This is a genomic window from Herbaspirillum sp. Sphag64, from assembly GCF_014192645.1.
In the GTDB taxonomy this organism is placed as follows: domain Bacteria; phylum Pseudomonadota; class Gammaproteobacteria; order Burkholderiales; family Burkholderiaceae_D; genus Herbaspirillum.
The window spans coordinates 57,672-113,683 of the sequence record NZ_JACHYE010000010.1 but is presented as its reverse complement, the minus strand read 5'-3'; the positions used below and the strand labels follow the sequence as shown (position 1 = coordinate 113,683).

The 56,012-nt window shown below is 54.7% G+C and carries 60 protein-coding genes and 1 tRNA gene (2 of these 61 cut by a window edge); 31 read left to right on the top strand and 30 right to left on the bottom strand.

Annotated features, from left to right (window positions below; translation table 11 throughout):
* Window positions 1–201: the final stretch of an integrase gene (locus FHW66_RS15765; protein WP_183380771.1), read on the top strand. The gene continues 618 nt to the left of window position 1, outside the view; 201 of the gene's 819 nt are visible here — the last part of the coding sequence; its start codon lies off the left edge, out of view; its stop codon occupies window positions 199–201.
* 932 nt (window positions 202–1,133) lie between these two features.
* Here FHW66_RS15765 and FHW66_RS15760 read toward each other — a convergent pair.
* The gene (locus FHW66_RS15760; RefSeq protein ID WP_183380770.1) at window positions 1,134–1,595 is read right to left on the bottom strand and encodes a surface-adhesin E family protein; all 462 of its coding nucleotides are present in this window, start codon (window positions 1,593–1,595) and stop codon (window positions 1,134–1,136) included.
* Between the two features lie 84 nt (window positions 1,596–1,679).
* Window positions 1,680–2,264: a hypothetical protein gene (locus FHW66_RS15755; protein ID WP_183380769.1), complete on the bottom strand. Its 585-nt coding sequence runs from the start codon at window positions 2,262–2,264 to the stop codon at window positions 1,680–1,682.
* 582 nt (window positions 2,265–2,846) lie between these two features.
* On the opposite strand from FHW66_RS15755, the gene FHW66_RS15750 reads away from it, so the two are divergent.
* Window positions 2,847–3,485 (top strand): phage antirepressor KilAC domain-containing protein, encoded by a 639-nt coding sequence (locus FHW66_RS15750; RefSeq protein ID WP_183380768.1) that lies wholly within the window; start codon window positions 2,847–2,849, stop codon window positions 3,483–3,485.
* Between the two features lie 203 nt (window positions 3,486–3,688).
* Here FHW66_RS15750 and FHW66_RS15745 read toward each other — a convergent pair whose 3' ends face one another.
* The 3 genes from FHW66_RS15745 to FHW66_RS15735 all read right to left on the bottom strand — a co-directional run bounded on the left by FHW66_RS15745 (window position 3,689) and on the right by FHW66_RS15735 (window position 5,641).
* Window positions 3,689–3,901 carry a hypothetical protein gene (locus FHW66_RS15745; RefSeq protein ID WP_183380767.1) on the bottom strand — a complete coding sequence of 71 codons (213 nt, stop codon included), beginning with the start codon at window positions 3,899–3,901 and terminating at the stop codon, window positions 3,689–3,691.
* A 135-nt stretch (window positions 3,902–4,036) separates the two neighbouring features.
* Window positions 4,037–4,639 (bottom strand): recombinase family protein, encoded by a 603-nt coding sequence (locus FHW66_RS15740; protein ID WP_183380766.1) that lies wholly within the window; start codon window positions 4,637–4,639, stop codon window positions 4,037–4,039.
* Window positions 4,640–5,565: 926 nt separating this feature from the next.
* A tRNA-Arg gene (locus FHW66_RS15735) sits at window positions 5,566–5,641 on the bottom strand.
* A gap of 223 nt (window positions 5,642–5,864) precedes the next feature.
* Here FHW66_RS15735 and FHW66_RS15730 point away from each other — a divergent pair.
* A complete protein-coding gene (locus tag FHW66_RS15730) occupies window positions 5,865–6,431 on the top strand; it encodes a cytochrome c5 family protein (protein WP_183380765.1) in 567 nt (188 codons plus the stop codon).
* Between the two features lie 130 nt (window positions 6,432–6,561).
* Here FHW66_RS15730 and FHW66_RS15725 read toward each other — a convergent pair whose 3' ends face one another.
* The 5 genes from FHW66_RS15725 to FHW66_RS15705 all read right to left on the bottom strand — a co-directional run bounded on the left by FHW66_RS15725 (window position 6,562) and on the right by FHW66_RS15705 (window position 9,513).
* Entirely contained in the window at window positions 6,562–7,218 is a 657-nt protein-coding gene (locus FHW66_RS15725) for an OmpA family protein (RefSeq protein WP_183380764.1), read from the bottom strand.
* A 126-nt stretch (window positions 7,219–7,344) separates the two neighbouring features.
* The gene (locus tag FHW66_RS15720; protein ID WP_183380763.1) at window positions 7,345–7,755 is read right to left on the bottom strand and encodes a hypothetical protein; all 411 of its coding nucleotides are present in this window, start codon (window positions 7,753–7,755) and stop codon (window positions 7,345–7,347) included.
* An 8-nt stretch (window positions 7,756–7,763) separates the two neighbouring features.
* Window positions 7,764–8,156 (bottom strand): phage holin family protein, encoded by a 393-nt coding sequence (locus FHW66_RS15715; RefSeq protein WP_183380762.1) that lies wholly within the window; start codon window positions 8,154–8,156, stop codon window positions 7,764–7,766.
* A 15-nt stretch (window positions 8,157–8,171) separates the two neighbouring features.
* A complete protein-coding gene (locus FHW66_RS15710; RefSeq protein WP_183380761.1) occupies window positions 8,172–8,477 on the bottom strand; it encodes a YqjD family protein in 306 nt (101 codons plus the stop codon).
* Between the two features lie 100 nt (window positions 8,478–8,577).
* Entirely contained in the window at window positions 8,578–9,513 is a 936-nt protein-coding gene (locus FHW66_RS15705; protein WP_183380760.1) for a gamma-glutamyl-gamma-aminobutyrate hydrolase family protein, read from the bottom strand.
* Window positions 9,514–9,796: 283 nt separating this feature from the next.
* On the opposite strand from FHW66_RS15705, the gene FHW66_RS15700 reads away from it, so the two are divergent.
* Both FHW66_RS15700 and kefC read left to right on the top strand, forming a co-directional pair.
* Window positions 9,797–10,357 (top strand): NAD(P)H-dependent oxidoreductase, encoded by a 561-nt coding sequence (locus FHW66_RS15700; protein ID WP_183380759.1) that lies wholly within the window; start codon window positions 9,797–9,799, stop codon window positions 10,355–10,357.
* Window positions 10,358–10,363: 6 nt separating this feature from the next.
* The gene (gene kefC / locus FHW66_RS15695; protein ID WP_183380758.1) at window positions 10,364–12,163 is read left to right on the top strand and encodes a glutathione-regulated potassium-efflux system protein KefC; all 1,800 of its coding nucleotides are present in this window, start codon (window positions 10,364–10,366) and stop codon (window positions 12,161–12,163) included.
* Between the two features lie 77 nt (window positions 12,164–12,240).
* Here kefC and FHW66_RS15690 read toward each other — a convergent pair whose 3' ends face one another.
* From FHW66_RS15690 to FHW66_RS15670, 5 genes are all read right to left on the bottom strand, one after another.
* Window positions 12,241–13,746, bottom strand: a complete 1,506-nt coding sequence (locus tag FHW66_RS15690) for a DegQ family serine endoprotease (protein WP_183380757.1) — start codon at window positions 13,744–13,746, stop codon at window positions 12,241–12,243.
* Window positions 13,747–13,882: 136 nt separating this feature from the next.
* Window positions 13,883–15,190: an ATP-binding protein gene (locus tag FHW66_RS15685; protein ID WP_183380756.1), complete on the bottom strand. Its 1,308-nt coding sequence runs from the start codon at window positions 15,188–15,190 to the stop codon at window positions 13,883–13,885.
* Complete coding sequence (locus FHW66_RS15680; RefSeq protein WP_183380755.1) at window positions 15,187–15,843, bottom strand: response regulator; 657 nt, start codon at window positions 15,841–15,843, stop codon at window positions 15,187–15,189. The genes FHW66_RS15685 and FHW66_RS15680 overlap by 4 nt, the downstream gene beginning before the upstream one ends.
* Window positions 15,844–15,852: 9 nt before the next feature.
* A complete protein-coding gene (locus FHW66_RS15675; protein WP_183380754.1) occupies window positions 15,853–16,047 on the bottom strand; it encodes a DUF2905 domain-containing protein in 195 nt (64 codons plus the stop codon).
* A gap of 54 nt (window positions 16,048–16,101) precedes the next feature.
* On the bottom strand, window positions 16,102–17,259 hold the full coding sequence (locus FHW66_RS15670; protein ID WP_183380753.1) for a class I SAM-dependent methyltransferase: 1,158 nt from the start codon (window positions 17,257–17,259) through the stop codon (window positions 16,102–16,104).
* A gap of 84 nt (window positions 17,260–17,343) precedes the next feature.
* On the opposite strand from FHW66_RS15670, the gene FHW66_RS15665 reads away from it, so the two are divergent.
* The 12 genes from FHW66_RS15665 (at window position 17,344) to FHW66_RS15610 (ending at window position 29,368) form a co-directional block, all read left to right on the top strand.
* Entirely contained in the window at window positions 17,344–18,117 is a 774-nt protein-coding gene (locus FHW66_RS15665; RefSeq protein WP_183380752.1) for an SDR family oxidoreductase, read from the top strand.
* Window positions 18,118–18,168: 51 nt separating this feature from the next.
* Window positions 18,169–18,564 carry a dihydroneopterin aldolase gene (locus tag FHW66_RS15660; RefSeq protein ID WP_183380751.1) on the top strand — a complete coding sequence of 132 codons (396 nt, stop codon included), beginning with the start codon at window positions 18,169–18,171 and terminating at the stop codon, window positions 18,562–18,564.
* Between the two features lie 62 nt (window positions 18,565–18,626).
* Window positions 18,627–19,589 (top strand): tRNA 2-thiocytidine(32) synthetase TtcA, encoded by a 963-nt coding sequence (gene ttcA, locus FHW66_RS15655; protein WP_183380750.1) that lies wholly within the window; start codon window positions 18,627–18,629, stop codon window positions 19,587–19,589.
* Between the two features lie 404 nt (window positions 19,590–19,993).
* Entirely contained in the window at window positions 19,994–21,076 is a 1,083-nt protein-coding gene (rfbG, locus tag FHW66_RS15650) for a CDP-glucose 4,6-dehydratase (protein WP_183380749.1), read from the top strand.
* A 37-nt stretch (window positions 21,077–21,113) separates the two neighbouring features.
* Window positions 21,114–22,124, top strand: coding sequence for a UDP-glucose 4-epimerase GalE (galE, locus tag FHW66_RS15645; RefSeq protein ID WP_183380748.1), 1,011 nt, complete (start codon window positions 21,114–21,116; stop codon window positions 22,122–22,124).
* Between the two features lie 40 nt (window positions 22,125–22,164).
* Complete coding sequence (rfbB, locus tag FHW66_RS15640; RefSeq protein WP_183380747.1) at window positions 22,165–23,232, top strand: dTDP-glucose 4,6-dehydratase; 1,068 nt, start codon at window positions 22,165–22,167, stop codon at window positions 23,230–23,232.
* Window positions 23,229–24,152, top strand: coding sequence for a glucose-1-phosphate thymidylyltransferase RfbA (rfbA, locus tag FHW66_RS15635; protein WP_183380746.1), 924 nt, complete (start codon window positions 23,229–23,231; stop codon window positions 24,150–24,152). The genes rfbB and rfbA overlap by 4 nt, the downstream gene beginning before the upstream one ends.
* Before the next feature lie 34 nt (window positions 24,153–24,186).
* Window positions 24,187–24,732, top strand: a complete 546-nt coding sequence (gene rfbC, locus FHW66_RS15630; protein ID WP_183380745.1) for a dTDP-4-dehydrorhamnose 3,5-epimerase — start codon at window positions 24,187–24,189, stop codon at window positions 24,730–24,732.
* A complete protein-coding gene (gene rfbD, locus FHW66_RS15625) occupies window positions 24,729–25,688 on the top strand; it encodes a dTDP-4-dehydrorhamnose reductase (RefSeq protein WP_183380744.1) in 960 nt (319 codons plus the stop codon). The genes rfbC and rfbD overlap by 4 nt, the downstream gene beginning before the upstream one ends.
* A complete protein-coding gene (locus FHW66_RS15620; RefSeq protein WP_183380743.1) occupies window positions 25,685–26,551 on the top strand; it encodes a hypothetical protein in 867 nt (288 codons plus the stop codon). Before rfbD ends, FHW66_RS15620 begins: the two co-directional genes overlap by 4 nt.
* 45 nt (window positions 26,552–26,596) lie before the next feature.
* Window positions 26,597–28,303, top strand: a complete 1,707-nt coding sequence (locus tag FHW66_RS15615; RefSeq protein ID WP_183380742.1) for a glycosyltransferase family A protein — start codon at window positions 26,597–26,599, stop codon at window positions 28,301–28,303.
* 27 nt (window positions 28,304–28,330) lie between these two features.
* Window positions 28,331–29,368, top strand: a complete 1,038-nt coding sequence (locus FHW66_RS15610) for a hypothetical protein (protein ID WP_183380741.1) — start codon at window positions 28,331–28,333, stop codon at window positions 29,366–29,368.
* A 74-nt stretch (window positions 29,369–29,442) separates the two neighbouring features.
* On the opposite strand, the gene FHW66_RS15605 is transcribed toward FHW66_RS15610, so the two are convergent.
* Window positions 29,443–30,489 (bottom strand): glycosyltransferase family 4 protein, encoded by a 1,047-nt coding sequence (locus FHW66_RS15605; RefSeq protein WP_183380740.1) that lies wholly within the window; start codon window positions 30,487–30,489, stop codon window positions 29,443–29,445.
* Window positions 30,490–30,763: 274 nt separating this feature from the next.
* Between FHW66_RS15605 and glmU the strand changes: the two genes are divergently transcribed.
* Window positions 30,764–32,122, top strand: coding sequence for a bifunctional UDP-N-acetylglucosamine diphosphorylase/glucosamine-1-phosphate N-acetyltransferase GlmU (gene glmU, locus FHW66_RS15600; RefSeq protein ID WP_183380739.1), 1,359 nt, complete (start codon window positions 30,764–30,766; stop codon window positions 32,120–32,122).
* 51 nt (window positions 32,123–32,173) lie between these two features.
* Here the strand turns inward: glmU and FHW66_RS15595 are convergent, their stop codons facing one another.
* Window positions 32,174–32,641 carry an Lrp/AsnC family transcriptional regulator gene (locus tag FHW66_RS15595; RefSeq protein ID WP_183380738.1) on the bottom strand — a complete coding sequence of 156 codons (468 nt, stop codon included), beginning with the start codon at window positions 32,639–32,641 and terminating at the stop codon, window positions 32,174–32,176.
* Window positions 32,642–32,818: 177 nt separating this feature from the next.
* Between FHW66_RS15595 and glmS the strand changes: the two genes are divergently transcribed.
* Together glmS and FHW66_RS15585 are read left to right on the top strand one after the other, a co-directional pair.
* Complete coding sequence (gene glmS, locus FHW66_RS15590; protein WP_183380737.1) at window positions 32,819–34,636, top strand: glutamine--fructose-6-phosphate transaminase (isomerizing); 1,818 nt, start codon at window positions 32,819–32,821, stop codon at window positions 34,634–34,636.
* Window positions 34,637–34,866: 230 nt separating this feature from the next.
* Window positions 34,867–35,499, top strand: a complete 633-nt coding sequence (locus FHW66_RS15585; RefSeq protein ID WP_183380736.1) for a sce7726 family protein — start codon at window positions 34,867–34,869, stop codon at window positions 35,497–35,499.
* Here the strand turns inward: FHW66_RS15585 and FHW66_RS15580 are convergent.
* The 3 genes from FHW66_RS15580 to FHW66_RS15570 are packed head-to-tail and all read right to left on the bottom strand — an operon-like array spanning window position 35,426 to window position 38,028.
* A complete protein-coding gene (locus tag FHW66_RS15580) occupies window positions 35,426–36,502 on the bottom strand; it encodes a hypothetical protein (protein ID WP_183380735.1) in 1,077 nt (358 codons plus the stop codon). The genes FHW66_RS15585 and FHW66_RS15580 overlap by 74 nt on opposite strands.
* Window positions 36,486–37,346, bottom strand: coding sequence for an ImmA/IrrE family metallo-endopeptidase (locus FHW66_RS15575; protein ID WP_183380734.1), 861 nt, complete (start codon window positions 37,344–37,346; stop codon window positions 36,486–36,488). The genes FHW66_RS15580 and FHW66_RS15575 overlap by 17 nt, the downstream gene beginning before the upstream one ends.
* Window positions 37,347–37,350: 4 nt before the next feature.
* Complete coding sequence (locus FHW66_RS15570) at window positions 37,351–38,028, bottom strand: N-acetyltransferase (RefSeq protein WP_183380733.1); 678 nt, start codon at window positions 38,026–38,028, stop codon at window positions 37,351–37,353.
* 738 nt (window positions 38,029–38,766) lie between these two features.
* Here FHW66_RS15570 and FHW66_RS15565 point away from each other — a divergent pair.
* Window positions 38,767–39,147 (top strand): hypothetical protein, encoded by a 381-nt coding sequence (locus tag FHW66_RS15565; RefSeq protein WP_183380732.1) that lies wholly within the window; start codon window positions 38,767–38,769, stop codon window positions 39,145–39,147.
* 323 nt (window positions 39,148–39,470) lie between these two features.
* Here FHW66_RS15565 and FHW66_RS15560 read toward each other — a convergent pair whose 3' ends face one another.
* From FHW66_RS15560 to FHW66_RS15550, 3 genes are all read right to left on the bottom strand, one after another.
* A complete protein-coding gene (locus FHW66_RS15560; RefSeq protein WP_370543477.1) occupies window positions 39,471–39,830 on the bottom strand; it encodes a hypothetical protein in 360 nt (119 codons plus the stop codon).
* Window positions 39,831–39,900: 70 nt separating this feature from the next.
* Complete coding sequence (locus tag FHW66_RS15555) at window positions 39,901–40,563, bottom strand: SDR family oxidoreductase (RefSeq protein ID WP_183380731.1); 663 nt, start codon at window positions 40,561–40,563, stop codon at window positions 39,901–39,903.
* A 40-nt stretch (window positions 40,564–40,603) separates the two neighbouring features.
* Window positions 40,604–41,452: an inositol monophosphatase family protein gene (locus tag FHW66_RS15550; protein ID WP_221197022.1), complete on the bottom strand. Its 849-nt coding sequence runs from the start codon at window positions 41,450–41,452 to the stop codon at window positions 40,604–40,606.
* Window positions 41,453–41,578: 126 nt separating this feature from the next.
* Between FHW66_RS15550 and FHW66_RS15545 the strand changes: the two genes are divergently transcribed.
* Window positions 41,579–42,106, top strand: a complete 528-nt coding sequence (locus FHW66_RS15545) for a TetR/AcrR family transcriptional regulator (protein WP_183380730.1) — start codon at window positions 41,579–41,581, stop codon at window positions 42,104–42,106.
* Window positions 42,107–42,250: 144 nt separating this feature from the next.
* On the opposite strand, the gene FHW66_RS15540 is transcribed toward FHW66_RS15545, so the two are convergent.
* Together FHW66_RS15540 and FHW66_RS15535 are read right to left on the bottom strand one after the other, a co-directional pair.
* A complete protein-coding gene (locus FHW66_RS15540) occupies window positions 42,251–42,553 on the bottom strand; it encodes a putative quinol monooxygenase (protein WP_183380729.1) in 303 nt (100 codons plus the stop codon).
* A 2-nt stretch (window positions 42,554–42,555) separates the two neighbouring features.
* Window positions 42,556–43,230 (bottom strand): type 1 glutamine amidotransferase domain-containing protein, encoded by a 675-nt coding sequence (locus tag FHW66_RS15535; RefSeq protein WP_183380728.1) that lies wholly within the window; start codon window positions 43,228–43,230, stop codon window positions 42,556–42,558.
* A 399-nt stretch (window positions 43,231–43,629) separates the two neighbouring features.
* On the opposite strand from FHW66_RS15535, the gene FHW66_RS15530 reads away from it, so the two are divergent.
* From FHW66_RS15530 to FHW66_RS15515, 4 genes are all read left to right on the top strand, one after another.
* Window positions 43,630–44,442, top strand: a complete 813-nt coding sequence (locus FHW66_RS15530) for a helix-turn-helix transcriptional regulator (protein ID WP_183380727.1) — start codon at window positions 43,630–43,632, stop codon at window positions 44,440–44,442.
* 93 nt (window positions 44,443–44,535) lie between these two features.
* Window positions 44,536–45,939 carry an NAD-dependent succinate-semialdehyde dehydrogenase gene (locus tag FHW66_RS15525; protein ID WP_183380726.1) on the top strand — a complete coding sequence of 468 codons (1,404 nt, stop codon included), beginning with the start codon at window positions 44,536–44,538 and terminating at the stop codon, window positions 45,937–45,939.
* 63 nt (window positions 45,940–46,002) lie between these two features.
* Window positions 46,003–46,761 (top strand): alpha/beta fold hydrolase, encoded by a 759-nt coding sequence (locus tag FHW66_RS15520; protein ID WP_183380725.1) that lies wholly within the window; start codon window positions 46,003–46,005, stop codon window positions 46,759–46,761.
* Between the two features lie 132 nt (window positions 46,762–46,893).
* Complete coding sequence (locus FHW66_RS15515) at window positions 46,894–47,286, top strand: thioesterase family protein (protein WP_183380724.1); 393 nt, start codon at window positions 46,894–46,896, stop codon at window positions 47,284–47,286.
* 145 nt (window positions 47,287–47,431) lie between these two features.
* Here the strand turns inward: FHW66_RS15515 and FHW66_RS15510 are convergent, their stop codons facing one another.
* Window positions 47,432–47,794, bottom strand: a complete 363-nt coding sequence (locus FHW66_RS15510; protein WP_183380723.1) for a 5-carboxymethyl-2-hydroxymuconate Delta-isomerase — start codon at window positions 47,792–47,794, stop codon at window positions 47,432–47,434.
* 222 nt (window positions 47,795–48,016) lie between these two features.
* Complete coding sequence (locus FHW66_RS21240) at window positions 48,017–50,005, bottom strand: zinc-binding dehydrogenase (protein WP_183380722.1); 1,989 nt, start codon at window positions 50,003–50,005, stop codon at window positions 48,017–48,019.
* A gap of 137 nt (window positions 50,006–50,142) precedes the next feature.
* Here FHW66_RS21240 and FHW66_RS15500 point away from each other — a divergent pair, with 137 nt between their 5' ends.
* Window positions 50,143–51,036 (top strand): LysR family transcriptional regulator, encoded by an 894-nt coding sequence (locus tag FHW66_RS15500; RefSeq protein WP_183380721.1) that lies wholly within the window; start codon window positions 50,143–50,145, stop codon window positions 51,034–51,036.
* Window positions 51,037–51,131: 95 nt separating this feature from the next.
* On the top strand, window positions 51,132–51,575 hold the full coding sequence (locus FHW66_RS15495) for a hypothetical protein (protein WP_183380720.1): 444 nt from the start codon (window positions 51,132–51,134) through the stop codon (window positions 51,573–51,575).
* A 29-nt stretch (window positions 51,576–51,604) separates the two neighbouring features.
* Here FHW66_RS15495 and FHW66_RS15490 read toward each other — a convergent pair whose 3' ends face one another.
* Window positions 51,605–52,237, bottom strand: coding sequence for a TetR/AcrR family transcriptional regulator (locus FHW66_RS15490; protein WP_183380719.1), 633 nt, complete (start codon window positions 52,235–52,237; stop codon window positions 51,605–51,607).
* 299 nt (window positions 52,238–52,536) lie between these two features.
* On the opposite strand from FHW66_RS15490, the gene FHW66_RS15485 reads away from it, so the two are divergent.
* A complete protein-coding gene (locus tag FHW66_RS15485) occupies window positions 52,537–52,962 on the top strand; it encodes an ester cyclase (protein WP_183380718.1) in 426 nt (141 codons plus the stop codon).
* An 86-nt stretch (window positions 52,963–53,048) separates the two neighbouring features.
* Entirely contained in the window at window positions 53,049–53,456 is a 408-nt protein-coding gene (locus FHW66_RS15480) for a DUF4267 domain-containing protein (protein WP_183380717.1), read from the top strand.
* Window positions 53,457–53,683: 227 nt separating this feature from the next.
* Here FHW66_RS15480 and FHW66_RS15475 read toward each other — a convergent pair whose 3' ends face one another.
* The gene (locus tag FHW66_RS15475; protein ID WP_183380813.1) at window positions 53,684–54,448 is read right to left on the bottom strand and encodes an SDR family NAD(P)-dependent oxidoreductase; all 765 of its coding nucleotides are present in this window, start codon (window positions 54,446–54,448) and stop codon (window positions 53,684–53,686) included.
* A gap of 347 nt (window positions 54,449–54,795) precedes the next feature.
* Between FHW66_RS15475 and FHW66_RS15470 the strand changes: the two genes are divergently transcribed.
* Window positions 54,796–55,650, top strand: coding sequence for a hypothetical protein (locus FHW66_RS15470; protein WP_183380716.1), 855 nt, complete (start codon window positions 54,796–54,798; stop codon window positions 55,648–55,650).
* 130 nt (window positions 55,651–55,780) lie between these two features.
* On the opposite strand, the gene FHW66_RS15465 is transcribed toward FHW66_RS15470, so the two are convergent.
* A protein-coding gene (locus tag FHW66_RS15465) for a LysR family transcriptional regulator (protein WP_183380715.1) crosses the window boundary here: on the bottom strand, window positions 55,781–56,012 show its final stretch. 641 nt of this gene lie beyond the right edge of the window; 232 of the gene's 873 nt are visible here — the last part of the coding sequence; its start codon lies beyond the right edge, outside the window; the stop codon is at window positions 55,781–55,783.

Here is a 56,012-nt window from a genome sequence, read left to right as displayed (position 1 = left end):
ATGCGCCGAGGCGAGATTATTGAGCTGGATTGGAGGTACATCGACCTAGAACAACAGACAGCGTACCTCCCCGATACGAAGAACGGAGAGGCCCGGGCTGTACCCCTATCGACAAAAGCCGTTGCTATTCTCAGGGCGCTCACTCGCTGTACTCAGGCCCGAATAACAATCGTGTGTGACTGGCTACCTCCATATCCCTGAACTGAGTGCGAGTGAGTCGCTTGTAATCGCCCCTTCGTTTGATGTTCCACCACTGTCTAGCGATAGCCTCACCGTTCTCTTGGCCTCGCTCATAAGCGATATCAAGATCAATATCAAGAGCAACGTCAGGGTCATTGGTTGGCTGGATGCTCAATGTCGTAGTCGTAGGTGCGGTCATGGCTCAGTTCCTCCCAGCTACGTGCTTGAAGACCGAGGAGAACCCTTCCGTGAAGCCCCTCTCGAAGCACTCACCATAGGCAGGATCAACGAGGAGATTCATGCGGCTAGTCGCGGTCATCTTGCTGTACTGGGTGCGACTAACGCCCTTGTACTCGTGGAGATTGCAGAGGCGGGACCACTGCTGTGCTGCCGATGCTCCGACCTCATGGCCGAGCTGGTACGTTGCCTGTACGCCCTCCTCGGATAGACCAACGTCAATAAAGACACGGGTACTTGCCTCATTGGAGAAGGTGCGCTGCTGGCGTGGTGCGTGATGGCTTGCTTGATGGCTTGCCTGATACTGCTTACGTGGGATTGCGGGCGGGACTGCTGGGGATACGGAACGTGCAGGCGTGTTGGGTGTAGCTGTGCTTCTTACGGGCGTGGCGATGCTAGTCATTATGTGACTCCTTGAGTGAGTTACACCACTCACCCCGCGATCAAACGAGGTGGGCAGCAGATGATAGGGTTGATCGACCGGTACTCAAGGAAACCGGCAGGCCGAAGCCTCCCCACCACCGCTGCCCATAGAAGACACAGCATGGTACGGACGAAAAAATACCGCCGAGTTGGCGGTTGTCCGCCTTGAGTTAGTCGGGCGATCAAACCCGGTCACGTCTTTATCCGCGACAAATAGAAGTTTACGCGTGACGGTTTACGTCGGTCAAGAGGAAAATGAATTAGGAGGACTAGCTAAGCTAGGCCACAGGTTGTCAATCAGTGAAGGGCCATTTATGAACGTCTGGAGGTATAGCATTCTTATCCCCTTGGTAGTAATCCTGTATTGCGATTACTTGACACACAGAACGAAGCATAAGATCGCCAGCGGTGTCGGGCACCACCGCCTGTCTGTAAGGTGTATTTGATTGCACAGAGTCACCCGGCCCCGCTCCATTCGGCTTGCGGTAGTTGACTATCTGTGTGAATTCTACCGTTCGATCAGTACAAGAATATAACTGTAGTACTTTCTGCGACCGTAGCCCCATTTTGTTAGGACGAGCAAAATCCACCAAAATCCATGCTTTGACGTATTCACCGACATGACTTACTGATCTCGTATCGAGTTTCATTGTTGCGATACTGTCCTTGCTTACCTCTGTCCATTTTTCAGACGCTGCGACATTACTTAAAGGGTGTAGTGCGGCGGCCAGCACCAGTGCAGCTTTAATATTCATATATTTTCCCCATTATTTTTTATATTGATTGGGGATAATCGCATACAGCCCAAAGACTGACAATTAGCTGACTAACATGACCACCTATGGCTTAACTTGGACAAGACTATTTTTAACGCAGTAATCTGCGTTGTACTTGGAAATTACTGCCGACAATGAGACAACGGCATTGACAGGGAGAACAATAGTCGCGTTACTGTCCTGCTCCGCGCCGGGAAGAACGCTAAAGACATCTTCAGAAGGGAGAAAGTCAAACTCGTTAATTGCTTCTCCATTATCAACGTCTACAGCTTCACCAGCCTGCAGGCCTACTGGGAGCTTACGTATCGATAACTTAAATGAGTCCTTCTTACTTTTCTCGAAGTCAATGGACGCACTGCGTGGATTCGTTGCTTTGACATGAATTACAAGCAACCTCAAGTCGTCCTTGTAAGGAAGAACCTCCGTCTGAATATCTAGATTGACCATCCAATCATCACTTCCTGCCACAGCGTACTGACGATAAGCCCACAATCCAGCCACTACAAAAGCAATAATTGAGGCGAACTTCAACGTAATATCTACGTAGGGCAGCCACCGCTCTATCCAGCTTTTATTTGCAGGGCTATCTAATGGCTTTAGTTGGAATCGGTTTCTGAGCAATAGCCTTCGACGGGGCAACACCTTCATGAACCCTCTCCTAAGTATCAGGCCTAGTAACAATAGAGACCAGCAATGTGGTCTTGGGACAGCGGAATACTCTAACACATCAAATTACCTGGCTTTAGCCTGAACCACCCTACCCGTAGCGTCACCTTCATCACCGGATGTGTCGGTTGTCGGGCCATCTCCATAGCGGCATCACGGTTAAGAACTGACCGCAACGCTGCACAGGCATTCTTCAACAAGTACAAGCCCGAGGGTAAAGACCAGAACGATATCTGGTGGCCTCGTGGTGACATTCAATCCCGGCTCTCGGCACTCGCGGCTGCTATCAAGGACGCAGAGGAGGCAGGTCAATGACCTACATGAAAGCATCATCAGTGCTGGCCGAGGCCCGACACAGGATCGCTATCGGTCATGACATTTACTGCTGCCTCGCTATCAAGACCGACCACCGGCGAGGACGGCGGGATCACTACCCAGCCGTATCTAGAGCCATGAGCTTCTTCAGGAAGTACAAGCCAGAGGTAACTAACCCGGATGGGTCCGGTGCTTGGTGGGATAAGTACGACATTGAATCCCGCCTCTCCGCTCTCCGCAAGGCAGAGCATGACGCAATCGTGGCGGGAGATTATCCTCACGATGCTGGCTGACTTGTACGGTGGAGGGGGAACCCTCAGTTTTGAGGGCTACTACACAGCAGCCAACGGTAAGAAAAATCCAGAGTACCTGCTACCCAAGCGCGAAACCCTGATTCTCGTATCTGGCTACAGCGTACAGATGCGGGCAAGGATCATTGACCGATGGCAAGAGCTTGAGGCCAAGCCAACCCTGAGTGACCCGGCAGCATTACGCGGTTTGCTCCTGAACTACACCGAGCAAGTCATCGCATTGGAGAACAAGGTGCAGGAGCAGGCACCGAAGGTGGCAGTCCATGACGCACTCGTGGAGGCTAACAACGGGCAGGAGATGTCCGAGGTAGCCAAGGTACTTGGTAGTGGTCGAGGCCGCTTGTACAACTTCCTGCGCGAGCTGGGCATCATCAAGCCGTACCCATCAACGGAGCCGTACCAAGTCTATGTTGATCGTGGCTGGTTCAAGCTGCAAGAGCGTACTTGGTACGACCGGATTCATCGGCTACGCAAGGCGTACAGTAAGACGCTCATCACCGGCAAGGGTGTCATCGGTATCCAGAAGCTCTGGGTCAAGCACGGTGATACCGCAGTAGCAAAGCCCATCGCCGCCTAGCATGTACTGGTACTACCCGCGCATCTGGTGCGAACGCTGCCGTAATGCTGGCTGCGAAGCCTGTTACCTGTTCAACATCCGGTACACAACCCGTACCTGCACCATAAACGCCTGTTCTTCTTCATGTTGCGCTACTGCTTGGGCAATGGCTTCTTGCTGAGACGTACTCAGACGGCCACCGATATGAGTAGTACCTGTCGTGCTTATAGTTGCTCCTTGGTTGATTGCTGCTTACGCCCCGGCTTGCCTCTCATGGCCCACGTAGGTAGACCGCCTGTAGCTGCCTCGATTGCTCTACGGTAAGCGCTGGGGCCGCTCCTAGATGTCTTCTGCAACGTGTACAGGAAGTAATGCCGCTCTACCTCGTTATGCTCAAGCGGATGGGTAGTACCGTCGAATACCGATGCTGCTGTCATGGTCCTCCTTCATGGTTGATGGGCGTGTGTCTTATAACTGACCGAAATGCTTACCCCATATTGATCGACCAAAGAAAAGGCCAGCCGGATTGCTCGGACTGGCCCTGATGGACTGTGTGCCTACCTTCACTACCGCTACTGCTGCCCCACCTTGAGTATCGTTGGATGCGATACCCCGTACTCCTTGGCTAGCCCCCGTGCCGTAGCACCGCCTGCAAGCTTCTGTCGTATCTCCGTGTGCAACTGAGGCAGCTTGATACCTCGCTTCTCAGCGAGCACAGCAAGGGCATCCTTGCGGCCCAGTGCCTTGCCCTCTGCCTTGGCCCTAGACAGCCCTGCAAGGGTCCGTTCCACCAGTTGATCCCGTTCGAACTGGGCAAAGGCTGCGAACATCCGGCGGACCAGCTCACCGGCTGCACTGGTCACTTCCATCACTGGCAGGTCCAGCACCACTACCCGGACGCCCATCTGCCTCAGCATCTCTACTGTCCGGTCTACATCGGCAGCATTGCGCCCCAGTCGGTCCAGCTTCGCTACCACCAGCATGTCCCCCTGCTCCAGCTTAGAGACCACCTTGACGAACTCAGGCCGCTCCATTGCAGGGACAGTGCCACTGATGGTCTCTGAATGAACTCGGTGCGGTTCGATGACGTACCCGGCCTGAGCCGCTTGGAGGACTTGGTTATCGGTTGTCTGCTCCGCAGTCGATACACGGGCGTAAAGGAAGGCGCGGGTCATACCATCTCCACTGGTAATTAAAGGTGGAAATAATTATGACTGGTAATCAATTTGTTTACAAGGACTTTATTACCACTCTACATAGAGCAGACTAACTGGTAAAGAAACGGTCCTTTGATTACCGCCACACGAAAATTATCATTAAGACAAAAGTAACTTATTGTTACAATTGTTAGCCTATCCTGACAAATTGCTGTCAGTGATAAATAACTTCAATATGGAAAGAATATGAAAAGAATAGCAACGACCATAGCAACAGCGCTCACTCTGACGGCTTGTGTACACACCACTCCTAACCCTGTCCAGTTGTCACAGATAGGTGACGACACCAAGAGTTGCAGAAGTATTGAGAACGAAATGCAAGATATGCAGAATCAGAAGCTGATTAGTGATTCCGACGTAAACGGCCAAGTTGCAAAAAATGTCGGACTTGGGGTCGCTGGTGCATTCCTTATCGTCCCGTGGTTTTTCATGGATACTAGTGATGCCCATTCCGTCGAAGCCAAAGCAGCCATAGCACGCTACAAGAGGCTCCAAGCTCTATACGAAGACAAGGGATGTGTATCAGCCGGGGCAAAGAAGGCTCCAACGGCAACGGCAACTGAGACGCCCCCGACACTCACACAGTAATGTTTTATATCTAACAAATGATGCCGCTCCCAATACTCTCAAAGGGCGGCATGGGGACTTCTGAGCGCGGCAAGGGCGCGGGTGTCCCCGTAAAAAATCGCTGCAATTTTTGGTCGGAGGGTGATTTTGAGGCTAAACCGGGTACCACGCGATAGCTGGAAAGAGAGGCCAGTACAGGCTTTCAAGCCCATGAACTCTGGCACAATTTTGGCACACTGAGAGACGTATAATACGAGTATTGAGGCGTCACGCTGTCCGCCTCATTCACGGTAAGTGCTTGATTTAAAACAAATTAGTGGCGCGGCTGGCTGGAATCGAACCAGCGACCCTTGGCTTCGGAGGCCAATACTCTATCCACTGAGCTACAGCCGCGCAGGACGCGAACGTCGAAGAGGCATGAAGGATACAGTTTTTCGCGGGCGACGTCCACGCCAAGCCGCTATTTTCCGTTCCCAATGAATTACATTGTGTCTATAATCAAAAGTTGGGGCGAGACACCACCTCTCTACATAGCAAGTAAGCGTCAAGCTGAAGTTCAGACAATGCATCTGGAATCAGTGTGAACACTTTCCAATAATATTGCATAGAGGAAACCATGAGCGACGCGCATCACGAGCAAGAATCCGCAATCAAGACACCAAAGCAACTCATTGCCGCTGTACTGGCGGGATTTTTGATTCCAATCATCTGCATTATTTTGCTGGTCCAATATGTCACTAATGGACAAAAAACCGGCGCTGGATCCAGCAGTCAAACACCGGAAATGATCAAAAACCGTATTGAACCGGTCGCAGATGAAGGCTTCACTTTCCGTGATGCCAGCGCGCCCAAGCAACTGTTGAGCGGTGAAGAAATTTTCAAATCCACCTGTGTCAACTGCCATGGTGCTGGCTTGGCCGGTGCGCCAAAAGTGGGCGACCCACAAGCCTGGAAGGCTCGGATCAGCGAAGGCTTTGACACCCTGGTCAAGCATGCGATTGGTGGCTACAACGGCATGCCTGCCAAAGGCGGCAATCCTGATCTGGATGATGTCGAGATTGCACGCACCGTGGTTTATATGGCAAACCAGTCTGGCGCAGCTTTCAAGGAACCTGATGTGCCGAAGCCAGCCCCTGCTGCTGAGGCAAATGCTGCAGCACCAATGCCTGACACCAAAAAATAAGACCAAGAACTAAAACCTCACCTTTGCTGTTGCTGGTGTACCCATCAGTGCAGTGTATAGATAAAAAAATGCCGTTCAGTTGATCTGAACGGCATTTTTTATGATCGCTACCACCATCAGAACGCAAGAACTAGCGCTGCTGCGGCTCCGCGACAAAGATTTCAACACGACGATTACGGGCACGATTGGCATCACTGGTATTAGCAACCAGCGGCTCGTGCGAACCACGGCCATCAATACGGAACCGGCCCGGCGATACGCCACGCGTTGTCAGATAGTCACGAGTGCGTGCTGCACGCTGCATCGACAGTGGATCGTTGACGGCATCACTGCCAGTGTTATCAGTATGGCCAATAATGGTTACCGTGGAGGCCGGATTATCATTGAGCGTCAGTGCGAATTTATCCAGCACGGCGCGGAAGTCAGGACGAATATCCGCGCGCCCGACATCAAAGGAAATATCACTCGGCACTTCGAGCTTCAAGCGATTGTCGGCCGTTTGCGTCACTTGCACGCCGGTGCCGCGCGTCGCCTGTTCCATCGAGCGCTTCTGATCTTCCATGCGCGTCGACCAGACATTACCCAATACCGCGCCCAAAGCACCACCAATCGCAGCACCACCTACCGCACGACCTGCGCCGCCGCCTGCAGTGGCAGCACCGATAATGCCGCCCAGTCCGGCGCCGATGCCAGCGCCTGTCGCCGTGCCTTGCTGTGTCGGACTCATGTTGGCGCAGCCGGCAACCGCTAGCGTCAGAGTCAATAATCCAATGGTTAATTTTTGCATCTTCATTCTCCAGTATTACAAAAGCCTTCCGGCACCCAGTGTGTGCGGGAAGGCATGATGTTTCTTTTCAGTTATTGTGATTGAGAGGTATCGCCGGCCAGATCGCTTGCCATACAGGCAATGCTCTTATTCATCCTCGCCAGAGCTCGCTCCCTCAGCTGCATCGTCTGGAGCGTCAGTATTCTTTGCTTTGCGGGCCACATAGCGGGCAAGCAAAACACCGGCTGTGATGATGCCGTAGTACAGAAAAGACTTGCGTACGTAGCGTTTCGAAAGCAGAGACATCCCGCTCACCAGCAGAGGGGTCAGGGATTGCACAATTTTGCCAGCATTGCCGCCACCCGAAAAAAGACTGCTCACACCAGTACCCAATGCACTACTGAAGCGACTTGCCGCTGATTTGGCAAGGCCTGTGGGCGTCAGACCGGCGCGCACCTGCTCGCGCGCCTCGATGATGCCAAACCGGTATAGGGCGCCTTCGGCCAGCAGTTTGCGGCGTCTTTGCTCTTTCGACATCTTGTCCATATGGTCTGCCATGGCATCCTTCATAACAAAGCGTCACGGTCTTTGCGCAACTCAGCCATGGTCAACGGCAGCCCAAGTTTTTCCTGCTGCAGCAGGGCATAGGCACGCCACACAATGATCGCGGTCACCAAGGTAAAGAAGGCGCCTAACACCGCCAGTATTTTCCAGCCCCAGGCATCCCAGGCCAGGAAAACCAGCAGCACCGTCCAAAACGCCAGTGCAAACCATAGCGCAATGGCAGCCAATCCAAACAGAACCAGAAACTTGATCAGATGAACGCCAATGTCAGACAGCTCCAGCGACGCCAGCTCAATCCGGTTGGCAATGAGCCCAAGTAAATTCTTGACGATGGCCAGCGTCCCGGTGATAACACCGGGACTAGCTGACTCTGTCTGCGTTTGTTGAGATTCCATCGTCAACGCTGCGCGTTACTTGCTGCGGCCAATAACCAGACCGACCAGCAGGCCGATACCGGCAGAAATCGCCACGGCACGCCATGGATTTTCATGGACGTAGTCATCCGTGCGCTTGGCAACTTCCTTGCCCTTTTCTACCGCAACTGCTTGCGCATTCTGCGCAGCCTCGACTGCAGCTTCCAGCATAGTCAGACCTTTGCTGCGCAGCTCATCGGCCTTGTCACCGGTACTTGCTGCAGCCTCGCGGAACAACGCTTGTGCATCTTTTACCAGGGTTTTCATATCGTTTCTCACTGTTTTGTAGGTAGACATTGTCATGGATACTCCTTAAAAAATACTTCTATGCGTCGCAGCAATATTGCGACTACCTGCGACGCACGCGAATTACGATTACTCCAGACGACAGAAGGTTCCCTGATCAGAACCTTGTCTCCCTGGCTGTTCGCAGGAAGCTGTCCAGGATTGGCATGCAATCAAGCAACTCGGTACCCGCCGCGCGGTGGAACTCGGGATGCCATTGCAGACCCATTACAAACGGTGCCTTACGATAACGAATTGCCTCAACAATATTGTCCTTGCCTGAAACAGCCTCAATCGACAGGTCACGTCCCAGCTCCCTGACTGCCTGATGGTGAATCGAATTCACAGTAGCCTGCCGGGTATTGAGCAGCGACGCCAGGGATGAATCGGGCGGGAACGTCAGTTCGTGATAATTGCCGTCGTACTGGTCATTAACGTGCGCAATCGCGGCAGGAACATCACTGGCAATATCCTGATACAGAGTGCCACCGAAAGCCACATTGATCAACTGGCAGCCACGGCAGATACCCAGAACTGGCTTGCCGGCTTCGATAAATTCGTGCAACAGCTCCAGTTCGTACATATCACGCACCCGGTCGCCGCTCCATTCGGGCCGGGTCGCCGCCTCGGAATAGCTTTGTGGAGAAACATCTGCACCACCTTGCAGTACCAGACCATCCAGATGCTTGGCATAGTCGCGCAAACGTATATTGCTGGGATGCACCAGACCATTGGTATTGACAGTCGGTATCATGAATACCAGTACATCACGCGACATTACCCACTGCGCGATTGACTCTTCCAGATATTGTAGCGTTTTACCACGCAAGCCCTTGGCACCCGGTTCAGGGTGAAAAATACGCGCAGATACGCCAATCTTGAGCGTGCGCTGCATGAGCCGCCGGCCCGCCTTGTCAGAAATTGCCCTGAATCTGGCACCAAAAAATCTCCATGCCTGCGACCAAGGTCCGTCAAGTGTTGCTGACGGCTGCGGCTTTGGCTGAGCTTCTGGCTGCGGTGCTGGTTGTGGCTGGTTTGCTTCGGAATCTTGCATCTCGCTCCTGACGGCAATAAGAGCCGGTTACCATCGCCGGCGTCGTCGACAGATCAACTCCATGTTTCAAACAACACGATATCTGCCCACAATAGAGAGAAAGTATAAGCGTATTGATTCCTTTTTTACATGTGGGCAAGACTCTTTTTCGGCAGTGACACCGATACGCTGTCGAATGCGCAGACCAAATATCAACAGATGGGCAATATTGAAACCCAAGCACAGGTTCCCGTTATATATTTCAGCCACTCCGTCATCAATGCACAAAATGCTACCCGTTGCCATGCGCTCTCCAAGCATTCTCATTCTTTATGCCCATCCAGGGGCAGACATCTCTCGCGCCAACCGGACCATGCTGGATGCCGTCAAGTCATCGCCGCGCGTGATCATTAACGACCTCTACCAAAACTATCCTGATTTTCATATCGACCTCGTCCGTGAACGCACGCTGCTGATGCAAGCCGATCTGATCATTCTGCAGCACCCGATTCATTGGTACAGCATGCCAGCGCTACAGAAGGAATGGCTGGATCAGGTGCTGGAACGGGGCTGGGCATTCGGACCAGGAGGTACAGCGCTGCAGGGCAAGGACTTCCTGCTTGTCGCCACCACCGGTGCGGATGCGGCGTCGTATCAGTCGGGTGAACGCCATGGTTATCCCTTCGAGGAATTTCTGCCGCCTTATCGACAAACTGCGCAATTGTGCGGCATGCATTGGCACCCTCCATTTCTGCTACATGCCGCCAGCGACGTCAGTCAGACGACACTGGCGCAACACGCTGCACATTACAGAACAATGCTCGATCAATATCCACACTGGCCGCAACGCCAGTCAACAGACTGACATCGCATGGGACAACAATTGCTTAATCCTTTGATCTATCTGCTGGCTGCCGTGCTGGCTGTGCCGATTGCCAAGAAACTCGGGCTCGGTGCAGTACTTGGCTATTTGCTGGCCGGTATTGCCATCGGTCCCTGGGGACTACGCCTGATCAGTAACGTCGATGACATCCTCCAGTTTTCGGAATTTGGTATCGTATTGCTGCTATTTCTGATCGGGCTGGAGCTGGAACCACAACGTCTCTGGCAATTGCGTCGCCATATCTTTGGCTGGGGCAGCGCCCAGGTAGCGCTGGTCAGCGCAGGCCTGTGTGCCGCTGCGGTGGCAGTCGATATTGACTGGAGGGTCGCACTCATCGGCGCGCTCGGCATGTCACTATCTTCTACGGCCATTGCCCTGGCAACGCTGGGCGAACGCAAGCTCAATGCCACGCCAGCTGGCGCGGCTGGCTTTGCGATACTGCTATTTCAGGATATTGCTGCGATCCCGATGATGGCAGCAATCCCACTGCTGGGAGTCGCAGTGACAAAAGGGCACGGCCATGGCTGGGCACATACGGTACAGGTCATAGCCGTGATCCTGGCACTGGTGTTTGGCGGACGCTATCTGACTCGCCCCATCCTGCGCTACATCGCAAAGACCGACCTGCGCGAGATCTTCACTGCCTTCGCATTGCTGCTGGTCATTTCTACCTGCCTATTGATGCAATCGGTAGGAATGTCGATGGCACTCGGCACCTTTCTCGCCGGTGTAATGCTGGCAGATTCCGAATATCGGCATGCACTGGAAAGCGATCTGGAGCCGTTCAAGGGCTTGTTGCTCGGACTGTTTTTCATCGCCGTCGGCATGTCGGTGGATTTCGGTATTTTCATGCAACAACCGTGGCTCATTCTCGGACTGGTGCTCGGCTTTCTGACGATCAAGATTGCACTGCTGTACGGACTTGCCCGCTGCTTCCGGCTGCCACGCGATCAACAATTGTTCTTTGCCTTCCTCCTATCGCAGGGTGGTGAATTTGCCTTCGTGGTCTTTGGCGCAGCGGCAACTGCAAAGGTGCTAACACCAGAAGTGTCCTCCATTCTAGTCGTGGTGGTAGCGCTATCGATGGTAGTCACACCCATATTGCTACTTTTGCATGATCGTTTTTTATTACCGCGCCTGCAAGATACCAAGCGTCGTCCTGCCGACCATATCGATCCACATGATAACCCTGTGATCATCGCCGGCTTTGGACGTTTTGGACAAATCATCGGTCGTCTGCTGCATGCCAATGGTATTGGCATGACCGTCCTCGATCATGATCCGGATCAAATCGAAACACTGCGCAAGTTTGGTCTCAAGGTCTTCTATGGCGACGCCAGCCGGATCGACCTGCTGCGTACCGCCGGTGCTGAGAAAGCGACATTGCTCGTGATTGCGATTGACGATGTCGACACCAGTCTGAAAATGGTAGAGGAAGTACAACGGGCATTTCCACATCTGAAAATCGCCGCGCGTGCACGTAATGTCACCCATCTCTACGATCTGATGGACCGTGGTGTCACCATTCTCGAACGGGAAACCTTTGAAAGCGCGCTCGAGATGGGCAAGAAGGTATTGGGTGAACTGAATTTTGGTGCCTATCGTGCCCATCGCGCGGCAATGAAATTCCGCGCCCACAATATCGCCACCCTGGAGAAACTCTACCCTCACTACAAAGACCAGCAAACGCTGGTTTCGATGGCAGTGCAGGCACGTGAAGAGTTGATGGACATGTTTGCCAGCGATCAGGATGTCACCAGTCGCGAAGAAAAACATCACTGGGACTGAATAATACCTTTGGATAAAAAAAACCCGGCAGCACCTGACGTCAAGTCGCGGTACTGCCGGGTCTTCCTCAGCGCAGCTTACTCCAGATAAACGGGTACGAAGATTTTTTCATCGCCACGTTCAACCAGCAGCGCAACGTTCTTGCCCGCCTTGCTGACCAGATTGCGCAACTGCTCAACGCCGGTTACCGCGGTACCGTTAAGTGACAGAATCACATCGCCACTCTCGATCCCCGCTACTGCGGCCGGACCACTGACATCCTGTACCAGCAAGCCGCCACGCACACCGATTTGCTGCTGCTCATCCTTGTTCAGAGGACGCACCGCCAGACCAAGACGTCCCTGCGGTTCGGCATTGCCATTGGCGGCAGCTTCCTTGACCGGCTTCATTTCCCCGATCACCACACTGATCGTCTTGGCACTGCCATTGCGCATGATCTCCAGCTTTTGCGTGCTGCCCGGTGCGGCATCCGCCACGACGGTCGGCAAATCGACGGAGTGATCAATCGGCTGCCCGTTGAATGCCAAAATCACGTCACCTGCTTGTACGCCAGCTTTCTCGGCTGGACTATCCTTTTCCACCGAACTCACCAAGGCGCCTTCCGACTTCTTCAAACCAAAGGATTCCGCCAAGGCCTGATTGACCTCCTGCACCGACACACCAAGACGACCGCGAGTCACCTTGCCGTGGGCCAGCAACTGCTGTTGTACCTTCATCGCTACATCAATCGGAATCGCAAACGATAAGCCCTGATAGCCGCCAGTCTGTGTATAGATCTGCGAATTGATACCAACCACCTGGCCCTTCAGATTAAACAGAGGGCCACCCGAGTTTCCGGGATTGACCGCCACATCGGTCTGAATGAACGGAACGTAATTATCATCTGGCAGACTACGTGACTTGGCACTGACGATACCGGCAGTCGCTGTATTGTCAAAACCGTAGGGCGAACCAATCGCCAGCACTGGTTCACCGACCTTGAGCAGGCTTGAATTACCGATCTGTACCGTTGGCAAATCCTTGGCAGGAATACGGATCAGTGCGATATCACTTTGTTTGTCGATCCCCAGTACCTTAGCCTTGAATTCACGGCGGTCGGTCAGCTTGACGGTCACTTCCTGCGCACCGTCAACCACGTGCGCATTGGTCAGGATCAACCCATCTGCGCTGATGATGAAACCCGAGCCCAGACCATGCGTGATTTGAGGACCATGCGGCTGCTGAAATTGCTGGCCAAATTGCGGACCAAAGCGTTTGAAGAATTCATAGAAAGGATCATTGGAATCATTCTCCTCGGCCTGATCGGCGTTATCGCTACGACGGCTTGCCTTGCCAGTCACGCTGATGTTGACCACGGCTGGACCGGTCCGCTCAACGATGCCAGAGAAATCCGTCGGCGCCATCTGCGCGACATTCCCGGTGGGAGACACGGCAGCGGCACCTGCTGCGGGCGCACCAGAGAGCAACGGTGCGGCACTGGCAGTAGTGAAGTCCGAACCATGCAGATAGACATAACCACCGCCAAGCACGGCGGCCAGAGTCAGCGCAAGGGTATTACGCATAAGGACAACGCGGCGATTCATGGAACACTCCTATTAATGAATGAATCAAAAGACGATTGCTCAGACAATCAATCAAACAATCATTCGGGTACTTTTTTACCCGATGGAGTGCATCATAAAGCGCGAAAATTAAGACAAACTTAAGCCGTAAAAATCGTCAGGCAGCAGGAAATGTCACCGTTGCCAGCAAACCCTGACTGGTGTTGTCGAGATGTACAGTCGCCGTATGCAGGCTCGCAATCTGACGCACAATCGCCAAGCCCAGACCGCTTCCGGTAGCAGGCTGACTGGCGGCAGACGTGGCGCGGTAAAAGCGGTCGAATACGCGTTCGCGCTCCTGCTCGGGAATTCCCGGCCCACTGTCCTGAATCGTTACCTGTACCCCGTCTTCCGTGCGCTGCAAGGCAACATCCACAACGCCCCCTTTGGGGGTGTAATGCAGCGCATTGGACAAAAGGTTATTGAACAGGATACGCAAGGCGTCGGCATTGCCCTGGATCTCCATGGTGAGGTGATCCCCTGCATTCATGCCGAGATCGATCTCCTGCTCGGCGGCCAGCGGTGCCAACTCGGCCAGAACGCTTTGCAACAATGGTGCCAAGGCAATGCGGCCAAGCTCCTGCACGCCAGGCTCCTGGCGCGCCAAGGTCAATAGTTGATGGACTAAATGGGTCGCGCGCTCCAATCCATTTTTCAGATCAGCAAATGCACCTCGCCGCTCCGCCTCGTCAGTCGCCCGTTCTGCCAGTTGTGCCTGCAAGCGCAACGCTGTCAGTGGCGTACGTAGCTCATGCGCGGCATCCGCGACAAAGGCCCGTTGCGCCTGCATGGCATGCTGGAGTCGTGTCAGTAAATCGTTGAAGGCATGCGTCAGTGGCCGAATTTCCTGCGGCAGATGCTGGTCCGCAATCGGTGTCAGGGTATGCATGTCGCGCGACTGCACATCAGCCGCGGCACGCTGCACTGGCGCCAGCCCCCGACTGACCGCAATCCAGATCAATGCACCCAGTAACGGAAACGACAGCAGCAGCGGCATCACCGTCTTGATCGCCATCTGCGCAGCAACCTGCTTGCGGGCGCTTTGTGGCTGCGACACCTGCACTACGGTATTACCGATCTGCGCGCTATAGACACGCCACATGCCGCCCGGTCCCGGTACATCGACAAAGCCAAGTTCGGCTTGCTGTGGCATCACGCTGGTCGAGTGCGAGTGATAGATCACGGTACCGTTGCTGTTCCAGATTTGCATCATGATTTCGTCGTCCAGATCCGGCAGGTCACGGCCCGGCGCAATCGGTGCAAATGCCTGACGCGGCAACGAAGCCGCAATCTGGCGCATCTGGTAGTCGAAGATATCGTTAGCCTCTTCACGCGCCTGAAAGTACAGCACCAGACCCGCCAGAAAAATTCCTGCGCTCAAGCCCAGCGCCAGCCACAGCAATAATTGTCGACGAATGGAGTTCATTTGGGGACCAGATAACCAATGCCGCGTACGTTCTTGATAAAGTCACTGCCCAGCTTTTTGCGCAGAGCATGGATATGTACTTCGACGGCATTGCTCTCGACGCCGTCATCCCAGCCGTAGAGTTTTTCTTCCAGCTGGGCACGCGAGAGAACCACCCCGGGACGGTCCAGAAACGCATGCAGCAAGGTGAATTCGCGTGCCGACAAGTTGACCGGCTGCCCCGCCAGTGTTACTTCGTGGGTAGCAGGATTGAGGCAAACATCCCGCAACTGAATCACGCTATCGGCACGCCCCGACTGGCGCCGCAGCAAAGCCCGCATGCGCGCACCAAGCTCTTCCAGATCGTAGGGCTTGATCAGATAATCATCAGCGCCGGCATCCAGCCCGGCAACACGATCGGAGACGGCATCGCGCGCGGTCGCGATCAGTACCGGGATCTTGTCACCGCGTTGACGCAAGCTGCGCAGCACCTCCAGACCATTTTTTTGCGGCAGACCGAGGTCCAGCAACAGCAAGGCATACGTCTCGTGTTGCAGCGCAAGTTCAGCAGCCTTGCCATCCTGCACCCAGTCGACGGCAAAGCCATCCTGACGCAGCCCTTTGCGGACTGCCTCACCAACCATGACATCGTCTTCTACCAGCAGGACTCGCATGATGACCTTCTACAGGAAGCGTGCCACCAGAAAAATGACCACTGAAATCAGAATAGTCGACGCAAATGGCAACGAGAAAATACGTCCGAACAACTTGAAGCGCAAGTCACCCGGCAACCGGCCAATACCCAGTTTTTCCAGCCATGGCAGCAAACTGGAAAAGACAATGACGGCCAGAAAAATAACCAGTACCCAACGAATCATGATGTTTGTTCTCTCATGGTTGTTCTCTCATTAATGCTGTCAATGCCACGAATTTTATAGACGATGGGTGCGATCATGCGCCAACAGCCGCGCTGGCCAGTCAACGCCTTTGCCCACCACCAGCAGTTTGAACAACTCGCCCATTTCTGCCGGCGAAATCAGTTTTTGTACTGCATTGGCCTGTGGCAGATAGGCACGGCTTTGCTCTGGCGAAGTCCGCAACAGCACGTCACCGATACCGGCATTGAGCAAAAAGGCCGCCTGACTGGTATAGCCAAAGACCTCCAGTCCACCGGCAATCGCCGCCTGTGCCATGGCGGTGAAATCAACGTGTGCAGTAATGTCCTGCAAACCCGGCAGATAAAAAGGGTCCGCATGCGCATGATGTCGGTAATGACACATCAGTGTGCCTTGTGCACGTCCCGGGAAATAATATTCCCGCGCCGGAAAACCATAATCGAACAGCAAGGCCGCTGACTTGCCCGTGCTCAACATGGTTGCCAGCGATTGCATGAAGCCGCCAGCAATGGCATGCACTTCCGTCAGATACCCGGACGGCAAACTCTCTGCCTCAGGAATCTGCTGCGCAATCTGTTCCAGCAAGACTCCATCGGCATCCCGATCAACAAACGCAAAACTGCCCTCCGTCGTCAACCCGACACCACGTTCGGCCCAGCTCTCCGGGGTACGCACCACCAGCTGCAACGGCATCGCATCCAGTACCTCGTTGCCCAGCACCACGCCGGAGAAACGCGTCGGCAACTGATCCAGCCAGCGTACCTGCGGAAAGTCACGCAAGGTTTCCTGTTGTCGCGCACGCAACTGCGCCGATATTTCCACGATGCAATATTCATACGGTAATTGCCCGGCAGCGCGCAATTCGCTGAGCACATCCAAGGCCAGTTTGCCGGTTCCGGCACCAAACTCCATGACAGCAGCGTCGCATTGCGGAAACAATTCCAGTGCCAACCGGCCCAGCGTGGCACCAAAGAGCGGCGAAATTTCCGGCGCGGTTGTAAAATCTCCGTCTTTGCCCAATTTGGCTGCGCCGCCGCTGTAATAGCCTAGTCCCGGCGCATACAACGCCAGTTCCATGTAGCGAGCAAACGACATCCAGCCTGATTGCTGCCGAATCTCTTCGGCAATCAGCTGGGTCAGGGAACGGGACGCGTCCAGCGCGTCGGCAGAAGCTTGAGGTAATTGCAGTTGCATGGGGCGTATTGTATGTGAAACCGCCGCTGTGTTTTTCGATTACCGGGGTGAGCGCTATCTCGCGGCACCCGATTCCGACATGAAATGAAAGCCATGCATCCATCTCGACAACAAGTTGCCCTGGTCACCGGCGCAGCCAAGCGTATCGGCCGCATCATTGCGCTGGCGCTGGCGCGTGATGGTTGGGACATTGCCGTGCATTATGGCAAGTCGCGTACCGAAGCACTGCAGCTGGTGAAAGAAATCACCGCACTCGGACGACGTGCGATCGCACTGCAATGCGAGCTGGCCGATGAATCGGGTGTCAAATCCCTGATCGCACAAGCGGCGCAGTTGGGGCCGGTACGTTGCATAGTGAACAATGCTTCGCTGTTCGAACATGATCTGGCAGAAAATTTCTCCACAACATCACTAGACCGGCATATGCATGCCAATCTGGCAGCCCCTGTACTGCTGGCGCAGTCCCTGTTTGAAGCCACGCCAGCGGGTCAGCAGTCGGTAGTGGTGAACCTGCTGGACCAGAAGCTGTACAATCCCAATCCCGATTTTCTGTCCTACACGCTATCCAAGGCAGCCTTGCTGAGCGCCACCACCTTGCTGGCACAAGCGCTGGCGCCAAAAGTGCGGGTAGTCGGTGTCGCACCGGGCATTACCATGGTATCCGGCGATCAGACCCCGGATCAGTTCGAACAAGCCCATCAGGTTACACCGCTGGGCAAGAGCAGTACCCCAGATGATGTGGCCGCTGCGGTCTGCTTTGCAGCAACAGCAGCCGCCATGACCGGGACCACGATACTGGTCGATGGCGGCCAGCATCTGATACCGCTGCAACGCGATGTCATGTTCATCGCCAAATAAGCCAATCGCAGCAAGATTGTCTATGCATCAACACTCACTTTTTTGGAAATCATGTTCTCTCTTTCTCATCCTGAATTAAACGATTGCCGCCGCCTGTTCCTGCGCAACTACGAGGTGCTGATCAACATTGGCGTGCACGAATTCGAAAAGAAAGGTGAACAGCGCATCCTGATCAATGTCGATCTGTTCATTCCGCTGGCTGAGTCGACACCAAAAGATGACCTGCTGCAAGAAGTGGTGGACTATGACTTCATCCGCAGCACCATCGCAGCGCGCATGGCACAAGGCCATATCCATCTGCAGGAAACCTTATGCGATGATGTCGTCACCTCCATGCTGGCACATCCCAAGGTACGCGCAGTACGTGTCTCGACCGAAAAACCAGACGTCTACCCGGACTGTGATGCGGTTGGCGTGGAAGTCTTCCGCGTCAAGTCATTGTCTTAATTATCCAATTTATCAGATTGATCAGACGCCGCCTTGTCTGACCCACTATTGCAGGACTAGCCATGAATCAAGTGCTCGAACATGCCGCTCCGGCTGACGGCCAGCAGCAAACAGAACAGCAGCAGCTGACCCAGAAACAAGCCGAGAAAATCGCTTACGAAAACAACAAGCTGCACAAGCGCCTGTGCCGTCTGACCGGCCAGGCGATTGGCGACTACAACATGATCGAAGACGGCGACAAGATCATGGTCTGCCTATCCGGTGGCAAGGATAGCTACGCGCTGCTGGATATTCTGCTGACCCTGCGCGAACGGGCACCGATCCACTTTGACATCATCGCCGTCAATCTGGACCAGAAGCAGCCGAACTTCCCGGCCGACGTATTGCCTGCCTATCTTGAGAAGTTAGGAGTGGCTTATCACATCGAAAATCAGGATACCTACAGTATCGTCAAGCGCGTCGTACCAGAGGGAAAAACCACCTGTGCGCTTTGTTCACGTCTGCGGCGCGGGATTCTGTACCGGGTTGCCACCGAACTCGGCGCAACAAAAATTGCCCTTGGGCATCATCGCGACGACATACTGGAAACCTTCTTCCTGAACATGTTCTTCGGCGGCAAACTCAAGGGTATGCCACCCAAGCTGCAATCTGACGACGGCAAACAGATCGTGATTCGTCCCCTGGCCTACGTCAAGGAAGCCGATCTCACCCGCTATGCTGAAGTGAAGCAGTTCCCGATCATCCCCTGTGACCTCTGTGGCAGCCAGGAAAACCTGCAACGCAAGCAGATCAAGGGCCTCATGCGGGAATGGGAGAAGAAATATCCAGGCCGGGTGGACAACATCTTTGCCTCACTCTCCACCGCTGCACCCTCGCACTTGATGGACCGCAAACTGTTCGACTTTGCCAACCTCAAGGCCACCGGCGAAGCCGATGCCAATGGCGATATCGCGTTTGATGAAGAACCCTGCGCCACCGGTAGCGGCGAGACTGCCAATGTCATTTCCCTGTATCTGCAGGATTGATACCGGCTTCGCTGCAGCAAATCTAAAACTATTGTGCTGATCCACGCCATATTCATGTGGATTAGCCAATAAATACCCCCTTACTCCTCGCTTGAAGCCCCTCCACCGCATGATTTAATTTGTCTGTCAGCAGGTTTGCTGCCAATACGGGTAGCAATCGCTGACAGTACAACAAGATCATTAATGACGGCAGGACTGAGGCCAAATGCAATCAACCAAAACGCGAGACACACTGGTTGCATTGTGCGTCAGCCCTGTATCAAAGTCGTGACTGCAGCAGGGGGACTGAGGTAATGCCTCAGCAAGTAACGATGTGACGGAGACTGTGCATCCTCAGGGATGCCGCTCCGGTTGCACTCTCTGCACATGCCCGACACAGTCAACCTGGTGCATGAGGATGTTTGATGGCAGCACATTTCTGGCGTGACAAACGCGTTTTCATTACCGGCCACACCGGCTTCATCGGCAGCTGGCTGGCACTATGGCTACATCGTTGGGGTGCCGACGTGGTGGGTTACTCGCTGCCGGCGCCGACCAGCCCCAGCCTGTTCCATCTGGCACGTCTTAACAACAGCGTAGAGACCACCACCGGTGATGTACGCGACCTCAAGCATCTGACCGAGTCCCTGGCAGCGGCACAGCCCGACATCGTCTTCCATCTGGCAGCACAGCCGCTGGCGCGCGATGCCTTGCTGGCGCCGATCGATACCTTCTCCACCAACATCATGGGAACTGCCCATGTGCTGGAGGCGGTAAGACAGACGCCTAGCGTGCGTGCAGCCGTGATCGTTACCAGCGACAAATGCTATGAAAACCGCGAATGGCTATGGGGCTACCGGGAAGATGACCCAATGGGTGGGCACGACCCTTACAGCAGCAGCAAAGGTGCTGCCGAACTGGTTACTTCAGCCTACCGTCGCTCTTACTTTAGCAAGGATCCCGAGAACTGCGCTGCCGTCGCTACGGTGCGGGCAGGCAATGTCATCGGTGGCGGTGACTTTTCCAGCGACCGACTGATCCCCGACTTTATCCGGGCCCTGGAAAAAGAAGAACCGATCAAGATCCGCAATCCCCATGCCATCCGCCCTTGGCAGTTTGTGCTGGAGCCGATCTCGGGCTATCTGCAGGTCGCACAAAAGCTGTTTGAAGGCGGTCATGCCTACGCGACTGCCTGGAACTTCGGTCCGGCCGATACGGATCTGCAAACGGTTGCCCAGTTATGTGCCACCTTCAATCATGCGCTGCATCAGAACGATGTCGAACCGATCGAAGTCAGTCTGCAATCCGGCGTCACCACGCCGCCAGATGAAACCGCCTTCGTCCGTCTGGATATTTCCAAGGCCCGCCAGCGACTGAACTGGATCCCGCGCATGGAACTCTATACAGCGCTGGAACTAACTGCCACCTGGTATGCCGGCTACATCAACAACGAAGACTTGCGCAGCTTGAGCGAAAGCCAGATTGAGTTCTATCAGAGTCTGTCTTGATCCGGCGGCGCTCACTGACAACTGCAAGCGCAGCACTATGAATATTCTCGTCACCGGCGGTGCTGGTTATATCGGAACCCATACCTGCGTGGAATTGCTCAACGCCGGGCATCACGTTGTCGTGCTGGACAATTTCAGCAATAGCGTTCCTGCGGCCGTGGAACGCGTACAAACCATCACAGGGAAATCCCTGCAGCTGGTACGCGCAGATGTGCGCGACCGCGCCACGGTTGAGGCTACCCTGCGTGACTATCATTGCGATGCCGTTATCCATTTTGCGGGATTGAAGGCAGTCGGTGAGTCGGTAGCAAAGCCTCTGGAATACGTTGATAACAATGTGGTCGGCACACTGCGCCTGCTTCAAGCGATGCAGTCAGTGGGCCTGAAGACACTGATTTTCAGCTCTTCCGCCACGGTCTATGGCAATCCTCAGTATCTGCCCTTTGACGAACAACATCCACTCAGCGCCAGTAACCCTTATGGGCGCAGCAAGATCATGATCGAGGATATCTTGCGCGATTATTATGTTGCGCATCCTGACTGGCATATTGCACTACTGCGTTACTTCAACCCCGTAGGTGCGCATGAGAGTGGTCTGATCGGTGAAAACCCAAATGGTATTCCCAATAATCTGATGCCATTTCTGACGCAGGTCGCCATCGGTAAACGCGACGAGCTCCAAGTATGGGGCGGCGACTATGACACGCCCGATGGTACGTGTGTCAGGGACTTTATTCACGTTGTCGATCTGGCGGCCGGTCATCTGCATGCATTGACGTACCTGCAACAACCGCAATGCCGCGCTATCAACCTTGGCACCGGCAAGGGCCATAGCGTGCTGGAGGTCATCCACGCATTTGAACAGGCCTGCGGCAAGCCCCTTCGCTACAATATTTCCGCACGTCGCGCAGGCGATGTTCCTGCCTACTATGCCGATGTAACATTGGCAAATACCCTACTTGAATGGCGAGCGACGCGTTCGCTGGCAACCATGTGTGCAGATAGCTGGCGCTGGCAAAGTAACAACCCCGACGGTTTTCACCATTAATTCACTATTAATCCATCAGTAACTTACAGGCGATTGACTCATGATCTTTGTGACAGGCGGTGCTGGCTTCATCGGCAGCAATTTCATTCTCGATTTTCTGGCCGGGCAAAATGAGCCCGTGCTCAATATCGACAAGCTGACCTACGCCGGCAACCCCTATAACCTGAGCAGCCTGGATGGCGACGCACGCTACCATTTCGTCCAGGCAGACATCGCCGACCGAGAGACCATCAGCGCCCTGTTTGCCCGTCATACGCCACGTGCGATTGTGCACTTCGCAGCCGAAAGCCACGTTGACCGTTCCATCCACAGCCCGGGTGAATTCATCCATACCAATGTGAACGGCACCTTCAATTTGCTGGAAAATGCACGGCACTACTACGCTGGACTGCCCGTAGAAGAGCAGCAGCAGTTCCGTTTCCTGCATGTATCTACCGACGAAGTCTATGGCACGCTAGGCCCGCAGGATGCGCCCTTCAGCGAAACCACGGCATATGCCCCCAATAGTCCTTATTCGGCTTCCAAGGCAGCGTCAGATCATCTGGTACGAGCCTACCACCACACCTATGGTCTACCGACGCTGACCACCAATTGCTCCAACAATTATGGCCCCTATCACTTCCCGGAAAAGCTGATCCCACTCGTCATTCTCAATGCACTCGACGGTAAGCCACTACCGATCTATGGCGATGGTCAGCAAGTCAGAGACTGGCTCTTCGTCAGTGATCACTGCGCTGCCATCCGTCAGGTACTGGCAACCGGCAAACCGGGCGAAACCTACAACATCGGTGGCTGGAACGAAAAGACCAACCTCGACGTCGTACAGACCTTGTGCGACATCCTCGATCAACTCAAACCAAAACCAGCCGGCAGCTACCGCGATCAGATCCGCTTCATCGAAGACCGTCCCGGGCACGACCGCCGCTACGCCATCGATGCCCGCAAAATCGAACGTGAGCTGGGCTGGAAGCCACAGGAAACCTTCGACACCGGCATCGCCAAAACAGTCCGCTGGTACCTCGATCACCCGGACTGGGTTGCCGGTATTCGTTCAGGAAACTATCTACACTGGCTGGAACAACACTACGGAAAACAGGACGCGCCATGACGCAAACCACCGCTAGTACTGGCAGCACCGGCAGCCAGGATAGCCACGGTCGCAAGCGCCGCGGCATCATTCTCGCCGGTGGTTCCGGCACACGGCTTTATCCGGCGACCCAGGTCATCTCCAAGCAATTGATGGCGATCTACGACAAGCCGATGATCTACTACCCACTGACCAGCCTGATGCTGGCCGGGATACGCGAGATCCTGATCATCTCCACCCCACAGGACACACCGCGCTTTGCCGAGCTGCTTGGCGACGGTCAACAATGGGGCCTGCAATTGTCCTATGCCGTGCAACCATCACCGGATGGTCTGGCGCAAGCCTTCCTGATTGGTCGGAACTTCATCGACGGTGCCCCTTCGGCACTGGTACTCGGTGACAATATTTTTTATGGCCACGACTTTGAGCAGCAGTTACGCACCGCTGACACCAACACCGAAGGCGCCACTATCTTTGCCTATCACGTCAACGACCCGGAGCGTTACGGTGTGGTCGAGTTTGACGCGCAACACCGTGCCATCGACATTATCGAAAAGCCCCCGCAGCCCAAGTCAAACTACGCCGTCACCGGCCTCTATTTCTACGATCATCAGGCCTGCGACATCGCCGCCACGCTGCGCCCTTCTGCCCGAGGCGAACTGGAAATCACCGACCTCAACCGCAGCTACCTGCAACGTGATCAATTACAGGTCGAACTAATGGGACGTGGCATGGCCTGGCTGGATACCGGCACCCATGACTCACTCCTTGAAGCAAGTCAGTTCATTGCCACGATTGAAAAACGCCAGGGACTCAAGGTAGCCTGCCCTGAAGAAGTTGCCTACCGGCGTGGCTATATCGACGCGGCACAGTTAGAGAAGCTCGCCCAGCCGTTACGCAAAAACGCCTATGGCCAGTATCTGCTACAGCTACTTTCCTGATCCAATCGCCCACTTTTGAACAGCACCCATTCCCATGCGCGCCATTCCCACTTCCTTGCCCGGATTACTAATACTGGAACCTGTCGTCCATGGCGACGCTCGCGGCTATTTCTACGAAAGCTACAATGCCCGCGCATTTGAACAAGTGACTGGAGAAACACCGGTCTTTGTTCAAGACAATTGCTCGCTCAGTACACGTGGCGTACTGCGTGGCCTGCACTATCAGATCCAACATACGCAGGGAAAGATGATCCGAGTCAGCAGCGGTGAGATTCTCGATGTCGTACTCGATATCCGCCGTCAGTCACCGACCTTCGGTCGCTGGTTCAGCGTGCGCCTGTCCGAAGATAACCACCGCCACCTATGGATACCACCGGGCTTCGCACACGGCTTCGTGACCATCAGCGAAACCGCCCAGGTACATTACAAAACCACCGATTACTGGATGCGTGAACATGAACGCTGCATCCGCTGGAACGATCCCGCCATTGGCATCCACTGGGAATACGAAGGCGACAAGATCATCTCCGAGAAGGATCAGCAAGGCAGCCTGCTCGCCGATGCCGAGGTCTTCCCATGAAACTGCTTCTCACCGGCGCCACAGGTCAGCTCGGTCATGTGCTGAGTACACGCCTGCAAGTCTACGGTGAAGTGATTGCACCAGTTCGCAAGCAGCTGGACCTGGCAGACGGCACTGCCATTACGAGCTTGATCGACGCCGTACAGCCCGATCTGATCATCAACGCTGCCGCCTACACCGCCGTTGATCTGGCCGAAACCCAGGTCCATGCCGCCTATGCCATCAACGCCGCCGCACCCGCGATTCTGGCGCAACAGGCGCAGCGCCTGAATATCGGTCTGATCCACTTTTCCACCGACTACGTCTTTGACGGCAGCGGTAACACCCCAAAAGATGAGCAGGCCGAACCCAATCCGCTGAACGTGTATGGCCTGAGCAAGCTGGCCGGCGAACAGGCGATTGCACGTTATTGCGAACGTCACTGGATCTTCCGTACCAGCTGGGTCTACGGTACGCACGGTGGCAACTTCCTCAAAACCATCCTGCGTCTGGCACAGGAACGGGACAGCATGAATGTGGTTGCCGATCAGATCGGCGCACCAACCTCGACTGCCACGATTGCCGATGTCCTCCTGCACCTGCTGGAAAACAAGGAACAGGCAAGCTCAGCAGCGATACACGACCATATGGCAGCAACCCGCGGCATCTATCACCTGAGCGCACGCGGTGAAACATCATGGCATCACTATGCACAAACCATTGTTAAGTTGCTAAGTGCGCTGCAACTGCCGCACAAGCTGCAGCCTGGTGCCATCAACGCCGTACCAAGCAGCGCCTATCCCACTGCAGCCCAACGTCCACGCAATTCGCGCCTGTGTGTCGATAAACTGGAGCAGTGCTTCGGCGTACAACTGCCCACATGGGAAACGCCAGTGGCACAATGCATGGAACAACTGACCGGCAAGCAATTGCCTGCACCCTATGACACCGATATCGCGCCAGCGGAGCCGACATGAGTAGCGAAACCCGTATCGCCAATATTTTCCAGATCTATTACGACCAAGAGAGCCGAAACCGGGTCGACCCCGGCTTCCTGCCCCTGGACAACACCGCCAACGAACGCCCAGACTGGCGCGAATACTGGCCGATCCGCCAATTTCTGCTCAACAATGCACTCAATGGAGACGAGCTGTACGGCTTCTTCTCTCCGGTTTTTTATGGCAAGACACTGCTTGATTCGGGCAAGGTCCGCGACTTCATCGACAGCAATCCTGGCTACGATGTCTACAGCTTTTCGCCCTTCCGCCAGGACGCCACCTGCTACCTGAACATCATCGAGCACGGTAACCGCTACCACCCCGGCATGCTGCAACTGGTCGATGGCTTCCTGCGCGAGATCGGTGCCGAGATAGATTTCCACCATCTCGTGATGGATTTGCAGACCACCATTTTCTGCAATTACTTCGTCGCCACACCAGCCTTCTGGGACAAATGGTTCGCGCTTACCGAGCAACTGTTTGCCATCACCGAAGACCCTGCGCATCCACTAGGACGCGAGATCGATGCACTCACCGACTACCGCCAGAAGTCGCCGCTGAATATGAAGGTATTCATCGTTGAGCGAATCGCCTCGCTGATCCTGTCGCAAGACCCGTCGATCAACATCGCCCCTTACGACATCGAAAAAATGCCTTGGTCTGATGCCTCCTACAGCCCCTACTGGAACGAGATGATGACCCTCAACGCGCTCAAGATGGCCTACCAGCAAACCGGCAACCAGCGCTACCTCGACAACTTCTTTGCCCTGCGTATTCGCATCCTCAATGCCTGCGAACGCTACTTCCCGCAAAGCCCGTTGCAGCAGCGCCATTTCTTTTGATGTCCCGCCGCCATGACCCACAAAATTGACGACTCCAGCAGACCCATGACTTCTTTGCCACACTCCATGCTAACGGGACTGCGTGCGCTACTGCCCGCCCGTCTGCCGCGCGTTGTTGCCATCATCGCCGCTTTCAATGAAGAAGATGTGATCGGACAGGCGATTGGTGATCTGATCGAGAATGGTTGCGAAGTCTATCTGATGGATAACCGCTCAACCGACAACACCGTACAGATTGCCAGTCAGTGGCTCAATCGCGGCCTGTTGCACATCGAGAGCTTCCCCCCCGAAGCCCCAAACACGACCGCAGAACAGCTGGACAAGCAATTCCTCTCGCGCGAAATTCTGCTGCGCAAGGTCCAGCTGGCTAAAGAGCTTGGTGCAGACTGGATCATCAACACGGATGCCGACGAGCTACGCGAAGGCCCCTGGACCGACATGAGCCTGCGTGAAACCTTCGGACTGGTCGACGCACTAGGCTACAGTGCCGTCAACTTCAAGGTACTCAACTTCCGCCCGGTTGATGACAGCTTCAGTGCCGGTGATGACCTGCGTGAGCGCTTCGCGTACTTTGAGCCGGGCGAATGGGTCAATGCTCTGCAGATCCGGGCCTGGAAGCACACCGGCGCTGAGATCGACATCACTTCCAGCGGCGGCCACAATGCCGCCTTTGCGGATCAGCGCGTTTTCCCGGTACCGTTCCTGCTGCGTCACTACCCGATCCGCAACAGCGCCCACGGTCGTCGCAAAATCCTCAAGGAGCGCATGCCGCGATACACCCGGCAAGAACGCGACATCGGCTGGCACAACCATTACGATGCCATGGTAGAAGACCAGCATGCGTTTATCTGGGACCGTAGCCAACTGACCCGCTTTGACCCGGTCGCGGTGCGCGCCGAGCTACTGGGGCAAACATTCAACGCCTTCCTGCTTGCCGCCAGCGCCACCCGCACCAGCTTCTCCCGCCCCACTGATGAAGGCTGGATCATGCGCCATCTGGCGGAGCATCTTGGTATCCCGGAAGGGTTGGCTGTGCGCGAGCTCTATCAGGAAGCCTTCAACGAACTGCGCACCATGCTGGAGATTTTCCAGCGCGACAAAAGCGCCACCAATTGCCCGACACCCAAGTATCCCGAGGCCGTTGCAGCGATTGCCCGTGTGGAATGTGCCAAGGCCGACCTGAATGGCGACTACCGGCTCTCGTTCATGTGGCAAGCCATTGCCGACGAACTGCAACAACGTCAATTCGTCAACAGCAACGTCACCAGTAACACCGGCGATACCAGCCTGAATCCGGCCCAATTACTGGCGCAAGCTGCCGCACTGATTGACGACGGCGCCTTGCCAGCCGCCTACGAACTACTCATCTCCAGCGGCGATGCACTCGCCGCCGAACCTGTGTTTCTGTATCAGTTGGGGCGTATTGGTGTCTTGTCGGACATGCCGGAAGACGCCATCAACATCTTCGAAGAAGCTGCCAGGCTGGAACCACAACTCCTGCAAACCATCATCGGTTTCTATCAAGGCAGGCTCGGTCCGCAACAAGCCGCTGGCAGCACCGGCAATGCCATACCTGCCAGTCTGCAAGTCGCATCGCAAAGCCTGCAGACGTTCCTGCAACTGGCCTATCTGGCGCAAACCGGCAAACGTCCGCTACAGGCGCAAGAACTCTTTTATCAGGCAGCATTGCAGGCACCGGAGGTCATCCGGCCTATCCTGCAGTTCTACACCGACCTGCTGGCAGCAAACTGAACCCGCCCATTCCAACCAGGACGCATCGTGACCGCAAACAACTTCTTCCTCCCTGCCAGCTATCAGATCAACGCCCATGCACAACGCAGCAGCGATCTGCACAGCCAGAGTTCCGGTGATCCCTATGCGCTGGCGGTTACGCTGGCGCGCCAATATGAATGCCAATATGTCATCGCCATCGGTTGCGGCGATGCCGAGCAACTGCTGGCGCTACAGTCTGAACTGATCATCATCGGTCTGGAGTCGGGCGAGAAGCTGGCCCAATGTCGCCAGACCTATCCCCAGCTGCTGTGGATCGACATCAACCCCGATGCCCCCATCAGTGTCGATTTACCAGAGGTCATCCTCAACGACGCCTTGATCCTCAGCGTCAACCTGATCGAGCAACTGGCTGATCCCACGCATGTGCTGGCGTTACTGCACCAACTGCTGCAACAATCCAAGGTTGCCATTCTCACGACACCACAGCGGGCAGCAGGCGACCTGGGCCCACCGTCGCAGGCGAATCAGGTCAGGCTCTGGAACGACGACGAGCTACAGCACCTGCTGGCCAGCCTGAGCATGCGCGCGGCCCATTGTGGCCCGACTACCAGCCAGCAAAGCATTGTCGCCGTGGTACCGGGTCAAAGCCTGCATGCCGCCTCCATCCGCGACCTCGGCACCTTCAGCGCACTCTGGCTGCAAGCCTCGGCAGAACAGCGCGCCGCCTCCGCACAGCTGGAGCAACATCATCTGGATCTGGCGAAGCTACAGGCCGAAGTCAATCAGCGCGAAGCCAATGGCACCGTCACGGCGGCGCCCGTATCCCTGCTCGACAGCGCCATTGCCGACATCAATTCGGCCCGCTACGAAGAAGCCTTTGCCACGCTCGATAAAGCCCTTGCGCAAGAACCCGCAAACGCCGACATCATCTTCCAGATGGGACGTCTAGCCGCCATTTGCGACATGCACAACGATGCCCAGCAATTGTTTTATCAAGCCACGCTGCGCAACCCGGAACTGGTCAAGGATATTGTCAGCTTCTTCCAGCGTCAGGTGCAGAACGCACGCAACGGCACCTTGTAAAAGAAATAAAAAACGCGGCAGTGAAAATCTGCCGCGTCTCATCATCACTACTACTAACAACAACATCATCAAACTCAATAACCAAGTCGCTTGATTTCAGCCTCAGCAGCAACCCGATAAACCAACCGGTCAAAGGCATCCGTCCAGTCGTTGGTCAGATTACGCAACAACAGACTCTTGCCCGCCTTGGTGACTGCGCCACGCAAGCTCTCACTGGTCAGCAGCAATTGCAGATTGGTCGACAACATCTCGATATTGCCCACCGGATGCATCATCACATTACGTGCATGGCGAAAGCCGATATGCGCATAGGTCTCCAGATCCGACAGGCACACCGGCACTTCCAGCTCAAACGCCTCCCAGATCGTCAATGGCTGCGATTCGCTATAACTGGCCAGCACAAACGCATCGGCTGACGCCAGATAAGACAGCGTCTCCTCATTGGCCAGCTCCCCCAGCAAACGATAGCGCTCCGGGAAGGCATCGACCAGCTTGCGTGCAGCCTCTCCCAACTGCAGATACTTGCCAATGAAAACCACCTCAATCTCGCTACGCAACGCTGCCGGCATGGCATCAACCGCCATGATGGTGTCTTCCATCCGCTTGCGCGGCTCAATGGTACCGATACAGACAATGCGCTTCTTTTGCTTCGGCGCTGGCAGCAGATTGTCGTACTGATAAATGGCGTTATTCCAGAACGGCATCACATGCACCGTCGCCGGGCTGTCAAACAGAAAACTGCCATACACCTTGCGCTGATATTCCGTCTGAAACACGATATGCGATGCCTGCCGGAAACCCGGCGCCAACTGCGGGAAACGCAAAATCAGGTCGCGCCCGACCTCCGCCTCATGGATCCACCAGATCACCGGACACTTCGGCCCCGCCTCGGCCACCAGCGCACCCGCCATCAAGGTATTGGCCACAATCAGATCGACCGCATCAATGTTATGCACGATCGGAATCCCCAGTTCCTCAAACTTCTTGCGCACCTCCCCTTGACCATCGATACGCGGCATCACAATCACTTCATGTTGCAGCACCAAGCGCTCAGCCAGGCGCAACATGGCGGTGCTGGCACCGGTGGTATAAAACTCATCATTCAACAAAAGGATCTTCATGCACTACCTTCAAAAGCCGTCCTGATCAGGAGATAACCGGAGATAACGAGAAATGACAGAGCTGTCGGACGAATGACAAACCCCGGGAGCGTCACTATCTTAATCAAAAAATGTGCCAGCAAAGAGAAAAGAACACCAACAAATCAGCCTCAAATCCGCTCGGCCAACACCCCCCTGATACCCTCGCCAAGCCTTGCCCATGCTACACTGCAGCCTGATTTTACTGGCTGCCCCGGCACATTAACTGCCCTCAACATTACCGTCCTCATCGATCATGAACGTTGTCATCCTCGCCGCCGGCATGGGCAAACGTATGCAATCCGCACTGCCCAAAGTGCTTCACCCACTCGCCGGCAAGCCACTGCTGGCCCACGTTATCGACACCGCCCGCAGCCTGCAGCCAACGCAACTGTGCGTGGTCTACGGCCATGGCGGCGATGCTGTACCGTCCAGCTTTACCGCCAGCGACCTGAGCTTTGCCCTGCAACAACCGCAACTCGGCACCGGCCATGCGGTAGCGCAAGCCCTGCCACAGCTCGACGATAAGGTACCAACGCTCGTCCTCTACGGCGACGTCCCGCTCACCTCCAGCACCACACTGACGCGGCTGCTGGCCTGCGCCGGCAATGACAAGCTGGGCGTACTGACCGTCAACCTCGACGACCCCACCGGCTACGGCCGCATCGTGCGCGAGCAAGGCCGACTGGTACGCATCGTCGAGCAAAAGGATGCCAGCCCCGCCGAACTCACCATTCAGGAAATCAACACCGGTATCCTCGTCGCCCCTACCGCCAAGCTGCGCCAATGGCTGGCGGCGCTCTCCAACGACAACGCCCAAGGCGAGTATTACCTCACCGATATCGTGGCCGCCGCCGTGGCCGATGGCGTTGAAGTCGTCTCCGCCCAGCCCGATGATTTTGCTGAAACCGTCGGCGTCAACAGCAAGGCCCAACTGGCCGAGCTGGAACGCCTCTACCAACGCCGCATTGCCAACGCCTTGCTGGAACAGGGCGTGACCCTGCTCGACCCGGCGCGTCTGGATGTGCGCGGCAAGCTCGACTGCGGCAGAGATGTCAGCATCGACGTCAATTGCGTCTTTGAAGGCAACGTCACCATCGAAGACGGTGCCGTCATCGGTGCCCACTGCGTTATCCGCGATGCCCATATCGGCAAAGGCGTACAGATCAAACCCTTCAGCCATATCGACGGCGCGGTCGTCGGTGCCGGTTCCCTCATCGGCCCCTACGCACGGCTGCGACCCGGTGCCGAGCTGGGCGAAGACGTCCACATCGGCAACTTCGTCGAAGTCAAAAAATCCACCATCGCCGCCCGCAGCAAAGCCAACCATCTGGCCTACATTGGCGATGCCCGCATTGGCGCCGGCTGCAACATCGGCGCGGGTGTCATCACCTGCAACTACGACGGCGTCAACAAGTCGGAAACCGTGATCGAAGACGACGTCTTCGTCGGCAGCGACGTGCAGTTAATCGCCCCGATCACCGTCGGCAAAGGCGCCACCATCGGTGCCGGCACCACCCTCACCAAAAACGCCCCCGCCGATCAGCTCACCCTGTCACGCAGCAAGCAACTGTCGCTGGCAGGCTGGCAACGCCCGGTCAAGATCAAGAAATAAGCCCTCGATCCACCGCCGCATTCCAAGGAATGCACGCCATCACAGCAAGCATCACACCGCCACCCGGGTGTCGAACTTGCTGCGATGGATGCTGAAATAACTACGCACGTTCCGCACATTCTTGTGCCCCGCAAACAAGCGATGCGCCAGCGCATGGTAAGCCGGCATATCCGCCACCTGCACCATCAACACAAAGTCCGGCCCCGGCGACACCCGATAGCACTGCTGCACTGCAGGCTCATCCGCGACGAGCTGCTCAAACGCCACCTGCCGCTCATCGCCCTGCTGATCGAGCGTAATTTCCACAATCGCCGTCAATGCTGGCCCCAGCTTCTCCGCATCCAGCAAGGCCACCTGCCGCACGATAATGCCCGCCTCCACCAGCCGCCGTACCCGCCGCAAGCAAGTCGGTGCCGACGCATGCACCCGCTCCGCCAACTGATGATTGGTCTGCCCGGCATCCTCTTGCAACGCATTCAGGATGCGCCGGTCCAGCTCATCTAGCGCAACATCTTCCATCACTGCCCCCAATCATCAATAAACAAAATAAATAAAAAATAATCACAACTAAATGAAATAATATTTCACACACCATAGATGACGGAATTTTATTTCACTTATCTATCAATATAGCAATCTTATTTCACCAGCACTCACCTAAGATGACGCCATTGACTCTTCATTGAAAGGTTTGCCATGTGCGGTATCGTCGGCGCGGTTGCGCAACAAGATGTCACTCCCATCCTGCTCGAAGGCCTCAAGCGGCTCGAATATCGCGGCTACGACTCCTGCGGCGTCGCAGTCCACATGGACGGCAAACTGCAACGCTCGCGCAGCACCTCCCGCGTGGCTGAACTGCAAAAGCAGGTCGCCGAAGGACACCTCGCCGGCTTCACCGGCATTGCCCACACGCGCTGGGCAACCCACGGTGCACCCGCCACTCACAACGCCCACCCGCACTTCTCGCGTGACCGCATTGCCCTGGTCCACAACGGCATTATTGAAAACTACGAAGAACTGCGCCGCGAGCTGCAAGCCGCAGGCTATGTCTTTGAAAGCCAGACCGACACCGAAGTCATTGCCCACCTGGTCGACCACATGTACACCGGCGACCTGTTCGAGACCGTACAGCAAGCCGTGCGCCGTCTCACCGGCGCCTACGCGATTGCCGTCTTCTGCGTGGACGAACCACATCGCGTCGTCGCCGCCCGCCAAGGCTCACCGCTGATCCTCGGCGTGGGCGAAGGCCAGAACTTCGTCGCCTCCGACGCCATGGCCTTAGCCGGTACCACCAACCAGATCATCTACCTCGAAGAAGGCGACGTCGTCGACCTGCAACTGCAACGCTACTGGATCGTCGATTTCAACGGCAAGCCAGTGCAACGCGACGTCAAAACCGTCAACGCCTACAGTGGTGCGATTGAGCTCGGCCCCTACCAGCACTTCATGCAAAAGGAAATCTTCGAGCAACCACGCGCCATCGCCGACACCCTCGAAGGCATCGAGAACATCATGCCCGAGCTCTTTGGCGACCAGGCCCACGGCATCTTCAAGCAGGTTGACTCCATCCTCATTCTCGCCTGCGGCACCAGCTACTACTCCGGCCTCACCGCCCGCTACTGGCTGGAATCGATTGCTGGCATCCCCACCAATGTTGAAATCGCCAGCGAATACCGCTACCGCGACAGCGTGCCCAACCCACGCACCCTGGTCGTCACCATTTCGCAAAGTGGCGAAACCGCCGACACCCTTGCCGCCCTCAAGCATGCCCGCGCACAAGGCATGCAACACACGCTCACCATCTGCAACGTCGGCACCAGCGCCATGGTGCGCGAATCGGCACTGGCCTACATCACCCGCGCCGGGGTCGAAGTAGGCGTCGCCTCCACCAAAGCCTTCACGACCCAACTGGTCGCCCTGTTCCTGCTGACGCTGACCTTGGCACAAAGCCGAGGCCGCCTCACCGACGCCCAAGAGAGCGAACACCTCAAAGCCATGCGCCACCTGCCAGCCGCACTGCAAAGCGTGCTCGCGCTGGAACCCAGCATCGTCGCCTGGGCCGAAGCTTTCGCCCGCAAAGAGAACGCCCTCTTCCTCGGCCGTGGCCTGCACTACCCGATTGCGTTAGAAGGCGCACTCAAACTCAAGGAAATCACCTACATCCACGCCGAAGCCTATGCCGCCGGCGAACTCAAGCACGGCCCACTGGCCCTGGTGACGGAAGAAATGCCCGTCGTCACCGTTGCCCCCAACGATGCGCTGATTGAAAAGCTGAAATCCAACATGCAAGAAGTCCGCGCCCGTGGCGGCCAGCTGTATGTGTTTGCCGATGCCGGATCGAGCATTGCATCAAGTGAAGGCGTACATGTGATTCGCCTGCCGGAGCACTATGGCGTGCTGTCACCGATTCTGCATGTGGTGCCGTTGCAATTGCTGGCGTATCACACGGCGTTGGCACGGGGGACGGATGTGGATAAGCCGCGGAATTTGGCTAAGTCGGTTACGGTGGAGTGATTAACATGGGGCAGCACGACTACAAGTGTTCTTTCCAAATATAGCTTGAGACAACCGATCAAAGTCTGAGAAAAACAAATCTCGTTCTTGCAAATTACTTGTAAGAACGAGACGTCGCCTTTTCAATTGCGGACTGGTGAGTGGCGGCTTTATCTGAGAAAATACTAGCCCATCTCGCCAATATCACGAGGTGCATTCATGCAGTAGTATCCGCGCAGGACTTTTCCACCATGCAAAAATTAACGGACAAAGAAATAAGAAAAGCACTCATTGTCCATTTAGGACGACGAGCGAGGCCGCCTCATGCAACTTTGGAAGAGGTTCACGTTTGTAATGGAAATGCAATTGCAGACGTTGTCGCAGTCTATAAGACTATGCATTGTTACGAGATCAAAGGGGAAACGGATTCGATAAATCGGATTGTTCGTCAATCCCAGTTTTATGATCAAGCTTTTCCGTTAATCACACTTGTCACAACTACTAATCACTTGAAAAGGGCTGAAGTGATTGTACCCAAGCATTGGGGCATTATTATTGCTAACTCAAGGGCAAGTGGATCAGTGATTTTTAAGCATATTCGAGGTGCTACACGAAATCCGTCGTATCTTCCAGAGATCGCTTTGCTAAGTTTGTGGCGCTCTGAGCTGGTAAACTTTCCTAATTTCAATAGCCTTTCACTTGAAAAAATGAACCGGCAAAAAATTGCTGAGTTGATCGCTTCTAGCCTACCGACAAGCGCAATTAACGAGGTCGTGGGTAAAGCATTAACCGCACGAGGTTCGAGCCCTATTACTTCGGATAATCCCGTGACATATACTCAATATGAGCACATATCGTTGGCTTCAGGATTGTTGAAGGGGTGACATTGTTACTTCCTTTCCCATCTGCGCGTTCTTGAATAAAATTATCGCCCCAAGAATAGTGAGACTTTCGATAAAAGCTCTTCTGGGAAATTTCCACGCAGATTGAATCATATTGACCATAGCCACCAGTTTTTATTCGACCTCCTCTAGCGATGTAATGTTGATGTTCGTACGTATAAAAAACCTTGGGTGCTGTCACACTGAGTAGCAATTCGGGCGCAATTGTAAGATCGGAGTAGAGTGGGCTGACGATGGTGTAATCGCCAAGCGACAGGACAATTCCCTCTGCCATAGATTGCGCGGTATGAAAAATTTCGAGTTCGGCTCTCGGCACTAGCGACTCATCACTTGGCTTGGCGATATCCGTAATCGATGCAGGTATTGAAGACCCCACTACAATGTACTTCCCGACCTCAAAGGCTTTATCAGCAGATAGGGTAAAATTTGCGATCTCGCTGGCAAGCTTCAGTCGATTACTCTGCAGGCACACCCGACAGTCAAATATGAAAATCCAGTCTGAAAAAAAAATTGTTCCTTTTCTGATGAGGTCCAACAACTCGCTTTCAATCAGATTGAACGACGAGAATTCCTCCGGCTGAAATCGTATCGCGACTTTGTCGGAAATTATCTCCCCCTTCGCCTTTGCATCAAAAATAGCTTTATTATGGTTGGCCGCGCGGTCCAGTCCAATAACAGGAACGTATTCGAAGTCAAAAAATTCTTCAATAATAACTCTACAGTTTGGAGTTGTTGCGTAAGCTATTGAATCTGGAATATCGAATGAATCAATAAATATATACGAAAATTCTTTGAGATATTTTTTGGCTTTTTTCGCGCACACCGCAACTGATTTTTCAAAATCAAGGCGACTCATTCCATCTTTGCGTGCAAAATCAAAGAACGGGGTGAGCTCTTCCTTCAGCCTACTATTCAGCATGGAGAGGCCTGCGACCTCGTTACCTTTGAATTTAAAAAAGGGCGTGTAGTTATAGTTCAGTGCCATTCAATATATCTCGCACGTTGTATTTATTGATGATTTCGGAGAACAGATCGTACCGCTTTTGCTCTCGCTGCAGACGCCCGGCCACGACTTGGGGTGCAATACCTAACTGTTCCGCAAAATTGATAATATCGTTTACAGAATTGGTGTAACGAGCTGGACAGCTACGCCATTCATTTCGAGGAATTAGACTATCCGAAGCAAGGCGGTCAGCTTGTTTTTCCACAAGACTATCGGTCTCAACATCGAAGTCATCAAGAATTGGGTTATCTAATTGATCGGCATGTAATATCACGTGCGCGAGCTCATGCATCAAGGTAAACCAGAAATGATCTAATCGCGCATACCTCAAACTGAGTGCAACAACTATGTGTCCAGAAGGGAGCGAGAATACAGCGCCATCAAGCTTCATTGAGGGAATTGACTCCTCCCAAATTATAACGATGCCATAATCTGCCAAATAAGGTCCTATATCGGGAAGTCTTGCTGCATCCTTGAATTTCTTGGGTATGTCGGTGTAGATTGACTTATCTAAGCCCTTGAACGAAGGAAGTGAGTTAGCTGCGACATACCATCCCGCTGCTCGCCTCACGGAGGACAGCCATAGATTGATCAGCACCTCTGATGCGTCATCCCGTTTTCGGAAGAGCGCTGCCGCAGCATCGCCGCCGTGATAGATAAAGCTCATCAACTCCGGTAGGCGAGTTTCGACTGTCTCGCGATATTTTTTTGGCGCAGCGGCAAGGATCGCGTCAGCTTTAAGGAATGCCTCATAAAACTTCCTCGGTTCGACCGCTGTAGACGGAGGGCAAGGAAAATCTTCTTCAAGCGTGTTCAGGATTTTCATACAATTATCCTTTCACCATTGATTCGGGAGCTACCCACTCAAAGAATTTCAGACCTGGTTTATCGTATGCTTGAAAAGCTTTCATCCCAATACGTTCATAGAATTGTTCAGCTTTGGGAAGAGAGTGCAACGAGAATCCTGGCTGAAGTTGAAGATCCTCCTGTGCATAGCTAACGACGCAGTCCAACAACTTTGGCCCTACACCTTTGAAAATACGATCTGCGAATACATTCTCCCGATTCCATGGTGCAGCCGCAATGTATTCAATATAGAAAATATCGCCAGCTCCAACTACACTCGCTTTCGGGTGATAGATGAGGCATGCCGCCTGAGGGTAGCCTTCCGCGAGAAGGAAGAACCACTGATAGCAGTTGCCTTTGTAGTGCAAGCTCTTATCTAGCCAGCGCCAGTGATAGTCTTCTAACTGTGCCACCTCCAAGATTGGATCAACGTCGACACCTTGAGCTTCCAGTGATTGGATATAGCGCAAAAGTGTGACATTAAAGGCCCCCCAAGAGCGGTCACACAGGTTCGCAAACAATAAATCCCATCCGGCGTAGATCGCATAGTCGACTTCTCCGGCTTTGCCGACTAACTTACCGGAGGAGATTTTCCCGGCAGCAATGTTAGCGAGCGAAACCGTGTCTAACGCCCTGCGAATGTCTTCCATCGTGAAGTTCAAATCTTCTCCTCGGTCTGGCTGTAGGACGCTAGTGCAAAGAAAAATCTTGGCAGGTGACTTCTGGTTAAATCCCGTAATCGCCGAGAGCATAACATGCTTGCTCATCGGGAAAATACGCGAATTATCACCGAATAACTGATCTTGCGAAACTTCAAGCCTTCGCTGACACAATTTTCAAACTCTATGATATGGCCGCACTCGTTCGGCCACACAGATGATGAGATTTAGTAGCTCCAAATTCGCTGAGAGGAGTAAAAGCCGATTTAATGACAGGGCATTTAATTAAATAATATTTTTCAAACTTTATTATCGCAACGAAACAATAGCCCTCGGACTAGGAAGTTGTTCTCAATAGAAAATTAATACTTAAATCACTATCAATGGATTAAGTTGATCGTACGAACACATTGCTAGCTCACCGAAGGTACTGCTACTTCTCCTGATAACAATCAGACAATAACCATTGACCCCCGTTTTACCCCCCGGTATTCTTGACGCGCTCCCAACAAAAAGGGAGTCAGGTTTGACGACCTATTACATACGATCGGCGAAATGCCGCGTCCTTTGTCGACGCGTTTTTTTCGCCCTGTCTTTGCACGTCTCTACGGCGGGCCTGGGCAGGGATACCTTCGGGTATGCCGGTTCTGATCGTATGTCCGGTTCGTCAACCCTGTCTTGTGCCCGCCACCCTCACCCTTGAGGCGTTGTCGGGTTTTGTCCTGCATCTACGGAGGCTTCATGACCCACATTGACAGTAATGCCAGCACCGCGCACGACGATGAACAACAACAAAATCAACACCATCCCGATCCTACCCACCAAGACTTTCACTGGATAGAAGGCATCCAGCAAGGCAGCCTGTATGGCAACTTGCTGGAGACCACGCTCGATATCTCCACCGGCATTCAGGCTTGCCTGCAATTGATCTATACCAGCAAACTCGAACGCGAAGCCAATGAAGACGCTGAGCCTGCTCACAAGGCAGCACCAGCAATTGGCATTGTGCTGGCCGATCAGTTGATGCGCATGTCGATTGCCTCTGCTGGTTTGTTGCGCGATGAGGCGCGGCGGCAGGTGGAGTGCCTGAACGACATGGAAGCGATGGACGCTGCGGTGTAACCCGTTACCTGACGCGCGCATGAAGGGCTGCTGATGTCACTGCGCCGATACGTTGGACGGTGAAATCAGTTGGGGAGACATGCGGGGCGGGGTTTAGTAGACCACTATACATTGGAGGGCGCTTCTGTGTAGTGTCACTTCTCTTGCTAAGGCGGGTTTATCTGCTATTCAGCCGTTTCGAAAATATCTGGCATACAGATATTTTTAATTTATCTGTTATTCGGATATCTTTACTTTATCTGAAATCCGGCTAAAACTGACTTAAGGTGTAGGTCATCTTCCATTCCATGGCGAGCATGCTCCCACGGTCGGGGGTATATCAATTAGTTGGCTGGAGATAGCTTGGCGATCAATAGTGCCGCGACAACAGCAAGTAGTGCGATAGCTGCGGAAAGATAGCCTACGTGACCGGGCCCCCAGGACGAGATAGCCATGCCCAGCGCAAGTAGAACACAGAAAAACGCCGTAGTCGCGAGCGGCTTTTGATCTACCCATAACCCACCGAGCCAATTGCCGACCAAGCCTACTGCGCCAAAACCCATCAGCCACCAGCCTCCTTGGGCGGGCGCGATGCCGGCAGCCTTTTCGAGCATTTCTGCCAGATAGGTATAGCCCGCAAACATGGCGGTAAATACCAACACCGAGAGCGCAACGTTTGCCAGGAAGAATGGGCTTTTCAACATGCGCGCCTGGGTGCGCATCAACCCAGAGGCAACCCAACTGCCAGCGACACCTCTCCATCCTTGATGGTCTCTATGTTGTGGCCCAGTCAGGTAGCGTCGCCACATCGTCATAAAACATATCCCAGGTACTGCACGCCGGCGCTGCCTGCGCGGCATTCACCAGCGCGAGGGCTAAATCGCTTCGCGCGATGGTGCGCTTCATATCGAGACTGTGGGTTGCTGGTGTGATTGCGGTTGCGCGCATTGGGTCAGCCGGGTCGACCAGTCTTGCTGCACGGGCAATGACGTAAGGCAGGCCACTTTGCAACAGTGCGGCTTCGCGATCCACAACATTCTGTTTCATCCCCCGCTTGAACAGGTTGAGAAGGTGCCAGACCCATGATGGTTTGTCTGGCCCGATCACCGACAGCAGCACAATGCGCGGCGGCACGCGTTGCCGCTTGGCGGCACGAATTGTATGCATGAAACCGTCGAACATGAGCGACCGGACTTCCTCTTTGGAGGCAAACCGTTTGTGAATATCGACCGTGAAGAAGATCGCGGTGAACTCACCATCCAGTGCCTTGGCGATTGCCTTTGCATCGGTGACGTCTGCGCTGTAGGGCGCGACAAATTGACTGGCTTCTACGGGACGTCTGGCGATGGCGCGTACCTGTTGTCCACGACTGGCGAGCAGGCGGACGATCTCTCGTCCGGTTCCACTGCTGGCGCCAATGACTGCGAATGTTTCCATTTGGGTTCTCTGTTTGAGGTGAATGATTGCTGGCAGACGATCAGGCAAGCTGACGTAAGACCTGCACGATGGCTGTCTGTACTCCGGGAGTCGTGGCTAAGAAATGGGGGCTGTTCAATTCCCAGTTGGCACCGTCCCAATCGGTAACGATACCTCCTGCTTCCCTTACCAGAAGCGCACCTGCGACCTGCCCAGAGAGCACGTTGCCGGGTTGCCAGAAGGCGTCAATCCGCCCTGCTGCTACATCAATTAACTGCATCGTGGCAGGTACGGCGGCTTTCACCAGCAAGGTGGTCTTGAGCATGGCGGTGATCGAGCTGCCTAGGCGTTCCAAGGTGCCGGCGTCCTCTCCCGGTGTTGCCTGTCCGGTGCTGACCAGTGCGGCACGGAGATCTTGCTTGGAGGAGACTTGCAGTTTCTCGCCATTGAGGCAGGCGCCACCGCCATGCAGCGCGGTATAGACGCGCGCGGCCAGCGGCTCGTCGACGACGGTGAGCACGATGCGGTTGTCGCGCACCAGTGTGGCCGTGACGCTCCAGCCGTACATGCCGTGGATGTGGTTGATATTCCCTTCAACCGGATCAACCACCCACCATTCACCCGGTGGCAGCGGGCCGTTGGCTTTTTCGTCTTCGATCCAGCCGGCTTGCGGACGAATCTCTTGTAGCTGCTGGCGCAAATACGCGGTGACCGCCTGGTCATTGGCATCAATGGCGGCAAGTAGCGTTGGCAAGTCTGTCGGGCGCGCTTTGGGGTTAAAGCGTTCAAGCAGCATGTTGCCGGTGCGGTGGATGACCTGCGCGGTCTGCTGTAGCAGCACTGCATCGTCAGAGAGGGTGTTGGGAGTCGTCATGGCGTAGAACTTGTGCTTTGCTGGTAACGCACTCATAATATGAGTCATCACTCAGTTTTGATACTCGTTTTATTCCCTGCTATGCAACGCAAAGCCAACCTCGCCCTTGCACCTCGTAAAAAGCCCTTACAAGCCCGCGCTGTGGCAACGGTTGAGGCTATCTTGCAAGCTGCCGCTCACATTCTGGAAACAGATGGCCTGACCGCGTGTTCCACCAACTCGGTGGCAGCAAAGGCTGGTGTCAGTATTGGCTCGCTGTATCAATACTTTCCCTCGCGTGACGCCATTACCAAAGCGTTGATCATTGAGCAGGTCACGACGCTCATGGAGAAGCTGGAGGCAATCCGTCTCGAAGAAGGAGGACGGGTTGCGTTGGAGCAGTTGATTGATATCGCCATCGCACAACAACTCACCCGCCCTGCTCTGGCGAAAATCCTCGATGCGGAGGAACAACGCTTACCGGTTGAAGCGGATTTGCGCGGTTATGCGGCAAGCCTGCACACGATGATGTTGACGATACTGGCACAGCCGGATATGCCCCAGGGCGTCCAGTTTCCGGAAGTGGCGGCGGACCTTTTGGCCATTATTCGGGGCATGGTCGATGCGGCGGGTGCCCGTGACGATTGGGAGATCGGTACGCTGCGGCAGCGGGTACAGCGCGCCGTGTTTGGTTATCTGACTTGGAAGTGAGCGTATTATTTTCGGTGCGCTCTCATCGCAGTAAATCAATCACCAATAATGGTCGCTGCGATGAAAGCGGATCGGAAGGACAACAAAAAACCCGCGTTCACATCGATGCCGGCTTTTTACAACGAACGACGTCGACCGTCGTTATCACGTGCGTGCCTGCAAGACCTCAACCTTGCGGTCAGCCAGCAGGGCCAGGGCTTGTCCCACCACGAACGTTTGGTAATGCTCAGACTGCTTGTGTGCCTCCAACGCCTCTGCGTCGCGGTAATGCTCTAGCAAGAGAATCGTGCCTGACGCATCCGTGCTTTCGAACACTTCGTAGCCGAGGCAACCGGGCTCTGCCAGCGATTTTGGACGTAACTGGCTGATGATGGCGCGGACTTCATCATACGATTCCTTGTGTGGCTGCCAACGGGCGACGATGGTGATTGGTGTACTTGTACTCATGCTTATTCTCCTTGAAGTGCTGTAACGATTGCTTGTGCCAGCGGGCCTGCCGATGCTGGGTTTTGACCGGTAAACAAACGGCCATCAATGACGACCTTGGCTTGCCATACCTCCGTTGCCGTATAGTCGGCACCTTCAGCACGCAGCGCGTCTTCCAGCAGGAATGGTACATCGGCCTGGGCGTAACCTGCTTCTTCCTCGTTGGAGAAAGAGGTCAGCTTGCGATTCCGGATCAATTGGGTGCCATCAGCCAAGGTCACACCTAAAAATGCCGCTGGGCCATGACACACAGCGGCGACGATCTTACCTGCATCCCAGGCACGCGCAACAACGCGCTTGACTTCGGGGTCAACGGCGATGTCCATCATCGGTCCCAAGCCACCGGGGAAGAAAACCGCATCGTAGTCGAGGACATCGACTTCAGAGAGCTTGCGGCTGCGCGCCATACGGCGGATGGCCTTACTCTCGCGGAAGGATGACTGCACAGGATCTCTTGCATCGTAGCCATCTTCGGGTGGTGTGCCGCCCAGAGGGGAAGCGTACTCAATGGCGAACCCTGCACGATCAAACACTTCATAAGGATGCGCGACCTCGGAGAAAAAATATCCTGTTGCGCGCTTGTGAGGGCCAATCTCGGGTGTGTTTGTTAATACAAACAAAATATGCTTCACGGTCATGTCAATCTCCTGGTTAAAAATACACGGTGTCAATCAAAGGAAGGGCAGTGTTTCTGCTGCTCTGACGTCACTGTAGGTAGTCAACTGCGGCTCAGGAAGGCGTCTTGTTATCCTATGACTCGCACTCACTGGCATGCGGTTTGATAAAGCTGATGGCGAGATCGACTTTGATGGTGAGGGCTTGTTACCCAGAGCAGGCCAGCGGGGTCCGGGATGTGATGCAGGAGTAAGAACGAGAGAAAGAGTGCAAGTAAAAGTGCCGGAAATGTGAGATTTACTCGCTTTATTCGGAACGATTAATGAGCGTCCTTTTTATGATTTAGAATTGGCGCTCGACCTACCGGTTAACAATGCCATCTGCGTTTTATCGGTTTCCACCACGCCTTCCCAGAGCACGCCATGTCCAGCAGACCCTCCCCGGAACAACGACGCGAACTAGGCACCTTTCTGAGCAGCCGACGCGCGCGCCTGCAGCCTGATGAATACGGCCTATCAAAAGGCCCCCGCCGGACGCCGGGCTTGCGCCGTGAAGAAGTGGCAGTGCTCGCCGGTGTCAGCGTGAGCTGGTACACCTGGCTGGAGCAAGGTCGTGAGATCCAGCCTTCGGCCGATGCGTTGCGCAGAATTTCAAAAGTGCTGAAGCTCGATCAGATCGAATCTACCCATCTGTTTGCGCTGTCGTCGCGCGAGGCTCCGGCCGCCGCAACTGGCGGGCGCGTCAGCGATGGTCTGGAGATGCTGGTGCGAACCATTCCCGTGCCGGCCTATGTTCGTAACGCGCGCCTAGATATTCTGGCGTGGAACGATCCGATCGCCGACCTGTTCGTCGACTACGGCCTTTTGCAGGCGCACGAGCGCAACACGCTGCGGCTGCTCTTCCTTTATCGTCCTTATCGCACCCAGATTCTGGATTGGGAACAGATGACCCGAGGCATGATCTCGGCATTTCGCGCTGCGCGCGCCCAGGCGGTTGATAAGGAGCCCTTCGATCACCTGATCGCCGAACTGAATGAATTGAGCCCGGAGTTTCGGGCATGGTGGCAAGATACCGATGTGAAGGGATTTGACGAAGGCGCAAAGCGGATGCGACTGCCTTCGGGGGCAATTACCGCCTTTACCTACGTCGCGTTGACACCGGTGGGGCGGCCGGACCTGTCGCTGGTGACTTATATTCCCACGCCACCTGCGTCTGCCAGTGAGTGCGACTCATAGGATAACAAGACGCCTTCTTGAGCGCGTTGTCATTGCCTACAGTGATGTCACAGCAGTTCATCAACACTGCTCTTTCACTCACGGAGGCAATTCATGTCGCATCACCCTATCAGTTCCACTGCCAGCGCAGTTTCCCGTAACCCTGCTACCGGCGAATTGATCGCCACCTACGCCTATCAAACCCATGCAGAGGTAGAAAGTGTGCTCGAACGCAACGCTGCCGCCTTCCGTATGTGGCGTGCAACGCCGATAGCAGAGCGTATCGCAACCTATCGCCGACTGGCCGAGGTCCTGCGTCTAAATATCGACACGCTGGCATCCATCATCACCAGTGAAATGGGCAAGACAATTGCCGCCGCCCGCGCAGAAGTCGAAAAATGCGCCGCTACCATTGACTGGATTGCCGAAAACGGTCCGGCCATCATCGCCGATGAGGCGGTTGCGGTAGAGGGCAACGATCAGGTGTATGTGTCTTATCTGCCGATCGGTAGCATCCTGGCTGTCATGCCATGGAATTTCCCTTTGTGGCAGGTCGTGCGTGCAGCAGGGCCGATCATGTTTTCTGGAAACGGCTTCATCCTCAAGCATGCTCCCAACGTGATGGGGTCGGCATACGCCCTGCAACACATGGTTGAAATCGCCGGATTTCCCGACGGTTTGTTCGCCAATCTGAATGTCGACAACGAAACCGTTGCTGGCGTCATCGAAGATGCGCGTGTGGCCGCCGTCACGCTCACAGGTAGCATGCGCGCCGGTGCGGCGGTGGCTGCACTGGCTGGTCGTACGCTCAAGAAAAGTTTGCTCGAACTGGGCGGTGCCGATGCCTTCATCGTGCTGGCAGACGCCAATATCGATCTGGCCGTGAAAGCAGCAACCGAGGCACGTTTTCAGAATGCGGGGCAGGTCTGCCTCGCTGCCAAACGCTTCATCCTTGAGAAGCCTATTGCCGCCGAATTCACCCGCAAATTTGTCGCCGCCGCCAGTCAGCTCAAAGTGGGCGACCCGCTGGACCCTTTGAACACCATGGGCCCGATGGCGCGCTACGACTTGCGCGACGAACTGCACAATCAGGTCCAGCGCACTCTCGATGCCGGTGCCACGTTACTGCTGGGTGGTTACAAAATCGAAGGTCCCGGTAACTTTTATGCACCGACAGTATTGGCGGATGTGAAGCCGGGTATGGCGGCCTTCGACGAAGAGACCTTCGGCCCGGTTGCGCCCCTCATGATTGCCGAAGACGCTGAGCACGCCATCGAACTGGCCAACACCAGCGACTACGGCTTGGGCGGCAGCCTCTGGACCGCGGATGTTGCTCGCGCCCAGCGCATTGCACGGCGACTGGAAACCGGCGGTGTCTTCATCAACGGCTTCTCCGCATCCAACGCGCGCATCCCCGTGGGTGGTGTCAAGAAGAGTGGCTACGGTCGCGAGTTATCGCATTTTGGTCTGCGCGAATTTACCAATGCCCAAGCCGTGTGGGCCAAGACTGTTGGTTGAGTGATTTCCAAAAAAACCATTGCGTCATCCCATCCTGTCGTTAATTTACTCTGGAGTATAAAAATGAACACAATCGTCCGTATCACTTCCGCTTTGGCAATGACCCTGGTCGCTGCACTGAACAACCCGGCGATGGCCGAACCGGTGAAGAACATCGTTCTGGTGCACGGCTTTTTCGCTGACGGCTCAGGCTGGCAAGGCGTCGCAAAAATTCTGACGCGCGACGGTTATCACGTCGCCATCGTTCAAGAACCGGAAACCTCATTCGCTGAGGACGTCAAAGTCACCACACGGGCAATCAATGCCTTCGACGATAAAAGCATTCTGGTCGGTCATAGCTATGGCGGTATGGTGATCACCGAGGCTGGTGTCAATCCCAAGGTTGCAGGCCTGGTCTACGTCTCTGCCTTTGCGCCGGAGGTCGGAGAAAGTCTGCTGAATCTGGTCAAAAAAACGCCGCCGGTAAGCGCGTCCATCAAAGCGACCGCTGACGGCTACCTCTATGTCGATCCCGCCCAGTTCCACGCCGATTTCGCCGCTGATTTACCCGCAGCCGATGCCGGGTTCATGGCCATGTCGCAAGTGATGCCCAGCGTCCAGACGGCAGGTGCGCCCGTCACACAAGCCGCCTGGAAGACCAAGCCGAGCTGGGCCGTGATTACCACAGCAGACCGTACCGTCAATCCCGAGTTGCAGCGCTTCATGGCAGCGCGCGCTGGCAGCAAGGTGGTTGAGATCACTGGTAGCCACGCAGCGTTCATTGCACACCCCGAAGAAGTTGCAAAAGTGATTGAACAGGCTGCTGCTGCCGAGACGAGATAAGCCCTCCTCACTCGCGCCGATAGTCAAGCAAAGAGGACCTCTATGATTAATAATGTGTGCGTCCAGTTTTGACTTGTTCTATCGATTTTGTTTTTACATTTCTAAATTTAATTTCCAGATCAGGATGAATGTATGTTTACAAAGCACTTCGAAGTAGATCCCGCTCATATCGATTTTCAAGACGTCGTCGATGGTCTCTATTATCCGTTTTACATGGAATGGACTCGCCATGCTTTTATGAAGGAGGGACTTGGAATAGATATCGAGGAAGAATTCAAGCAAGGCAAAATGTATATGGTGCTTGAATATTCTCTGCGCTTTCGTAAAAGCTTAAAGCGTGGGGATAAAGTAGAGGTGACTTGCGAGCTGCAAAGGAATGAGAAACGCAATCGCGTGAACTTTTTTCAGCAGATTAAAGTTGACGGGGTGCCGTATGCCGATGCGACGTTCGTTGCAACATGCTTCGAAAATGGTCGTCCGTGTGTGCCGGCTGCCGTCGCAGATGCGTTAGCAAAAATAGAGTAAGCCGCGTCCTTTGTTGGCGCTCCCCCCTGTCTTTGCAAGCCACTACGGCTTGCAAAGACAGGAATAGCTTCGACACTCAACGAGGAAGGACGGCCAGCTGATGTCAGCTTTCGACGAAGGTCGACAAACTTCGCCTTACCGGCAATTAAAAGAAAAGTTTTGAGTAGGCGCTTCGGTCGATATCCACTACCTCAACGGACAGCTGGATACGCATACCAGGATAGCCTTGGCAAAAATCTCTGGCCTCTGCGATCGCGATTTCAGATAACTGCTTTTTGACACTATCAGTCCGTCCAGAAAGTATCGCCAGCCTGACGTTCAAGAAGCCTCGCGTCTTCTGTTCTGCACTGGTACCAACGACATAGTCGTCTAATTTGATGGAACGACTTTTGATGTCTTCTTCTTCAAAATGCCCTGATGCCGCCAAGGCGGTATTGAGTTTCAACAATATCTTGCGGGTATCCAGTGAAATCAGGTTGTCCGTATATTCCAGAGTGACATGGGGCATTAGCAAGTTTCCTCGGTAGATGAGTCAGAAATAGAAAATCAACGACCTGATCTGGCAGAGCGATCTGAACGTATCGTTTTCAGCCATGCATTATCTACCGGTAATCCAATTTGCGAAATACCAATGCGGACTAACGAATGATTCAGGCTGGCCAGTTTTGCCAGCCTGAGCCAGAGCGTTCAAAGGCTGAAGCACCATGTAAACGCACAGTATCAGCAAAGTTTATTGGAGTCTGACGACGGTCTTCCCTGGTCCATGCCCAGACTTGTTGCGCTCAATGGCATCGTTGATATCTTCCAACCCAGCCACTTCCGAGACGCGCACCAGCAGGCGTCCGTCTGCAACCATCGCCGCAATGTGCGCCAGACGTTGTGCATCGGGTTGCATCTGGAACCATTTCCCGCGCTTCCCATGTGGGATCAGGCCCATGATTTCCGGCGCGGCAGTGCTGACGATCAGACCGCCCTCGGCCACAACTTGCCATGACCTTGCCAAGGTCTCACCACCGACCAGATCAAGCACGAGGTCAACCTGGCCGCTGTGTTCCCAAAAATTGTCTGCGCGGTAATCGATCACGAGATCAGCACCAAGTCCGCTGACATAGCCTGCATTGACACCTTGTGCGGTGGCCACCACGCGCGCGCCTGCTTGGCGTGCAAACTGCACTGCAAAACTGCCCACGCCACCGGCTGCGCCATGAATTAACACGGTCTGGCCTCGTTGCAGTTGGCCTGCATCAAACAGGGCTTGCCATGCGGTTAATGCGGCGACGGGAATCGCGGCGGCCTGGATGTCATCCATTGAAGGCGGTATCACGGCGAGCTTGCTTGCCGCGACCGCAACGTGGTCGCTATAGGCACCCAGCCCGGCCAGCGGCCCCATGACACGGTCGCCGATGGCAAGATCGGTGACGCCTTCGCCAAGTTCGACCACCTCGCCGGCAAGCTCGATGCCCAGTGTTGCCGGCAGCGCAAGCGGAAAGGCGTCTTTTACCAGTCCGTCGCGTATTTTCCAGTCCAGCGCGTTGATACCGGCGGCATGTACCTTGACGATCACATCGCCGGGTGCCGCTATCGGCCGTGCAACCAGTTCCAATCGGGGAACACCAGCACCGCCATAGCTATGAATGCGCACTGCGCGATTGGCCGTGACGTCGAGCGTGGGATAGTCGATGTAGCCCTGTGGCCCGGCAGAATACAAGGTTTCCCGCTCTGGTTTGTTGAGCGGTGCCCCGAGCTGGAAGCGCTGCACGAGGTCGGGGTTGGCAAGATACAGGGAACCAAATACCGCCGCGTCGGCGTCCTTGTCGCCGATCAGTGTCTCCGCTTTGGCTTTGGTCAAGCCGCCACCTTGCAGGAAGGCGCCCTTGAATAACCCGCGCAGCAGTCTGGCGTAGTCAAATTCAACCTTGGCTTGCACAGCGAGATGCAGATACGCAAGCTTGAGCGGGGCAAGCTGTTGCACCAGGTAGGAATAGGTTTCCTGAGGCGCGGCATCGCTGACATCGTTGAAATGCATCTCGGGCGAAATCTTGATCCCCACGCGGTCGCTGCCAGCTTCGACAATCATCGCGTTTATTACCTCCATGATGAAGCGCGCGCGATTTTCCAGCGAGCCGCCGTAGCGATCGGTGCGGGTATTGGTTTCGGAAGACAGGAATTGTTCAGGCAAATATCCCGAGGCGGCATGCAACTCAACACCATCGAAGCCGGCTTCCAGTGCACGGCGTGTGGCGATTCTGAACTCATCGACGACGCCGGCGATCTCGTCGGTGGCCAAGGCGCGGGGCATTTCCAGTGCCTGCGGGCCGCTTGCAGTGAAGACCGTGCCTTTGGGTTGAATCGCCGAGGGGGCGACCGGCACAACATTGCCGGGCAACATGCTGGAATGCGAAATGCGCCCGGTGTGCATCAGTTGCAGGAAGATCAGAGAGCCCTTGGCATGAACTGCTTCCGTGACGGCTTTCCAGGCCTGGACCTGTGCGTCGGCGTGGATTCCCGGCGTGCGCACGTAGCCTTTGCCCAGCGGCGACGGGAAGGCACCTTCGGTGATGATCAAGCCTGCGTCAGCGCGCTGGGCATAGTAAAGCGCGGTGTATTCGGAAGGTACGCCGGTGGCGTCGTCGGCGCGCGAACGGGTCATGGGTGACATCACGAGACGGTTGCGCATGGTGTAGCGGCCGATGCGCACAGGGGTGAAGAGCTGGTTCATGTGTTTTTCCTTCAAGGGTTGGGTTGAAGGGAATGCTACGCTGATCCATAATCAGGATAAATACGTATAATTGAAATCATTGATTCAATAATGGATCAATAATGGATCAATAAAAATGACCATGAGATCAAAATAAAATGGAAATGCTGAGCTACATGCAGCAATTCGTCGAAGTCGCGAGGATGAAAAATTTCCGTGCGGCTGCTCTGTCGCTGGATATGCCGATCGCCACCTTGTCGCGCCACGTGTCGAACCTGGAGAAGGCCGTCGGCCTGCGCCTGCTCAACCGATCGACGCGCCGGGTTGAGTTGACCGATGCCGGTGAGGTGTATTTTCTGCGCTGCCAAAGTATCGTCGCGGAGGCTTTGATCGCTCATGAAGCGTTACGTGATGTTGCCGAGCGGCCGACTGGTACGCTGCGCGTGTCAATGCCGGTCGATCTGGCGATCGGACATCTAGGCCCCATCCTGCGTGATTTTGCGGTGGCTTATCCACTGATCGATTTTGATCTGGACTTGACGCCGCGGCGCATCGACATGCAAACCGAAGCGTTTGATCTGGCCATCCGCATTGGCCCCTTGCCGGCTGCTTCAGCCAACCTGATCGCACGGCCCATTGCCTCGCTGCCGCGCTATCTGTATGCATCGCCCGACTATCTGAAGAAAGCGCCGCCGATCAAGCATGTCAAGGATTTGGCGCACCACGAATTTTGTACGCTACCGTCAAGTTCGCAGCAGGATGACATCAAAGTGCTCTATCGCGGCGAGGAGTCTGTCGAGGTCAAGGTGCCGACACGCTTCTGCGTCAACAGCGTCGGTATGGCGCGCGTATTGGCTTCGCTTGGGATGGGTATTGCAGTGATGCATACTGAGCTGGCGCGCGATGATGTGGCCGCGGGACGGCTGCGGCGCGTTCTGCCGGAATGGCGCATGGCGCCGCTGGAGGTACATGCAGTCACTGCCACGCGTCTGCTGCCAGCGCGGGCGCGGCTATTTATCGATTTTCTGAAGTCGCGGATAACGACAACATGAAGCCGATTGCTCGCGATCACCCGCTCGCTTGGCGCAGCCAGATTTCGCCGACTTATCGGCTAACATTCTCCAGTGAATAAAACCGAGAAAGCATCATGGGAATCCTGAACGAAGCAATACGTGAATTAGCGCTGGAAAAACAAGCGGCCGAAGACGAGGCCAGACAGGCATTGGAGGATTTTGACATCATCACGTCGCGAGCCATTGATACAGTGAGGAAGACGCTTGCAGCCCTGCGCAATGAATTGGAGGCTGCGGGTTGGTGGGTGAGCGAATCAACCGAGGATGCGCACAAGCCAGAGTACTTGCGTCTTGGCTTCAGTGTTCGGCGTAGTTCAGGCAACGCTGATCCGGTGACGAATCCTGAGTATTCCTATGCTGTTCAATTTGACGCTGTGGGTAGCGCCATCCGAACAGCAGAATCCAGCGAGCCTTTGCTGGAACCAGAGGTATTTCGTGCAGTCGCGAGGCAGGATTTTGGACTGGATCTGGAGCGCGATCTGAAACTCTTTCTGAAAGCGATTCTTTCCAGGCCTTAGCAACTCCTCGCGAATTTACATGGTCCGGTTTATTTGCGGCGTTTCGATGTCGTTGGCGATTCAGTGCAGCTTTGAATGAAGTCATGTGTCAGCCGACGAACCAGCTTGGAAGCGCGTTCCGGGCCACCTTTAACACGTTGGTGCATGGTCAGCGACACCAAGCCGTGCAGATACGCCCAATACAAATCCGTTTGCGCTTCACTGTCGCTGGCTTCGTGGTTGCCTGCTTCGGCCATCAGACGCGCTATTGGCGTATGTAAATCCTCGAAACAGGCAATGGCTTCCGGTGGCGTTTCATTGGTTCCGAAAGGAACACCGCGCAGGTCATGCATCAATTGGTAGAGCGTCGGGCTCGCGAGTGCAAACTCCCAGTAAGCGAACCCGATACTCTCGACGGCGGCTGCGGGCGTCTGCGCTGCAGCAACAACTTTTTCAAGCTCGGCATGCAGACGTGCAAAGCCCTGACGCATCAGCGCGAGCAGTATTTCATCCTTGTTCGCAAAATATTCGTAGATGAGCGCTGGACTGTACTCAATTGTTCCGGCAACCGCGCGGATTGTGACAGCGTCCCAGCCCTTCTCGGCGGCGATCTTTTCGGCAGCGTCGATAATTTGCTGGCGAACCGCAGCGCGCTCGCGCTCGCGGCGCTCTTGAATTCCCATTATTCCCCCAAGTCGTTCGGCGCAGTGTTTACGCAACAAACCGGTAGCTGAAGTACCGGGTACACCAAGTTCAATACGGCGGACACCCCAGCCAAAAACAGCGCAGGCATACCACTTTATTCCAACACCGCCGGCGTGGATTGTAACTGAAGGGCAATCGCTCAGATACCAAAACGGTTGCAATTTAACAACTTATATGAACAAATAAAATTAAATTAAACTGTTTACATATTTCTGAACAGTGTTTAGTATTTGAACATTGCGAGGCAACTCGGCCTCGCCCATACCAGGAGAATTCCATGTCAACCGATTTCACCAAGCTCGGCTACCTCTTCGCCGAAATCATGTCGAGCCACGATCTGTCTCGCCTCGACGAGATCAAAGCGCCCCATTATGTGAACCACAACGCCTTCGCCGAACCTGGCCTGGAGGGCTCAAAGAAGGTACTCGGCGCCATCATCGCGGGGGTACCGGATCTCAAGGTAACGGCAGAAGACATCTTCGTTTCGGCGGATGGCTCGCGCGTGGTTGGCCGTTACCGTTACGAGGGCACCCACACAGGAAACCTGCTGGGCTACCCCGCTACAGGCCGCGCCTTTTCGATGCGCTCGATCGACATCTGGCGGGTCGAGAATGGCCGCTTCGTGGAACATTGGGATGAACTGAACTCGCTTGACGTCTTCATTCAGATCGGCGCAGTACCGCCACCGAAACAGCCGTCTTAACGCACGCGTTTCGAGGGCCTTAATAGTGATGCCAGGAATGATGGTTTCCTGGTGATTTCTGATAACTCACAAAAGGAAAAATAAACATGAACGCAGAATTGAATCGTTCGCTGTTGAAGTGGAATATGCCGCTGTTTTGGTTCACTTTTTTGATACCAGCGGCAATTATCGGACTGGGCATCAACTTCATCGTCAACCCGGTAGGAGCATCTGCTGGGTTCGGCATACCGATGACCGATCCGTCCGCTTTTCCCTTCATGTGGATCAAAGGCATACGCGACATTTTTGCGGGCGTTGCGGTCCTGGTCCTGCTCTTTAGAGGAGACCGGCGGACCATCGCCATCATTTACTCCATCTCGATGTTCATCGCCATTGGTGACGGATTTGTGATTTTGAGGCAGCTCGGCTTTGCGCCTCCCATCTTTATCCATTGGGGAACAGCGACGTATATGGCGATCATCGCGATCTTGCTTCATCGGGGAAACAAAGCGTAGCGCAAAGAGAACGATATTTTGTGTTGCATCGGATTCTACCCGGCCAGTTACACAGCAAATTGACGTACTCAGTGCCGGGTGGCTACGGTCAATCAGGCAATGCATCTGCGCTGGCAGGTACGCGCGGATTAAAGTGCTGCGTTTTTACATACACATAATGAACTGCAACAAAAGAAAAGCCGCCTCATTTTTGGAGCGGCTTTTCAGTATCAAAAATTTCAGTGGCATTAACGCATAATGAAACCGCCATCCACCGAGATAGACTGCCCGGTAACATAACTCGACGATGTGCTGCACAGCCATAAAACGACGTCTGCAATTTCTTCGGGACGACCATGACGCGCCATTGGAATCATCTTGGTCATTCCTGCCAATGCCTCACCCTGACCTGACGCCACCATTTGATCTGCCATTGGTGTCCAGATCAGTCCTGGGCAGACGGCGTTGACACGAATATTGCGGGCGGCGTATTCGAGCGCTGCGCTTTTGGTCAGGCCAAGTACGCCGTGCTTGGCTGAGTGGTAAGTGCCGCGTTCCGCACCGCCAACCAGGCCACCAAGTGAAGAACAATTGACGATGGCGCCGTTGCCTTGCTTACGCATTTGCTGCAGCTCAAATTTCATACAGGCCCACACCCCACGAAGATTGACGGACGTTACCCGGTCAAAGTCGTCCACCGTCGCGTCTGCTGTTTCCGCGAGGACGTTTTGCACACCTGCATTGTTAAAGGCCATATCGAGACGCCCAAATGTAGACACGATCGTGGCTACCATCGCCTCTACCTGCTCCATCTCTGCGACATTGCATTCGATGCCAATTGCCTGGTAGCCACCATCGACCAGTGCTTGTGCTGCAGCACGTGCGCCAAGGCCGTTCACGTCGGCCAAGGCGACTGATGCACCAGCCCTTGCGAACGCTTGCGCGGTAGCCAAGCCGATACCGGACGCCGCACCGGTAACAAGTGCTACCTGGTTTTCAAAAATTTGCTTCATCATGTTCATTCCAATTTTGGTCAATGTTCGGTACCACGTCCGGGCCAAGCGCCTTGCCGACGGCGAACTTTCAAGTTACGGGGATTAAAGTTGAATGGTCCGTGCCGTTCGTCTTGTGAATACATTCAGAAGAATTCAGCCAGCACTTATCCCAGGCCCTGAGTCTAGGCTGCTAACGCCAAACTAACTAGACGGTTAAATTTGCATGCTGTTATAGAATTGATTCATTAATAAAGACTGATATGTCTCAATAAGAAACTCATATGGGCCAGCAAACAAGATCAAACTTCTTACCAGCAACTGCCTTATCACTTTTACTTTCCACATTGCTGTACTCGTCGAGTGCCATGGCAATGTCTGACTCGGAAGAAATTGCCTGGCTTGCCAACGTCATTGCCAGCAATAACGGTAAGGCCTATTGCCTTCCACCGGGGATGAAACTGGGCCCTGCTGCCAATGTCATCACCAGCTACGTCGCTGCGCATCCGGAATGGGATGGCAAGGTGGACGAATCTCGCGTCAATACGGCATTGAGCGCCAGCTTTCCTTGCTCGGCAGCAGGCAATGGCAAGCAGACGGCAACGCAGGCTAACGGGAATACCGTCAATGTCGAGGTCGCACCCAAAGGGGAATATGCAACCATCGATACGCGTCTGGCTGCCGAGACCATTCGTCAGCTGCAAACTATTCGCGGCCGTGAAAATGATGAACTGATCGTTACCATCGAAAAGAATTCAGGTAACTATGCGCCGCCGGTGCTGTTTGTTCTGGCGCGCCTTTTGTACAAACAGGGTAAATCAGAGGATGCTTACTTCTGGTTCAATGCGGCACGTCTACGAGGCAATTTTGATGCGGCGCGATGTGCGGATGAAAGTGCCAAATCTGCCATTCCGGTTCTGGTGGCGCAGATTCCTGTTGATCTCCGTCGGGAAGAGTTCAATGATCTCGACAAACTCAGGGACATCATCCATCGCGTTGTGCAATGGGATGAAACCACGCCCTACCACTACGACCACCGCTGGATCAATCTGCACGGCATGGGTGCGATCACGGCCGGTGCCAATGATGCCAACGCTACCAGCCCGGCAATGAGTGTGCCGGAGGATCAGTGGCCTGAACTTGCTAAAAAGATGCGGGATGATTACCTCGATAGTCTTGATAAGGCGATTGAGATCGTGAGCAAGCAAAGAGCAAACAAGTGAGGTCGTGGTTGACGCTCCTATGCGACGCGGTGGCAGGTGGCGTGCTTGAGCGAAGTGGAAGCGATGGATGCTGCTGTGTAGTCAGCGACCTGATTCATGCAACGTGGCCCGCTGATGCGGGACATGTGGATTAATTCTCTAGCAGCGCGCCTTGCAATGCCTCTTGTAAAGCAGCGAGCATGTTTGGTCGATCTGCCTGCGCACTGCTCAGGAGAATAATTTCACGCGCGTAACGCGATCCCGCAATCGGTGTGGCGATACTCTGGTTGAGCAGCTTCTCCAGCCCGTTCCAGCGCGGCACCAAACTGACACCCATCCCGCTTTCCACCAGCATGACGATGGTTTCCAGCGCATCCAGATCA

Bases quoted from the DNA above. Each gene is read 5' to 3' on its own strand.
- FHW66_RS15750 (WP_183380768.1), top strand. From the start codon at position 2,847: ATGACGCAATCGTGGCGGGAGATTATCCTCACGATGCTGGCTGACTTG.
- FHW66_RS15725 (WP_183380764.1), bottom strand. From the start codon at position 7,218: ATGCAAAAATTAACCATTGGATTATTGACTCTGACGCTAGCGGTTGCC.
- FHW66_RS15475 (WP_183380813.1), bottom strand. From the start codon at position 54,448: ATGAAGCAAATTTTTGAAAACCAGGTAGCACTTGTTACCGGTGCGGCG.
- FHW66_RS15585 (WP_183380736.1), top strand. From the start codon at position 34,867: ATGCAAAAATTAACGGACAAAGAAATAAGAAAAGCACTCATTGTCCAT.
- FHW66_RS15670 (WP_183380753.1), bottom strand. From the start codon at position 17,259: ATGCAACTGCAATTACCTCAAGCTTCTGCCGACGCGCTGGACGCGTCC.
- glmU (WP_183380739.1), top strand. From the start codon at position 30,764: ATGAACGTTGTCATCCTCGCCGCCGGCATGGGCAAACGTATGCAATCC.
- FHW66_RS15560 (WP_370543477.1), bottom strand. From the start codon at position 39,830: ATGTTGAAAAGCCCATTCTTCCTGGCAAACGTTGCGCTCTCGGTGTTG.
- FHW66_RS15745 (WP_183380767.1), bottom strand. From the start codon at position 3,901: ATGACAGCAGCATCGGTATTCGACGGTACTACCCATCCGCTTGAGCAT.
- FHW66_RS15485 (WP_183380718.1), top strand. From the start codon at position 52,537: ATGTCAACCGATTTCACCAAGCTCGGCTACCTCTTCGCCGAAATCATG.
- rfbG (WP_183380749.1), top strand. From the start codon at position 19,994: ATGGCAGCACATTTCTGGCGTGACAAACGCGTTTTCATTACCGGCCAC.
- FHW66_RS15550 (WP_221197022.1), bottom strand. From the start codon at position 41,452: ATGAGTGCGTTACCAGCAAAGCACAAGTTCTACGCCATGACGACTCCC.
- FHW66_RS15510 (WP_183380723.1), bottom strand. From the start codon at position 47,794: ATGCCCCATGTCACTCTGGAATATACGGACAACCTGATTTCACTGGAT.
- FHW66_RS15720 (WP_183380763.1), bottom strand. From the start codon at position 7,755: ATGGCAGACCATATGGACAAGATGTCGAAAGAGCAAAGACGCCGCAAA.
- rfbA (WP_183380746.1), top strand. From the start codon at position 23,229: ATGACGCAAACCACCGCTAGTACTGGCAGCACCGGCAGCCAGGATAGC.
- FHW66_RS15515 (WP_183380724.1), top strand. From the start codon at position 46,894: ATGTTTACAAAGCACTTCGAAGTAGATCCCGCTCATATCGATTTTCAA.
- FHW66_RS15540 (WP_183380729.1), bottom strand. From the start codon at position 42,553: ATGAGTACAAGTACACCAATCACCATCGTCGCCCGTTGGCAGCCACAC.
- FHW66_RS15665 (WP_183380752.1), top strand. From the start codon at position 17,344: ATGAAAGCCATGCATCCATCTCGACAACAAGTTGCCCTGGTCACCGGC.
- rfbD (WP_183380744.1), top strand. From the start codon at position 24,729: ATGAAACTGCTTCTCACCGGCGCCACAGGTCAGCTCGGTCATGTGCTG.
- FHW66_RS15615 (WP_183380742.1), top strand. From the start codon at position 26,597: ATGACTTCTTTGCCACACTCCATGCTAACGGGACTGCGTGCGCTACTG.
- FHW66_RS15580 (WP_183380735.1), bottom strand. From the start codon at position 36,502: ATGGCACTGAACTATAACTACACGCCCTTTTTTAAATTCAAAGGTAAC.
- FHW66_RS15755 (WP_183380769.1), bottom strand. From the start codon at position 2,264: ATGAAGGTGTTGCCCCGTCGAAGGCTATTGCTCAGAAACCGATTCCAA.
- FHW66_RS15495 (WP_183380720.1), top strand. From the start codon at position 51,132: ATGGGAATCCTGAACGAAGCAATACGTGAATTAGCGCTGGAAAAACAA.
- FHW66_RS15480 (WP_183380717.1), top strand. From the start codon at position 53,049: ATGAACGCAGAATTGAATCGTTCGCTGTTGAAGTGGAATATGCCGCTG.
- FHW66_RS15760 (WP_183380770.1), bottom strand. From the start codon at position 1,595: ATGAATATTAAAGCTGCACTGGTGCTGGCCGCCGCACTACACCCTTTA.
- ttcA (WP_183380750.1), top strand. From the start codon at position 18,627: ATGAATCAAGTGCTCGAACATGCCGCTCCGGCTGACGGCCAGCAGCAA.
- galE (WP_183380748.1), top strand. From the start codon at position 21,114: ATGAATATTCTCGTCACCGGCGGTGCTGGTTATATCGGAACCCATACC.
- FHW66_RS21240 (WP_183380722.1), bottom strand. From the start codon at position 50,005: ATGAACCAGCTCTTCACCCCTGTGCGCATCGGCCGCTACACCATGCGC.
- FHW66_RS15500 (WP_183380721.1), top strand. From the start codon at position 50,143: ATGGAAATGCTGAGCTACATGCAGCAATTCGTCGAAGTCGCGAGGATG.
- FHW66_RS15740 (WP_183380766.1), bottom strand. From the start codon at position 4,639: ATGACCCGCGCCTTCCTTTACGCCCGTGTATCGACTGCGGAGCAGACA.
- FHW66_RS15520 (WP_183380725.1), top strand. From the start codon at position 46,003: ATGAACACAATCGTCCGTATCACTTCCGCTTTGGCAATGACCCTGGTC.
- FHW66_RS15565 (WP_183380732.1), top strand. From the start codon at position 38,767: ATGACCCACATTGACAGTAATGCCAGCACCGCGCACGACGATGAACAA.
- FHW66_RS15675 (WP_183380754.1), bottom strand. From the start codon at position 16,047: ATGATTCGTTGGGTACTGGTTATTTTTCTGGCCGTCATTGTCTTTTCC.
- FHW66_RS15575 (WP_183380734.1), bottom strand. From the start codon at position 37,346: ATGAAAATCCTGAACACGCTTGAAGAAGATTTTCCTTGCCCTCCGTCT.
- rfbB (WP_183380747.1), top strand. From the start codon at position 22,165: ATGATCTTTGTGACAGGCGGTGCTGGCTTCATCGGCAGCAATTTCATT.
- FHW66_RS15660 (WP_183380751.1), top strand. From the start codon at position 18,169: ATGTTCTCTCTTTCTCATCCTGAATTAAACGATTGCCGCCGCCTGTTC.
- FHW66_RS15595 (WP_183380738.1), bottom strand. From the start codon at position 32,641: ATGGAAGATGTTGCGCTAGATGAGCTGGACCGGCGCATCCTGAATGCG.
- FHW66_RS15705 (WP_183380760.1), bottom strand. From the start codon at position 9,513: ATGCAAGATTCCGAAGCAAACCAGCCACAACCAGCACCGCAGCCAGAA.
- glmS (WP_183380737.1), top strand. From the start codon at position 32,819: ATGTGCGGTATCGTCGGCGCGGTTGCGCAACAAGATGTCACTCCCATC.
- FHW66_RS15605 (WP_183380740.1), bottom strand. From the start codon at position 30,489: ATGAAGATCCTTTTGTTGAATGATGAGTTTTATACCACCGGTGCCAGC.
- FHW66_RS15470 (WP_183380716.1), top strand. From the start codon at position 54,796: ATGGCAATGTCTGACTCGGAAGAAATTGCCTGGCTTGCCAACGTCATT.
- FHW66_RS15535 (WP_183380728.1), bottom strand. From the start codon at position 43,230: ATGACCGTGAAGCATATTTTGTTTGTATTAACAAACACACCCGAGATT.
- FHW66_RS15530 (WP_183380727.1), top strand. From the start codon at position 43,630: ATGTCCAGCAGACCCTCCCCGGAACAACGACGCGAACTAGGCACCTTT.
- FHW66_RS15690 (WP_183380757.1), bottom strand. From the start codon at position 13,746: ATGAATCGCCGCGTTGTCCTTATGCGTAATACCCTTGCGCTGACTCTG.
- FHW66_RS15685 (WP_183380756.1), bottom strand. From the start codon at position 15,190: ATGAACTCCATTCGTCGACAATTATTGCTGTGGCTGGCGCTGGGCTTG.
- FHW66_RS15555 (WP_183380731.1), bottom strand. From the start codon at position 40,563: ATGGAAACATTCGCAGTCATTGGCGCCAGCAGTGGAACCGGACGAGAG.
- rfbC (WP_183380745.1), top strand. From the start codon at position 24,187: ATGCGCGCCATTCCCACTTCCTTGCCCGGATTACTAATACTGGAACCT.
- FHW66_RS15680 (WP_183380755.1), bottom strand. From the start codon at position 15,843: ATGCGAGTCCTGCTGGTAGAAGACGATGTCATGGTTGGTGAGGCAGTC.
- kefC (WP_183380758.1), top strand. From the start codon at position 10,364: ATGGGACAACAATTGCTTAATCCTTTGATCTATCTGCTGGCTGCCGTG.
- FHW66_RS15620 (WP_183380743.1), top strand. From the start codon at position 25,685: ATGAGTAGCGAAACCCGTATCGCCAATATTTTCCAGATCTATTACGAC.
- FHW66_RS15490 (WP_183380719.1), bottom strand. From the start codon at position 52,237: ATGGGAATTCAAGAGCGCCGCGAGCGCGAGCGCGCTGCGGTTCGCCAG.
- FHW66_RS15710 (WP_183380761.1), bottom strand. From the start codon at position 8,477: ATGACAATGTCTACCTACAAAACAGTGAGAAACGATATGAAAACCCTG.
- FHW66_RS15700 (WP_183380759.1), top strand. From the start codon at position 9,797: ATGCGCTCTCCAAGCATTCTCATTCTTTATGCCCATCCAGGGGCAGAC.
- FHW66_RS15715 (WP_183380762.1), bottom strand. From the start codon at position 8,156: ATGGAATCTCAACAAACGCAGACAGAGTCAGCTAGTCCCGGTGTTATC.
- FHW66_RS15525 (WP_183380726.1), top strand. From the start codon at position 44,536: ATGTCGCATCACCCTATCAGTTCCACTGCCAGCGCAGTTTCCCGTAAC.
- FHW66_RS15730 (WP_183380765.1), top strand. From the start codon at position 5,865: ATGAGCGACGCGCATCACGAGCAAGAATCCGCAATCAAGACACCAAAG.